This is a genomic window from Candidatus Alcyoniella australis, assembly GCA_030765605.1.
Taxonomy (GTDB): Bacteria; Lernaellota; Lernaellaia; order JAVCCG01; family Alcyoniellaceae; genus Alcyoniella; species Alcyoniella australis.
Map to the genome: position 1 here is coordinate 1 of JAVCCG010000106.1, position 50888 is coordinate 50888.

At 61.1% G+C, this 50888-nt stretch carries 45 protein-coding genes; 25 read left to right on the plus strand and 20 right to left on the minus strand.

Features of this window, described 5'->3' with window-relative positions:
* Positions 1–1275, plus strand: a 1275-nt coding sequence (locus P9M14_12215; protein MDP8256505.1) for an SGNH/GDSL hydrolase family protein, incomplete at its 5' end; no start/stop codon positions are given.
* Here P9M14_12215 and tdh read toward each other — a convergent pair.
* The gene (gene tdh, locus P9M14_12220; GenBank protein MDP8256506.1) at positions 1272–2324 is read right to left on the minus strand and encodes an L-threonine 3-dehydrogenase; all 1053 of its coding nucleotides are present in this window, start codon (positions 2322–2324) and stop codon (positions 1272–1274) included. The genes P9M14_12215 and tdh overlap by 4 nt on opposite strands.
* Before the next feature lie 103 nt (positions 2325–2427).
* Between tdh and P9M14_12225 the strand changes: the two genes are divergently transcribed.
* Both P9M14_12225 and P9M14_12230 read left to right on the plus strand, forming a co-directional pair.
* Positions 2428–4005 carry a radical SAM protein gene (locus P9M14_12225; GenBank protein MDP8256507.1) on the plus strand — a complete coding sequence of 526 codons (1578 nt, stop codon included), beginning with the start codon at positions 2428–2430 and terminating at the stop codon, positions 4003–4005.
* 48 nt (positions 4006–4053) lie between these two features.
* Positions 4054–4545 (plus strand): hypothetical protein, encoded by a 492-nt coding sequence (locus P9M14_12230; protein ID MDP8256508.1) that lies wholly within the window; start codon positions 4054–4056, stop codon positions 4543–4545.
* A gap of 168 nt (positions 4546–4713) precedes the next feature.
* Here the strand turns inward: P9M14_12230 and rplS are convergent, their stop codons facing one another.
* The 6 genes from rplS to ffh all read right to left on the minus strand — a co-directional run bounded on the left by rplS (position 4714) and on the right by ffh (position 8305).
* The gene (rplS, locus tag P9M14_12235; protein MDP8256509.1) at positions 4714–5061 is read right to left on the minus strand and encodes a 50S ribosomal protein L19; all 348 of its coding nucleotides are present in this window, start codon (positions 5059–5061) and stop codon (positions 4714–4716) included.
* 89 nt (positions 5062–5150) lie between these two features.
* Positions 5151–5834, minus strand: a complete 684-nt coding sequence (gene trmD / locus P9M14_12240; GenBank protein MDP8256510.1) for a tRNA (guanosine(37)-N1)-methyltransferase TrmD — start codon at positions 5832–5834, stop codon at positions 5151–5153.
* Positions 5835–5838: 4 nt separating this feature from the next.
* Positions 5839–6381 carry a ribosome maturation factor RimM gene (gene rimM / locus P9M14_12245; protein MDP8256511.1) on the minus strand — a complete coding sequence of 181 codons (543 nt, stop codon included), beginning with the start codon at positions 6379–6381 and terminating at the stop codon, positions 5839–5841.
* An 8-nt stretch (positions 6382–6389) separates the two neighbouring features.
* Positions 6390–6620 carry a KH domain-containing protein gene (locus tag P9M14_12250; protein MDP8256512.1) on the minus strand — a complete coding sequence of 77 codons (231 nt, stop codon included), beginning with the start codon at positions 6618–6620 and terminating at the stop codon, positions 6390–6392.
* Positions 6621–6669: 49 nt separating this feature from the next.
* Positions 6670–6945, minus strand: a complete 276-nt coding sequence (gene rpsP / locus P9M14_12255) for a 30S ribosomal protein S16 (protein MDP8256513.1) — start codon at positions 6943–6945, stop codon at positions 6670–6672.
* A 19-nt stretch (positions 6946–6964) separates the two neighbouring features.
* The gene (ffh, locus tag P9M14_12260; GenBank protein MDP8256514.1) at positions 6965–8305 is read right to left on the minus strand and encodes a signal recognition particle protein; all 1341 of its coding nucleotides are present in this window, start codon (positions 8303–8305) and stop codon (positions 6965–6967) included.
* Positions 8306–8441: 136 nt separating this feature from the next.
* On the opposite strand from ffh, the gene P9M14_12265 reads away from it, so the two are divergent.
* The 11 genes from P9M14_12265 to P9M14_12315 all read left to right on the plus strand — a co-directional run bounded on the left by P9M14_12265 (position 8442) and on the right by P9M14_12315 (position 21988).
* Positions 8442–9440, plus strand: coding sequence for a prolipoprotein diacylglyceryl transferase (locus P9M14_12265; GenBank protein ID MDP8256515.1), 999 nt, complete (start codon positions 8442–8444; stop codon positions 9438–9440).
* A gap of 25 nt (positions 9441–9465) precedes the next feature.
* Positions 9466–10986 carry a poly-beta-1,6-N-acetyl-D-glucosamine N-deacetylase PgaB gene (locus tag P9M14_12270; GenBank protein MDP8256516.1) on the plus strand — a complete coding sequence of 507 codons (1521 nt, stop codon included), beginning with the start codon at positions 9466–9468 and terminating at the stop codon, positions 10984–10986.
* A complete protein-coding gene (locus P9M14_12275; protein MDP8256517.1) occupies positions 10983–11147 on the plus strand; it encodes a hypothetical protein in 165 nt (54 codons plus the stop codon). Before P9M14_12270 ends, P9M14_12275 begins: the two co-directional genes overlap by 4 nt.
* Positions 11148–11213: 66 nt before the next feature.
* Positions 11214–12200: a hypothetical protein gene (locus P9M14_12280; GenBank protein ID MDP8256518.1), complete on the plus strand. Its 987-nt coding sequence runs from the start codon at positions 11214–11216 to the stop codon at positions 12198–12200.
* Positions 12201–12219: 19 nt separating this feature from the next.
* Complete coding sequence (locus P9M14_12285; protein MDP8256519.1) at positions 12220–13497, plus strand: hypothetical protein; 1278 nt, start codon at positions 12220–12222, stop codon at positions 13495–13497.
* Positions 13498–13645: 148 nt separating this feature from the next.
* Positions 13646–14644 (plus strand): type I glyceraldehyde-3-phosphate dehydrogenase, encoded by a 999-nt coding sequence (gene gap, locus P9M14_12290; protein MDP8256520.1) that lies wholly within the window; start codon positions 13646–13648, stop codon positions 14642–14644.
* Positions 14645–14725: 81 nt separating this feature from the next.
* On the plus strand, positions 14726–15910 hold the full coding sequence (locus P9M14_12295; GenBank protein ID MDP8256521.1) for a phosphoglycerate kinase: 1185 nt from the start codon (positions 14726–14728) through the stop codon (positions 15908–15910).
* A 38-nt stretch (positions 15911–15948) separates the two neighbouring features.
* Complete coding sequence (gene tpiA / locus P9M14_12300) at positions 15949–16704, plus strand: triose-phosphate isomerase (protein MDP8256522.1); 756 nt, start codon at positions 15949–15951, stop codon at positions 16702–16704.
* Positions 16705–16774: 70 nt separating this feature from the next.
* Positions 16775–17566: an NYN domain-containing protein gene (locus P9M14_12305; GenBank protein MDP8256523.1), complete on the plus strand. Its 792-nt coding sequence runs from the start codon at positions 16775–16777 to the stop codon at positions 17564–17566.
* 120 nt (positions 17567–17686) lie between these two features.
* Entirely contained in the window at positions 17687–19786 is a 2100-nt protein-coding gene (locus P9M14_12310) for a glycoside hydrolase family 31 protein (protein ID MDP8256524.1), read from the plus strand.
* 15 nt (positions 19787–19801) lie between these two features.
* Complete coding sequence (locus P9M14_12315; GenBank protein ID MDP8256525.1) at positions 19802–21988, plus strand: LTA synthase family protein; 2187 nt, start codon at positions 19802–19804, stop codon at positions 21986–21988.
* A 91-nt stretch (positions 21989–22079) separates the two neighbouring features.
* Here P9M14_12315 and sppA read toward each other — a convergent pair whose 3' ends face one another.
* Both sppA and P9M14_12325 read right to left on the minus strand, forming a co-directional pair.
* Positions 22080–23780 (minus strand): signal peptide peptidase SppA, encoded by a 1701-nt coding sequence (sppA, locus tag P9M14_12320; protein ID MDP8256526.1) that lies wholly within the window; start codon positions 23778–23780, stop codon positions 22080–22082.
* 33 nt (positions 23781–23813) lie between these two features.
* Positions 23814–25979 (minus strand): hypothetical protein, encoded by a 2166-nt coding sequence (locus tag P9M14_12325; GenBank protein ID MDP8256527.1) that lies wholly within the window; start codon positions 25977–25979, stop codon positions 23814–23816.
* A 167-nt stretch (positions 25980–26146) separates the two neighbouring features.
* Between P9M14_12325 and P9M14_12330 the strand changes: the two genes are divergently transcribed.
* From P9M14_12330 to P9M14_12345, 4 genes are all read left to right on the plus strand, one after another.
* Positions 26147–27697 (plus strand): glycosyltransferase family 39 protein, encoded by a 1551-nt coding sequence (locus P9M14_12330; GenBank protein ID MDP8256528.1) that lies wholly within the window; start codon positions 26147–26149, stop codon positions 27695–27697.
* Positions 27694–29241 carry a DUF2142 domain-containing protein gene (locus tag P9M14_12335; GenBank protein ID MDP8256529.1) on the plus strand — a complete coding sequence of 516 codons (1548 nt, stop codon included), beginning with the start codon at positions 27694–27696 and terminating at the stop codon, positions 29239–29241. Before P9M14_12330 ends, P9M14_12335 begins: the two co-directional genes overlap by 4 nt.
* 1 nt (position 29242) lies before the next feature.
* Positions 29243–30712, plus strand: a complete 1470-nt coding sequence (locus tag P9M14_12340; GenBank protein MDP8256530.1) for a hypothetical protein — start codon at positions 29243–29245, stop codon at positions 30710–30712.
* Between the two features lie 302 nt (positions 30713–31014).
* Positions 31015–34950 (plus strand): AAA family ATPase, encoded by a 3936-nt coding sequence (locus P9M14_12345; GenBank protein ID MDP8256531.1) that lies wholly within the window; start codon positions 31015–31017, stop codon positions 34948–34950.
* A 59-nt stretch (positions 34951–35009) separates the two neighbouring features.
* Here the strand turns inward: P9M14_12345 and P9M14_12350 are convergent, their stop codons facing one another.
* From P9M14_12350 to secA, 5 genes are read right to left on the minus strand one after another with little or no spacing between them, the layout of a single operon-like run.
* Positions 35010–35909: an ABC transporter permease gene (locus P9M14_12350; protein MDP8256532.1), complete on the minus strand. Its 900-nt coding sequence runs from the start codon at positions 35907–35909 to the stop codon at positions 35010–35012.
* Entirely contained in the window at positions 35909–36586 is a 678-nt protein-coding gene (ftsE, locus tag P9M14_12355; GenBank protein MDP8256533.1) for a cell division ATP-binding protein FtsE, read from the minus strand. Before ftsE ends, P9M14_12350 begins: the two co-directional genes overlap by 1 nt.
* The gene (locus tag P9M14_12360) at positions 36583–38025 is read right to left on the minus strand and encodes an acetate--CoA ligase family protein (GenBank protein ID MDP8256534.1); all 1443 of its coding nucleotides are present in this window, start codon (positions 38023–38025) and stop codon (positions 36583–36585) included. The genes ftsE and P9M14_12360 overlap by 4 nt, the downstream gene beginning before the upstream one ends.
* Positions 38025–38711: an acetate--CoA ligase family protein gene (locus tag P9M14_12365; protein ID MDP8256535.1), complete on the minus strand. Its 687-nt coding sequence runs from the start codon at positions 38709–38711 to the stop codon at positions 38025–38027. Before P9M14_12365 ends, P9M14_12360 begins: the two co-directional genes overlap by 1 nt.
* A gap of 4 nt (positions 38712–38715) precedes the next feature.
* The gene (gene secA / locus P9M14_12370) at positions 38716–41412 is read right to left on the minus strand and encodes a preprotein translocase subunit SecA (GenBank protein MDP8256536.1); all 2697 of its coding nucleotides are present in this window, start codon (positions 41410–41412) and stop codon (positions 38716–38718) included.
* Between the two features lie 281 nt (positions 41413–41693).
* Between secA and P9M14_12375 the strand changes: the two genes are divergently transcribed.
* Positions 41694–42203, plus strand: a complete 510-nt coding sequence (locus tag P9M14_12375; GenBank protein MDP8256537.1) for a hypothetical protein — start codon at positions 41694–41696, stop codon at positions 42201–42203.
* A gap of 18 nt (positions 42204–42221) precedes the next feature.
* Here the strand turns inward: P9M14_12375 and P9M14_12380 are convergent, their stop codons facing one another.
* The 5 genes from P9M14_12380 to P9M14_12400 form a co-directional block, all read right to left on the minus strand.
* Entirely contained in the window at positions 42222–42926 is a 705-nt protein-coding gene (locus tag P9M14_12380) for an outer membrane beta-barrel protein (GenBank protein ID MDP8256538.1), read from the minus strand.
* A 75-nt stretch (positions 42927–43001) separates the two neighbouring features.
* A complete protein-coding gene (locus P9M14_12385; GenBank protein ID MDP8256539.1) occupies positions 43002–43190 on the minus strand; it encodes a hypothetical protein in 189 nt (62 codons plus the stop codon).
* A 155-nt stretch (positions 43191–43345) separates the two neighbouring features.
* Positions 43346–44155, minus strand: coding sequence for a 2-oxo acid dehydrogenase subunit E2 (locus tag P9M14_12390; protein MDP8256540.1), 810 nt, complete (start codon positions 44153–44155; stop codon positions 43346–43348).
* Positions 44156–44411: 256 nt separating this feature from the next.
* Positions 44412–44972, minus strand: coding sequence for a hypothetical protein (locus P9M14_12395; protein ID MDP8256541.1), 561 nt, complete (start codon positions 44970–44972; stop codon positions 44412–44414).
* Positions 44867–45160 (minus strand): hypothetical protein, encoded by a 294-nt coding sequence (locus P9M14_12400; protein MDP8256542.1) that lies wholly within the window; start codon positions 45158–45160, stop codon positions 44867–44869. The genes P9M14_12395 and P9M14_12400 overlap by 106 nt, the downstream gene beginning before the upstream one ends.
* Between P9M14_12400 and P9M14_12405 the strand changes: the two genes are divergently transcribed.
* The 5 genes from P9M14_12405 to P9M14_12425 all read left to right on the plus strand — a co-directional run bounded on the left by P9M14_12405 (position 45153) and on the right by P9M14_12425 (position 49497).
* Entirely contained in the window at positions 45153–45284 is a 132-nt protein-coding gene (locus tag P9M14_12405; protein MDP8256543.1) for a hypothetical protein, read from the plus strand. The two genes, P9M14_12400 and P9M14_12405, sit on opposite strands and share 8 nt — an antisense overlap.
* Before the next feature lie 91 nt (positions 45285–45375).
* Positions 45376–46656, plus strand: a complete 1281-nt coding sequence (locus P9M14_12410) for a hypothetical protein (GenBank protein MDP8256544.1) — start codon at positions 45376–45378, stop codon at positions 46654–46656.
* Positions 46657–46688: 32 nt separating this feature from the next.
* Complete coding sequence (locus P9M14_12415) at positions 46689–47906, plus strand: hypothetical protein (protein ID MDP8256545.1); 1218 nt, start codon at positions 46689–46691, stop codon at positions 47904–47906.
* 45 nt (positions 47907–47951) lie between these two features.
* The gene (locus tag P9M14_12420) at positions 47952–48662 is read left to right on the plus strand and encodes a M50 family metallopeptidase (protein ID MDP8256546.1); all 711 of its coding nucleotides are present in this window, start codon (positions 47952–47954) and stop codon (positions 48660–48662) included.
* A 52-nt stretch (positions 48663–48714) separates the two neighbouring features.
* Positions 48715–49497: a hypothetical protein gene (locus P9M14_12425; protein ID MDP8256547.1), complete on the plus strand. Its 783-nt coding sequence runs from the start codon at positions 48715–48717 to the stop codon at positions 49495–49497.
* 12 nt (positions 49498–49509) lie between these two features.
* Here P9M14_12425 and P9M14_12430 read toward each other — a convergent pair whose 3' ends face one another.
* Positions 49510–49866: a hypothetical protein gene (locus P9M14_12430; GenBank protein ID MDP8256548.1), complete on the minus strand. Its 357-nt coding sequence runs from the start codon at positions 49864–49866 to the stop codon at positions 49510–49512.
* 124 nt (positions 49867–49990) lie between these two features.
* Between P9M14_12430 and P9M14_12435 the strand changes: the two genes are divergently transcribed.
* Positions 49991–50888: cobalamin-dependent protein (locus P9M14_12435; protein ID MDP8256549.1), on the plus strand; the 898-nt coding region annotated here is incomplete at its 3' end.

The window sequence follows — 50888 nt, forward strand, 5'->3', positions numbered from 1 at the left end:
ATCGTGCTCACGGCCGCCGGATGTTTGCTGCTGCTGTGCGCGCTGGTCTACGGCCCGACTCTGCTCGGAATGTTGAGTGCGGATCTGCCGGGCAAAGCGCGCCAGGGAGCGCTGGCCGACAGCCGACTATGGTTCGCGCTGCTCGGGCTGTTGGCGTTGCTCGCAGCGCGCCTATCCGCGCCGCGCATCGACAAGCTCGACGACCGTAAGGCTCAGCGTCGTCGCAGCAACCTGGTGCTGTTCCTCGTGGCTCTGCTGCTGCCGCTTTGCGCATCCGAGCTGACGTTGCGACCGTTCTCCAAGGCGCACTACTACCGGGCGATCACCCAGCACGATTCGGAACTGGGCTGGCGCAATAAGTCCGACGTTCGCGTGCAGCGCCAACGGGGCGTGGTCCAGCTCAACAGCAAGGGGTTGCGCAACCCGGAGATCGACTACGCCAAACCAGCGGGCGTTCAGCGGATCATGTTCCTCGGAGATTCGGTGGCATTCGGATCGGGCTTGCCCGGCGAACGCTACACATTCGCGTACGTGACCACCCAGATGCTCAAGCAGCGCGGCTATACGTCGTTGGAATATTTAAACGCCGGGGTCGAGGGCTACTCGCCGTGGCAGGAGCTGATCTACCTTCGGCGCGAGGGGCTGCGTTTCGACCCGGACTGCGTGGTGCTGTGCTTTGTGCTCAACGATCTGGTGGAGAAGTTCACCCTGCGCCGCTTCGGCGGCGAGCGCGAGGCCGTGCAGGTCCCCCCGCTGTACAGGCGGATCACCGACAGGCTGTGCGCGGCCTCGGCGATATTTTATTTCGGCCGACAGCTCAGCGCGCGGCTGCGCCTGGGAAGCGACGTGCAACGCGGGGCCTCGCTGCTCCAGACCGAGTCGGTGCTCAAGCTGGCCCGCGGGGGGCGCTCGCCGGAGTTCGACGAGGCCTGGCGGATTACGTTGGAGAACGTGGACGGGATCGTCGAGCTGTGCCGCGAGCACAAGGTCAAGCTGATGATCGCGCTGTTTCCCTACAAGTTTCAGTTTATGGACCCACAGGGCCTGACCCAACCTCAGCAGCGGATGCTCGCATTTGCGGCGCAGCGCTCAGTGCCGGCCATCGACCTGCTGGGCCCGCTGCAGCAGCAGGCTGAGCAAAACAACGTGACCGTGCTCGACCTGTTCTGGGACGATGTGCACCCCTCGGCCGCGGGCAGCTTCTTTATCGCCATTACGTTGGCCGAGTTCATTACGACCCAGGGCCTGCTCGAACCGGGCGCGCCGACCGATTAGAAGTCAGGGATTAGGACAACCTTACCCGACTGCCCCTCGGACATCAGCCGCAGCCCCTCCTCGAAACGGCTCATCGGCAGCTGGTGGGTGATCACCGGCCGAATATCGAGGCGACCCGAGTTGAGCAGGCGTGAGGCCTGGAACCAGGTGTCGAAGATCTTGCGGCCGGAGATGCCGTAGATCTTTGCGCCGCGGAAGATCACCGCGTCGGCAAGGTCGATCTGCACCGGTCCCGGCGGCAATCCGAACAGGCTGACCGATCCGCCGTAGGCCAGCAGCTCGAAGCCGATGCGGATCGCGTTGGGGTTGCCGCTCATCTCGAGCAGTACGTCGGCCATGTGGCCGCCGGTGATCTCGCGGAAGCGCTCGACCGTCGAGTCTTGCTTGGGGTTGAGCACCTCGTCGGCGCCCATGCGATACCCCAGCTGCGCGCGGAAGGCGTTGGGCTCGATACCGATCACGTGGCTGGCGCCCATCACTTTGGCGATGGCCACGGCGAATAGGCCGAAGGGACCAAGGCCCGTGACCGCGACGATTCTGCCGGTCAGCTCGTGTTCGGTGGCCGCGTAGACCGCGTTGCCCAGGGGCTCTTGCAGGCAGGCGATCTCCGGCGACATGCCTGGCGGATTTTTCCAGGCGCACTTGGCCGGGAATGAAACGTACTTGGCGAAACAGCCGTCGAAGTCCACGCCGAGGATCTTGGTGTTGGGGCAGTAGTGGGCCTGGTTGCGCCGGCACTGATCGCATTTGCCGCAGGTCCAATGCGTCTCGGCCGAGACCATGTCTCCCACCGCGACGTTGGTCACCTTGGCGCCGACCTCGATCACGCGACCGGCCAGCTCGTGGCCGACGATCCGCGGCGGCTTGATCCGACCGGCCGACCACTGGTCCCAGTTGTAGATGTGCAGGTCCGTGCCACAGATGCTCGCGGCCAGCACCTCGACCAGCACGTCCTTGGAGCCGGGTTGGGGAATCGGCCGTTGTTGCAGCTCCAGGCCCGGTCCGGGCTCGGGTTTGACGATGGCCTTCATTGACTCAGTGCTTGCCATCTGTTCCTCCGATCGATGCGCACTCCGGGCCCTGGATCCGCCTGCGATGGGGTACAATGCGTTCGTGTCAAAGGCCCGTAAACAGCGTAGTGGTCGGTCCGGGGTGTCAGGGGTAAGGGCGCGCCGCGCAACGGCGGGCTCAGCCTGTAAAACGGTTTTAGTCTACCCCAACAAACGCCAGATCGCCATGACCAACCTGGGGTTCACCTGGGTGCGCGAGCTGCTCGATCGGCTGCCCGGAGTAAGCTGCGAGAGCGCGGTGCTCGACCCGGATAACGGCCGCACATTGAGCCTGGAGAGCGGGTCGCCGCTGAGCGAGTTCGACCTGGTGGCGTTCTCGCAAAGCTTCGAACTCGACCACTTGAACGTGGTCGGCATGCTGCGCGCGGGCGGGGTCGAGCCGCTGGCCCAAGCACGGCCCGCCGGAGCGCCCTACGTTATCGCCGGAGGGATCGCCGCGGCGATCAACCCCGAGCCGTTGGCGCAAATCGTCGACGCCTTTGCCTTGGGCGAGGCCGAGGCGCTGCTGCCAAAGCTTGGTCCGTTTCTGGCCCAGGGCCCGGACCGCATCGAGCGCGCACGCTGGTTGCGCGAGCTGGCCGACCTACCGGGAATCTACGTGCCGCGCTTCTATCGTTGGGATCCGCTACGCGGGCACTTGCCCGAGCCCGGCCTGTTGCGGCGCGTGCGTTATTTGCGTTGCGAGGCAGCGCCGGAGGAGGTGCCGGTCTCGCCCGCGGGCGCAGGGACATCGCAGTTCGGCGACGCGTTGATCGTCGAGGTCGGCCGTGGCTGCGGCCGCGGTTGCCGGTTCTGCGTTGCGGGCCGGATCTATCGTCCGGTGCGCTTCCAGCCCATGGCGCGGCTGCGCGAGGTGATCGATCGCCGACTTATACCAGGCCGTGAGATCGGCTTGCAGGGCACCGCGGTCAGCGACCACCCGCAGATCGCCGAGCTGATTCGCGAGCTGGCCGACGAGGGCCACCGCGTGAGCCTGAGCTCGATCAGGGCCGGGTCGTTTGGCCCTGAACAATACGCCGATCTGGCGCGCTCGGGATTGCAGCAGGTGGCCCTGGCGCCCGAGGCCGGCAGCGAGCGGCTGCGCGGCCTGATGGGCAAACGCATCGATGACGAGGTGTTTGTGGCCGAGGCCGAACAGATCGCCGCGGCGGGCATCAAACGGGTCAAGCTGTACTTCATGAGCGGACTGCCGACCCAGACCGCGGCCGATGTCGAGGCCGTGGCCGCGCTCGCGCGGCGGATTCGGGGCGTTGCGGGCAACAGGCTGCGCGTGCTGGTCGGCCTGACGCCGTTCGTGCCCAAGCCGCACACCGAACTGCAATGGCACCCATATGCGCACCCTAAAGAACATGCGGCCATGGTCCGGCGCGTGCGCGAACTGTTGCGCCATGAGCGCGGGATCTCGGTCAGCGCGGAGTCGGCGCGCCTCTCGCAGGTTCAATCGCTGCTGGCGCGCGGTGATCGCGATCTGTATCCGTTGCTGCATAGCGGCGAAAAGGGAATCAGCGCCGCGTTGCGCGCCTGGGGCGGAAAGATCGACGAGCACACCGGAAGGCCGCGCAAGGCGGACGAGCCGTTCCCCTGGGAGATCGTCGACGTCGGTGTTGAACGCGGCCTGCTCTACCAGGGATATCAGCGCGTGATCGAGGCCACGGATTAACATCCGGACCCGATGTAGTGTGCAAAGAAAATTGGAGTGGAGGCGCCTATGACGGTCGGCGGCAGGATGCGCGCGTTGACGATCGCCGGACTGGTCTGCCTGGGCCTGGCCGGATCGATATTACACATTGGCCTTCACTTCCCCTACGACCAGGGCCTGCTCTACACCTACCTGATTCCGATTGTCTCGCTGTTGCTATCGGTGTTGGTGGTGCCGCTGCTGTTCGGCTTGCGGCGTAGCGCCTGGGCGCAGTTGCTCAACGGCATGACCTCCATCGTCGGCATTGTCAGTATGAGCCACTTCTGGCTGGCCACCGGGCGCAACACTTTGGCCGATTCGCTGATCCTGATAACCAAATGGGCTCTGGGCCAGCTGCTGTTTGAGGCTGAGCTGGACTTTCGCGCCGGACGCGCCTGGAACGCGCAGGCCAGGCGACCCAAGTGGTGGCGTTTCCTGCGGCCGGTCTGGTGGCTGATCCACCTGGTCGCCATCGCAGCGGTCTACGCCCTGGGCGTGATCGTTCTGGGCGGGGAGGGTTAGATGCTGAGCAAGATCTTCTGGCCCAAGGTCGGCTGGTTCGTGCTGCACGCGCTGGCCGTGGCGCTGTTCCTGGCCCTGGCCGCCGCCGTCAGATTCTAATCAGGCTCACCCGAAAAAAAGCCGCGCCCGATCGCAGGCGCGGCCTTGGATTGGTAATTTTGTCGAAGATTATTTAAAGCGCTTCTCTTTGATGCGGGCGGCTTTGCCGCGGCGATCGCGCAGGTAGTAGAGCTTGGCGCGGCGCACGGCCCCGTGGCGCACCAGCTCGACCTTGTCGATCGTCGGGCTGTGAACGGGGAAGATGCGCTCCACGCCGATGCCGAAACTGACCTTGCGTACGGTGAAGGTCGCGCGGTTGCGGCCGTGCTTGATGCGGATTACTACGCCCTCGAAAACCTGGATCCGCTCTTTTTCGCCTTCTCTGATCTTGGCGTGAACGCGAACGGTGTCGCCCGGGGCAAATGTCGGATGCTGGGCTGTCTCTTCGGATTTTTCGTAGACGATTATGGGGTCCATCATCGCCTCCTGTAATTTATGTTCGTATTCCCCTGCGCCGCGTGTTCGAACCGAACGAGCGCGCTAGGGGGTGAGGGCAGAAATGATACTCATTTTTTCGTTTCGTGCAAGAGGTCGGGCCGTCTTTTAGCGGTTCGCAGCCTGCTTTGCTCGCGGCGCCAGGCTGCGATGCGCCGATGATCGCCCGAGAGCAGCACCTCGGGAACGCCGCGTCCGGCGTAAATCCGCGGTCTGGTGTACTGCTGATATTCCAGTTGCTCGGGGAAACTTTCGGTCGCCAGGGACTCGGCGTTGCCAAGCACGCCCGGGACCAGCCGACCCACAGCGTCGATCACCACCATTGCCGCGGGCTCGCCGCCGGTGAGCACGTAGTCGCCGATCGACAGCTCGAAATCGCAGTACCCCTCGGCCACCCGCTCGTCGACCCCCTCGTAGCGGCCGCAGATCAAGACCAGCCCGCGTTGTGCGGATAGTTCGCGGGCCAGGTTCTGGTCCAGGGTTCGGCCCTGAGCCGAAAGTAGGGCGGTGGACAGCCCCTTGCGGCGGCCGCGGATCTTGCGCAGGGCGCGGGCGATCGGCTCGACCTTCATCACCATCCCCGGCCCGCCGCCGAACGGGTAGTCGTCGGTGGTGCGGTGGCGGTCAACGGTATAGGCGCGCAGGTCGTGGATGCGGATGTCGAGGATTCCGCTCTGCTGGGCGCGGCGGATGATTCCCTCGCGCAGAAAGCCGTCGAACATTTCGGGGAAGATTGTCAGCACGTCAATGCGCACCGGTTCAGGCCTCGTCGTCCTCGAGCAGGCCGGGCAGCAGCCGCACGCGGATCAGACCCTGCTCGGGCAGCACCTCGAGCACCACCTGAGGGATGTTGGGCAGCAGCAGCTCGCGCCCCTGCGCGTCGCGCACTACCAGCACGTCGTTGGCCCCGGTCTCTAACAGGTCGGTCACCTTGCCCAACGTCCGGCCGTCGTGCTCGACGACCTGCAGACCGACCAAGTCTTGCCAGTAGTGCCGGTCCTCGTCGTCGGCCGGGGCGTCGTCGCGGTGCATCAGCACCTCGCAGCCGATCAGCTCTTGGGCGCGCTGGAGCGAGTCGATCTGCGCCAGCTGGACCCGCACCATCGCGCCCTTGAGCGGGAGCACGCGTTGTAGTTCGCGCTTCACCTCGCCGCCTTGTTCCACGACGTAGACCGCGCGCAACGAGTCGATATGCTCGGATTGCGGGTTGTACAGCTTGAGCCGCAGCTCTCCGCGCAGGCCGACCGTCTTGGTCAGGCGGCCTAGGGGGATTAGCCCGGAACCCCTGCCGCGCTCGGGCATTAGGGCGCCTATTCGAGAATGTCGAGCACTGAACGCTTGCCCGACTTGGTGCTTGCGGCTGAAAGAATCGTGCGCATCGCGCGGGCCGTGCGGCCGTTCTTGCCGATGACTTTGCCCAGGTCGTCCGGCGCGACTCGCAGCTCGAGAACCAGCGTGCGTTCGCTGTCTACGTCGCTGACCTGTACGTCGTTGGGATTGTCGACCAGCGCCTTTGCCAGATATTCAATTAATTGTTTCATAATGTCATCGCCCCGCCCGCAGCCGATAGACCACGGGCGGGATAGCGTGCTAGTTGCTGGCCTCGGCCGCGGGCTTTTTCAGCATCCCGGCCTTGCGCAGTAAAACAGCCACAGTTTGGGTCGGTTTCGCCCCCTGCTGCAGCCAGTAGCTGACGCGGTCGGTTTTGAGGCGGACCTTGTCCTTCTCTTCGACCTGCCTGGGATTGTAGCTGCCGAGGATTTCCAGCTCTTTGCCGTCGCGCTTGGAAAGGCGCTCCGCGGCCACGATGCGGTAGTGCGGCTCATGCTTGCCGCCTACGCGTTTCAACCTGATTTTAACCGCCATTTATCTCGCTCCTGTTGTGTCATCCAAGTCCGGGGATCATACCCCCGAACCCCTTGCCACCCGAGGCCTTGCTCATTTTTTGGATCATCTTCTTGGCCTGGGCGTACTTTTTGATCAGTGCGTTTACGTCTTGGATCGTGGTTCCCGAGCCGCGCGCGATGCGCTTGCGCCGACTGCCGTTGAGGATCTGATGCTGGCGTCGTTCGTGGGGAGTCATCGAATTGATGATCGCCTCGATCTTGATCAGCTCGCGCTCGTCGGGCTCGAAATCCTTCATTGCTTTTTTCATCTTGCCCACGCCGGGCAGCATCGACATCAGCTGTCCGATTCCGCCCATCTGGCGCAGTTGCACCAGCTGGTCGCGGAAGTCCTCGAGGGTGAACTCGTTCTTGCGCAGCTTGCGCTCGAGCTCGCGGGCCTTTTCCTCGTCCATCGACTGTTCGGCGCGCTCGATGAGCGTCATCACGTCGCCCATGTCGAGGATCCGCCCGGCCATGCGTTCGGGGTGGAACACCTCCAGCGCGTCGAGCTTCTCGCCCACGCCGACGAACTTCACCGGCTTGCCCGTGACCGACTTGATCGACAGCGCCGCGCCGCCGCGGGCGTCGCCGTCCATCTTAGTCAGCACCACGCCGGTGATCTCGAGCCGCTCGTTGAATTCCTTGGCAACGTTGACCGCGTCCTGGCCGGTCATCGAGTCGGCGACGAACAAGATTTCTTTGGGGTCGACCGCCTTTTTAATGCGGACGACCTCGTTCATCATCTGTTCGTCGATCTGCAGTCGGCCCGCGGTGTCGATCAGCAGCACGTCGAACCCGTTGTGTTCGGCGTAATCGTGGGCCTGCTTGCAGATTTTGACCGGATCGTCGCTGGTCTTGGAATCCCAGATCGGCAGGCCCAGCTGGTCGGCGAGGGCTTTGAGCTGGTCGATGGCGGCCGGACGGTAGACGTCGGCGGGCACCAGGAACGGGTTGCGCCCCTTTTGCTTGAGGTGCTTGCCCAGCTTGCCGATCGAGGTCGTTTTACCAGAGCCCTGCAAACCTACGAGCATTATCGATACCGGCGGCCGTCCGGCGAGGTTGATCTCGCTGGCGCGGCTGCCCATCAGGGCGGTCAGCTCCTCGTTGACGATCTTGACGAACTGCTGGCCCGGGGTGAGGCTGCCCATCACCTCCTGGCCCAGGGCGCGTTCGCGCACGAGGTCGATGAACTCGCGCACAACGCGGAAGTTCACGTCGGCCTCGAGCAGCGACATCCGCACCTCTTTCAAGGCGTCCTGGATGTTCTTCTCGGAGAGCTTTCCGTGGCCCTTGAGACGTTTAAAGACGTCGCCGAGCTTATCTTGCAGGCTCTCGAACATACTTTCCCTTATGACCGGCTGTGTGTCGGCCGCAAAAAAGGTGTCTGAGGATAACAGATCAGCGCGGTGCGTCAAGCTGGCTGGAAACCTCGTTGCCGCGGTGTTAAACTCCGCGAACTTCGGAAAGGACGGAACTGTGCACCCCATACTGCTGCACATCGACGCGATAAATTATGAGCTGCGTTCTTACGGCGTAGCCATGGCCACGGCGTTCATCGTCTGCATCTATGCGGTCATGCGTCAGGCCAAACAGCGGCGGATGGAGCCGCTGGTGGTGCTCAATACCTGCTTCTGGATCGTGGTCGCCACCTTGATCGGCGGTCGGCTGCTCTACCTGATCACCCAGTTCGAGGACGTGTGGGAAAACACGGTCGATTCGTTTACCCCGATCTGGCAGCGCGGGGTGGTGGTGTTCGGCGGCGATTTGGGCGCCAACACGACCTACCTGGCCCAATACCTTTACAACTCCAAGTTCTGGCAAGGCGGCCTGGTTTTCTACGGCGGGTTCCTCGGAAGCTTTCTGGCGGCGATTCTCTACTTGCGGGTCTACGCCCGCAGGCGGCAACTGCCGGTTTTAGACCTGTTGGCCCCCTGGGTCGGCCTGGGTCTGGCGATCCACCGCGCGTTCGGCTGCTTTCTCAACGGCTGCTGCTACGGCCGTCCGGTGGAGCCGTTCACCGTGTTTGGCCGTAGCGTCGACCTCTCGCCGCTGATCGGCGTACACTTCCCCTATCTGCCCGATTTCGATCGCTGGCACTGGTCGGTGCGCGAGTACGGGATTTACCAGGCGGTCCATCCCACTCAACTCTACGAGTCGCTCAACGGGCTGATGATCTTCGGCGTACTGCTGTTGTGGCGGCGCAAGTGGCAGCGCGCCCACGGCGAGCTGGCCGGCCTGCTGCTGATGATCTACGCCTTCAACCGCTTCATCATCGAGTACTTCCGCGGCGACATGGTGCGCGGGGCGGTGGGGCTGTTCTCGACCAGCCAGTTCATCGGCTTCTTCGTCTTTAGCGTGGGCCTGCTTTTGCTGCTGATCTCTCGGCGGCGCGGGATCAAGCTGGGCAGCGCCCAGGAGGCGTTTTACGTCACCGTGCCCCCGGGCGCTCAAACGCCGCCAGCCTATACGTTTTAGCAATCCTGCGGGATAATCGATTTTAATGTCTATTCGCGCCTGCGCACTGGCGGCGACTATCGTCGCGGCACTGTTGTTCTCAGCTGCTTTCGCGGCTGACGATCCGCAGGCGCTGTACCTGCAGGGAGTGGAGCTGTTCCACCTCGAGCAGTGGCAGGGGAGCCTGGATCAGCTTGAGGCCGCGCTGGTTGCGACCACGCCGGCAGCGGCCTTTGCCCCCGACGCCACGTTCAAGGCCGCGGAGTGCCGCTATCGCCTCGGCGACCTCGGCGGCGCGCTCGAGGGATTCCGCGCCTATGTGGCGCACTATCCGCTGGGCGCCAACCGCCGGGCCAGCGAGCTGCGAATCGAGGCCATCGAGAGCAGCCTGGGCCGCTCGGATTTGGCCCCGCCCATTGTTCCCGGCGTTCTGGAGCAGCTTAACGCGGTGCGGCTGGAGCGAATTCGGGCCCGCGACTGGCCGACCCTCGAGGCCCGGCTGCTCGAGCTGTGGCGCGCCGGATTCAACGCGGTGGTGCTCGATGTGAGTCTACAGCCCGGAGCGGAGGGCCACGCACTGTTCGCTCCTGCGGAGCGCGGCGGGCTGTACTTTCCCGCACGCAACGCGCCGCTGGTTGGCGACCTGACCACGCGGCTGGTGCAGATCTGCCACAAGTACGGCCTGCGCATCTTTGCCCGAATGAGCACCCTGGACAGCCGTTGGCTGGTCAGCGCCGAGCCCGGTGTCGCCGACGTACGCTTCGACCTGGAGTCGGGCAAGCTGATGCGCGGCCAGCGGCTCGACCCTTTCAGCGAGCGCGCGTTGCAGCTACTGGAGGGAATGTACGAGGATCTGGGGGCCACGGGAGTCGACGGCGTGCTGCTGGCCGACGATTGGCGGATCGCCGAGCTCGAGGGATTCGGCCCGGCGGGCCTGGCCGCCTACAACGAGGCCTACGGCGAGCAGCTCGAACCGGGCTCGTGTTTTCTCGATCAAAGCCACGACGCCTATGGCCGAATCCACGTGGGGCGCTATTCCGAAGCCTTCGGCCGTTTCGCCGAGCTCAAGTCGCGACGGCTGATGCAGATCGCCACGAGACTGCACGCTGCGGCGCGGCGCAACAACCCTCGATGCGGATTGATCCTCGAGCTCGACCGCTCTTGCCTGATCGATCCCCAGAGGGCCAAGGCACGCCTGGGGCACGATTTTGGCCGGGCTGTCCAGTCCGAAGCCGACTACCTGCTGATCAGCTTGCACCACCGACGGATGCAGGCGGAACTGACCTTGACGGGCCAGCAGACCTTTAGTCTAATGCGACGAATTATCGAGCTGGGCGTCTCGCGGATCGAGCGCCCCGGACGTCTGGCGATCGAGCTGCAACTCGTGGACCAGGCTGCCTTCAGGCCGCTGCCCGGGTGGGAGCTCGAGGCGGAGCTGTTTGCAGTGCGCTCGCAAAAGCCGGTGAGTGTGCTGCTCACGCCATACTGGCCGGGAATAAAATGGCATGATCTGGGCCGGCTGCTCGGGAATCTCCCCGAGCCCTCGAAGATTAAGGAAGATCAATGAAACGCAACTGGCTGATTCAGCTGATGTTGGTTTTCACCGCGACGCTGTTCGCGCTGAGCTGCGGCGGACCCCAGGCAGGGACGCAGACGCCCAAGTCGAGCAAGGGCGTGGCGATCGTCTTTACCTCGTTCGTCACGGCCGAATACGGCCCCTGCGGTTGAAAGGGTAATCCTTCTGGCGGTCTTGCCAGAAAAGCAACGCGGATTAACGAACTAAAATCGCAGGGAGTGAACCCGATCGTCCTGGACGCGGGAAACCTGCTGTTCAAGTCCAGTAGGGCGATGACAGAAAATCGCGACAAGTCCCTGGCCCGGGCCCAGATGATCTGGGCCGCGACGAGCGCCATCGGACTCGACGCGTTCTGCCCCGGATCGATGGATTTTCTCGGCGGCCTGAAGCTGCTCGAGGGTTTTCGCGACCAGGGGAAGGTGCCGTTCCTCGCGGCCAATTTGAGCTATCCCGACGGCAAGCCGTTTGGCGACAAGCGCTACGTGGTGCTCGAGCGCAACGGCGTACGGGTCGGGATCTTCGGACTGGCCGGCAAATCGATCTTCAGCGAGCGAATGGACCTGATGATCGACCTCAAGGTCGGAGATCCGCTTGAGGCCGCGCGCCCGATCGTGCGTGAGCTCGAGGGCAAGTGCGACGTGATGTTGCTGCTCTCCGAGATGGACAAGGCCGAGATCGAGCGCTTCTGCGAGCTGTTTCCGCAGGTCAAATTCGTGATTGCAGGCAACCACGTGGTCGGATACTCCAGCCGCGCGCGTCGCATGGACGACACTTACGTGATGCAGGGCATATCGCGGGGCAAGAGTCTGTCGCGCCTTGATCTGAACGTGGTCAACGGCAACTTCGACCTGCGCGACTCCCGCGAATACGACGTGGCCAAACGCAGCTTCGAGCGTTACGACCGCGACTACAAGCGGATTATGGAGCAGACCTCAGGCGAGGATCCGGAGGAGTTCTTTGAGAACGACCAGCGCAAGCTAGCGCGTTACCGCCGGGTCAAGGAGAGCCGCGAGAAGTACACGCAAATGCTCGAGCAGCTTGATCCGAACCAGTCGAACTTCGCCGTGGGCACCATCAACCTTGGTAAATCCGTGACCGAGGATGCGATGGTTCAGGCGTTGATCGACGCCTATGAGCTCAAGTGGAGCTCGGACTACTCGACCGGCGGCAACACCCTGGGCACCAAAGCTCCGGATCCGCACTGAGTCGGAGGATTATCGATCGATGCAATCATCTGCCGGGCATCGTATTTCGCCGTTGCAGGGGTTCTTATGCGCGCTGCTGATCGCCGTTGGGATCTGCGGTTGCCCCTCGACGCAGCCTGGGCAACCCACTGCGTTGCCGCAGATGGCTGCGGGCTCGGAGCACTTGATAATTCTTAGCGCCGGCAGCGTACGCGCGATCCTCGATCCGCAAGACGACCAGGGCCGGTCTCTGGGCGGCTTCGGCCGCCGCGGCACCTATTTGCAACTCACGCGTCAGTCGGGCATCGACCCGGTGGTGCTCGACGCGGGCGACCTGCTGTTCAGCGCAGCGGCGCTGCCCCGCGACGATAAACGTCGGCGGGCCGATCTCGATCGCGCAGCGCTGATCATCGAGCTTTTAAACCTCAGCGGCCTGGACGCCTACGTGCCCGGCGAGATCGACATGGCCGCGGGCTGGGAGCAGTTCAGCGCACTGCGCTCCAGTGCGAGCTTTCCGTTTCTCGCGGCCAACCTGGTCCAGGAAGCGGGCAGCCCGGCCCTCGACGCGTTTGTGGTGATCAACCGCGGTGAAATAAAACTCGGGGTGTTCGGACTGGTCTCGCCCACGCTGTTTGCACAGACCCCGGCCGTGCTCTACGAGGGTCTGAGCGTCAGCGATCCGGTGACTGCCGGACGCAAGGCGGTCCACGACCTGCGCAACCGAGGCGTGGATCTGATAATAGCCCTGACGCACCTCGATCCGGCGCAGCTTGAGACCGTGGCGCGCGATGTACCTGGGATCAACCTGGCCCTGTCCGGCCATTCAGCATCAGGGGACCCGCCGTTGAACACTGCGCTGCATGGCCTGCCGGTAATCAGCGCCGGTAGCGGCAACACCCACCTGGCGCGGCTCGACGTGTTTCTGCTGCCCACAAAGAGCGAGGGCGGCGCGTCGCGGGAATTGCTCGACGGTACCCAGGGCAAGCGGCTGCGGCAAAGCTTTGATGAGGCCAACCGCGAGCTGCTGCGCATTGAGCGCGACGCGGGCCAAGGGTCGATCGACGATTTTCTCGCCCAAAGACCGGAGCAACACGAGCGCTATGGGCGGCTGCTCGCGCAGCGTAGCACGGCAGCCGAACAGCTCGGCGCGATCATGGGCCGCGATCACTTCGTGTTCAGCGCGGTGGCGCTGGACCGCACCATCGGCCGTGACAGGCAAATCGAGGAGACGATCATGCCCTGGCGCATTGCGCACGCGCCGGATACTATCCCCAACCAGGCCCTGCGGCAGGCGGAGGAAACGCCCCAGGACCTGTAGAGCCCCTTGACCGAGCACGAAGTATTTGATGTACTTTAACAACTCAGCTCTTGAAGAGGCCGCACAAGTACCTGTTTACATCTTGAGACACCCAACAGCCTCATAAGACAATTCATCGCGTGCGGCGTCTAGCCATATGGAGGAAGTAATGGCAGTGAAGATTGGGATTAATGGTTTCGGCCGTATTGGCCGCAGTTTCCTGCGCGCAATCGGCGGCCGGGACGACATCGATTGTGTCGCGATCAACGACCTGACCGACCCCAAGACCTTGGGCCACCTGTTCAAGTACGACAGCGTGATGGGTCCGTTCAACGGAACCATCGAGGTCGAATCCGATGCGATCATAATCAACGGCAAGCCGATCAAGGTGATGGCGACCAGGGACCCGGCGCAGCTGCCGTGGGCCGAGCTGGGCGTCGAGATCGTGCTTGAGGCCACGGGCCTGTTCCGCAGCGGTGAGACCGCGGGCAAGCATATCGCGGCCGGCGCCAAGCGCGTGGTGATCAGCGCTCCGGGCAAGGACATCGACGGGACCTTCGTAATGGGCGTCAACGAGGGCGACTACGATCCTGAGAAGCACTTCATCATCAGCAACGCCTCGTGCACGACCAACTGTCTGGCGCCGATCGCCAAGGTGCTCGACGAGACGGTGGGCATCGAGCACGGCCTGATGACCACGATCCACAGCTATACCAATGATCAGCGGCTTCTCGATTTTCCGCACAAGGATCTGCGCCGCGCCCGCGCGGCCGCGGTTTCGATGATCCCGACGACCACCGGCGCGGCCAAGGCCGTGGCCCTGGTGCTGCCGCAGCTCGAGGGCAAACTCAACGGCATCGCAATCCGTGTGCCCACTCCCAACGTCTCGCTGGTTGACCTGAATATCATCAGCTCCAGGGCGACGAGCGCCGAGCAGATCAACGGCGCGATTGCGCAGGCGGCCCAGGGCGCTCTCAAGCCCTACGTTCGTTACAGTGATGAGCCGCTGGTCTCGGTGGACTTCATGCAGGATCCGCACAGCTCGATTTTCGACGCAGAGAACACGATGGTGATCGGCGGGCGGATGGTCAAGGTGCTGGCCTGGTACGATAACGAGTGGGGCTACTCCTGCCGACTGGCCGATCTGATCGCCTACATCAGCAACTAAGTACACACCCCGGCGGCGCATGCGGAACCCTGTCCAGGGCCCTCGTATATTCGCCTGCCGACTGCGCACGGGAGCGCATAGATGGCTATTAAATACGTCGACGAGTTAGAGCTCGAGGAAAAACGGGTATTCATCCGCGCGGATCTCAACGTGCCGCTGGACGACCAGGGACAGATCACCGACGACACGCGCATCCGCGCTGTGCTGCCCACGATCAAATACGTGCTGAACAAGGGCGGCCTGGTTGTGCTGGCCAGCCATTTGGGGCGTCCCAGGGGCCAGCGCGTCGAGAAGTACAGCATGATGCCGGTGGCTGAGCGGCTCAACCAGCTGCTCGACCGTGAGGTAATCATGGCGCCCGACGTGGCCAGCGACGGGGTCAAGGTCGTGGCCGGCCAGCTTAAACCGGGCCAGGTGCTGCTGCTGGAGAACCTGCGCTTTCACCCCGGCGAGACCAAGAACGACGAGGCCTTCGCCCGCTCGCTGGCCGATATGTGCGACGTCTACGTCAACGACGCTTTCGGCGCCTCGCACCGCGCGCACGCCTCGATCGATCGGATCACACATTTCGTCTCCGAGAAGGCGGCGGGCTTTCTGTTGCGCAAGGAGATGAACTACTTCAGCCGCGTGCTGGACAAGCCGATCTCGCCTTTTATCGCAGTGCTCGGCGGGGCCAAGGTCTCGGACAAGATCGGAGTGATCGAGAACCTGCTCAAGCGCGTCGACTCGGTGCTGATCGGCGGCGGCATGGCCTACACCTTCCTCACGGCCCAGGGTTTCGACTGCGGCGAAAGCTTGGTCGAGCGCGAGCGGATCGAGGATGCCACGCGGATTATACGCCTGGCCAGGATCGAGGGGACCGGGTTGCTGCTGCCCGTGGATCACGTGGTGGCGCGCGAGGTCTCGGCGCAGGCCGACTCGCGTCTGGCCGACAACGACGACATCGGGCCGGGTTGGCGCGGCCTGGACATCGGCCCGCGGACCATCGAGAATTTCTGCGCGGTGATCGCCCGGGCGCGGACGATAGTCTGGAACGGGCCGATGGGCGTGTTCGAGATCGAACAGTTCAGCCGCGGCACGATGGCCGTGGCCAAGGCGGTGGCCGACGCCGACGCCACCAGCGTGATCGGCGGTGGCGACTCGGTGGCCGCGGTCAAGATCGCGGGGGTCGCCGACAAGATCAGTCACATTTCCACCGGCGGAGGCGCGAGCCTCGAGCTGCTCGAGGGCAAGCGGCTCCCGGGCATCGTCGCGCTGGAGAGCTAACCTGGACTAAGTAAAAAACCAGGTTTAAGGGGAATGCAATGAGACAGCCGCTGCTCGCGGGCAACTGGAAGATGAACAAGACAATCGGCCAGACTCGCGAATTTATCGAGCGCTTCGTGCCGCTGATCCGAGACGTATCGGAGCGTCAGGTGGCGATCATGCCGCCGTTCACTGCGCTGCCGGCGGTGGCGCAGTTGCTCAGCGGCGGCCCGGTGGCCTACGGCGCGCAGAACTGCGCAGGCGAGGCCGAGGGCGCGTACACCGGCGAGGTCAGCCCGCTGATGCTCGGCGACCTGGGATGCCGGTTCGTGATCATCGGCCACTCCGAGCGCCGCCGCTATTTCGGCGAGTCCAACGGCTCGTGCAACAAGAAGATCAGGCTGACGCTGCAGCACGACCTGACGCCGATCTACTGCATCGGCGAGACGCTGGACCAGCGCGAGGCCGACGAGACGCTGAAGACCATTGAGAACCAGGTTAAGACCGGGCTGGCAGGCATCGGCGAGCGCGTGAGCGAGATCGTCATTGCCTACGAGCCGATCTGGGCCATCGGCACCGGCGTGACCGCCACGCCTGAGCAGGTCCAGCAGGTCCACGGACACATTCGCAACATGGTCGCCGAGACCTACGGCTACTCCGGCGCCGAGGACCTGCGCATCATCTACGGCGGATCGGTCAAGCCCGACAACGTCGACGAACTGATGGCCCGGCCCGACGTGGACGGCGCGCTGGTCGGCGGGGCGAGCCTCGATCCCGATGACTTTGCGCGGATAGTGAAATTCAGCGATAAATAAAAACAGTTCAATTTACCCGTACGCCGATCGCGCTGATATAATTCGCGTGAACCGGCTGGAGGATATTTAAGTGTCTGAACGAGAACGCGATCTGGCGGTCTTCATCGATTTCGAGAATCTCGCCCTGGGTTTTAAGAACCGCAACGGCAAACAGTTCGAGATCCAGAAGGTTCTCGAGCGCCTGGTGGACAAGGGCAAGATCATAGTCAAGAAGGCTTACGCTGACTGGTCGCGCTATGCCAGCTACAAGCGGGAGCTGCACGAGGCGGCGATCGAGCTGATCGAGATCCCGCGGCGCTCGATGACCGGCAAGAACTCGGCCGACATCCGGCTGTGCGTGGACGCGATGGACCTGTGCTACTCCAAGGAGCACGTGGACACCTTCGTCATCGTCTCGGGCGACAGCGACTTCTCGCCGCTGGTGAGCAAGCTCAAAGAGAACGGCAAACACGTCATCGGTCTGGGCATGAAGGAATCGAGTTCCGACCTGCTGGTGGGCAACTGCGATGAGTTCATCTACTACGACGACCTGATGATGCCGCAGATCGCCGCGCCCAAGATCGACCCGGCGTTGCCCAAGAAGAAGCAGGAGGCCTTCCAGCTGCTGCTCGAGGCGGTGATCGCCCTGGTGCGCGAGAACAAGGACGTGCTCTACAGCTCGATGGTCAAAGATACGATGAAGCGCAAACGACCGAGCTTCAACGAGACCTACCACGGCTACCGTAGCTTCCAGGACCTGCTCGAGGACGCCCGGGAGAACAACCTGATCAAGCTCCATACGGACTCGCGCTCGGGCACCTACGTGGTTACCGGGTTCGGCCAGATGGAGCAATCCAACGGATCATCTCCAAGCCGCCGCTAGATTGCGGCGCGCACGCCCTTCTCTGAGACCGTCCGTCGGGTTAAACTGCGGTCGTTAAAACGATCACGGTTTGACGCCGACCCGATATTTTCGTCCAACGGACGGCGGAGGAGGGGGCCGATGGATTACAGAACTCACGCGCTGCTGGCCGTACTGGCCGCCTGTTTGCTACTGATCGCGGGTTGCCAAGGCGACGGGAGCACTGAGGGCGCCGACGGGCCGAACCTGGCCGCGGCCTCCTGCTCGTGGAGCTGGGCTCTTGAGGACGACGGCGCGCTGAGCATCAGCTGCGGCGAGCGCGAGATGCTGCGGCTGCTTGGCGCCGAGCGCCACCGTTTCGCGCCCGACGTCTCGATGCTCTTCGGACTGTTCGATCACCGCAAGGCCGGTGAAACTTCAGTCGAGCTGACCCTGGCCCAGGGCGATGACGAGATCGTGTTGCTCGACGGCGAGACGCAAGCCGGAGCGCTGAACTTTGAGTGGACGGCCCAGGGCGACCTGCGGGTGATCGTCGAGCTTGCCCAGGATTACGTCGGCTCCTCGATCAAGCTGCTGTGCGAGGCTGAGCCCGACGACATGTTCTGGGGCTTTGGCGAGCAGTACAACTTCATCGACTTCCGCGGCCGGTCCGTACCGATCTGGGTTTCGGAGCAGGGGCTGGGTCGCGACGAGGACCCGCTGCTGCCGTTCACCGGCGACCTGACCGACAGCTATTTTCCGATGCCGTACTTCATCGATCCGGCGGCCGGGCTTGGCTTCCTGCTCGAGAACAGCGAGTACTCGTACTTCGACCTGGGCCAGTCCGACCCGACGCAATGGAGCGTCGAGGTCTGGAACGGCGAACGCGCCTCATTCCTGCTGCTGCCCGGGCCGCAGCCGATCGACGTGGTGGCTCAGCTCACCGCCGAGGTCGGTAGGCCGAGCCAAACGCCGCCGGACTGGGCGTTCTCCGGAGTGCTACTCGCGGCCCAGGGCGGCGAGGACAACGTGCGCCGCCGTGCGCAGACCGCCATCGACGCCAAGGTGCCGCTCAGTGCAATGTGGGTCCAAGACTGGGTCGGTATTCGCCATTTCGGATTGGGGAACTACGGCGTGAAGTACCACTGGACCCAAGATCAGGAACTCTACCCCGAGCTGAACCTGTTGATCTCCGACCTGCGCGACCACGACATACGCTTTCTGGGCTACTTCAATCCGTTCGTGGTGCCGGCCTACGAGCACTACCAAGAGATGGCCGAACTGAACTATCTGATCCGTCGCAACACCGGACGGCCCTACAAATTCCTGATCAGCGTTTTCAGCGGCAGTCTGCTCGACGTGTCCAACCCGCTAGCTATCGAATACTTCCAGGGCTACGCCCAGGCTGCGGCCCAGATGGGGCAGGCGGGCTGGATGTGCGACTTCGGCGAGTGGCTGCCCTATGACGCGCAGCTCGCCGGCGGCTTTGCGCCCTCGTATCACAACCAGTACGCGACCCAGTGGCACCGCATCAACCGCGAGGTGCTCCAGGCCGCATACCCTGAGGGCGACTGGCTGATGCTCACCCGCAGCGGCTACACCTACGAACATCAGGTGGCCCAGGTGGTTTGGGCCGGCGACCAGGAGGCCGACTGGAACGAAAAGGACGGCCTGCCCACGGTTGTCAGGGCCGGGCTGAGCCTCGGCCTGAGCGGCGTGCCGTTCTTTACCCACGACATCGGCGGCTTCTCCGGCGGCCCGCGCACCAAGGAGCTGTTCCTGCGCTGGACCGAGCTGGGCGCGTTCACCCCGGTGATGCGTACCCACGACGGTCTGCTCAAGGAAGAGAACCACAGCTTCGACAGCGACGCCCAGACTCTCCAACACTTCTCGCGCATGGCCCGCATCCACGGCGCGCTGCTGCCGTACTTCATGCAGCTTGCGGACGAGGCAGTGCAACGCGGACTGCCGATGCTGCGTCACACCTGTCTGGTCGACCCCGACTGGAGCGGTTCGTATATTGCCCACGAGCAGTGGATGATCGGCAACGACCTGCTGTTCGCGCCGGTGGTGCGCAAGGGTGAGGATTGGGTGCAGGTGCTGTTCCCGCAGGGCCAGTGGGAACACCTGCTGACAGGCGAGCGCTTTGAGGGGCGCACTTCCGCGGTGGTGGACGCGCCGCTGGGCGCGCCGGCGGCGTTTGTGCGCGTGGGAGAACCGCTGGAGCTGCGGCGGCTGGTCCAAGAGGCGCTGGACGACTAGAGCGAAGCCGGTCCCATGTCCCAAAGTAAAGCACGGCGAGGCGGCGGCAGCGGGATGCTCTATCTGCTGCTGGCTACGTTGCTGCTGTGTTTGGTCGACGGCGCCTACGGTCTGGGGCTGAGGCTTTTCGCAAAATCATCGAGCCTCGGATATCAGGACGCGTTGTTCATCATAATCTGCATCGCGTACCTGGCGCTGGCATGCTGGGCTCTGACCCACCGCGCGCGATCTGCCTACTGGTTGCGCACAAAGCCGCGTTGGATTTGGGGACTGATCGCGGCCGCGAGCCTGGGAGTACTGCTGCAATGGCTGCGCCTGCCGCTGTCCGCGTCGCTGTTTTCGCTGTTTCACAATCTGCTTCTCTACTGCTGGCCGCTGGTGCTGCTGCACGCGCTGTGTTTCCCCGAATTTTGGAAACGCACGCTCGACTTTCTGCGCGTGGAGCGCAGTCCGCGACCGGCCGCCGCGTTCTGGATCACGCCGCTGCTGTGGACCTTCGCGCTCTACCTGACGCTGAATTGGATCTCGGTCGAGTACTTCGGCGTGCAAGTGCGGCCGCTGCTGCTGCTGCCCGATCCGCTGATTGTGCTCGCTGTGGCCTATTTGCTGATGAGCTTCGCGCGCACCACGCTGCTGTTCGTGCCGACTCTGGCGCTGCTGCTGGCGATCGTGCAGATCGGCAACGCAATTAAGGTCGGCTTCCTCGGTGGACCGCTGGGCCCCGACGATCTGGCCGCGTTCGACGAGCTGCTGATGATCATGAAGGGCGGCAACCTGGTGCTGGTTGTGGCGCCGCTGGCCGCTTTGGGTCTGCTGCTCGTGGTCAACTTCAAACCGCGCAAAATTGCATCGCCGATTGCGCTGCTGTTGTTGGCAACGACCCTGGCCGTGCTGCATTACCAGCCGCGATTGATTCTTGACCCTCTGGACAGCGCATTTGGAAACATCCCCTGGAACCAGGAGAAGAATTTTCGGCGACGCGGGGCTGTGGTGCATTTTGTTCAGGAGTACGCCCGGCGTCTGGCCGAGGCGCCGCAAATCCCGGACGCGCAACAGGTGGCCGCAACGCTGGACGCACTGGGGCGCGGGCCGATTGCGACCCCGCAGGTCGAGCGCCGCAACGTGTACGTGCTATTGCTCGAATCGTTTTGGGACCCGACTGCGCTTTGCGCCTCGGGCCTGCGCGGGGATGCGCTTGATCCGCGCTTGCGCGAGCTGTGGGAGAACGGCGGACGCTCGCGGGCGCTGAGTTCAACAGCCTTCGGCGGCACGCCCAACGCCGAGTACGAGCTGCTGTGCGGCGTGCCCTACCACTCCAAGCGGATCGTGTTTACCAACGGCGTGCGCAACTCCATGCCCTGTTTGCCCGCACTGCTGGCTGACCAAGGGTTCCAGACTTTGGCCCTGCACCCCAACATCCCGGACTTCTGGAACCGCTTCAACGTCTACCCGCGTCTGGGGTTCCAGCGCTATTTGGCCAAAGAGGCGTTCGAGTTCGACGACCTCAACGGAGACTTTCTTTCCGACGCTTCGCTGCTACGCCAGGTGAACGCGATTCTCGAACGCGAGACGGGAGCGCCGCGCCTGGTCTACGTGTTGTCGATCACCGGGCACTACGACTACCCGCTCAACGAATCGCTGCGCCCGCCGCTGGTGAGCGCGGATGATCCGCTGGTACAGCGCTACGCCAACTCGATCCGCTATACCTCGGCCGAGGTTTTTGATTACATCGATGCGCTGCGCAGCCGCGATCCTGAAGCGCTGATCGTAGTGCTGGGCGATCATCTGCCGTATTTGGGCAAGAGCCAGACGCCGTACATCGCGTCCGGGTTGTTGGCTGCACAGCGCGAGGATTATGACGCGCAGAACTACTACAACTTAAGCGCCACGCCCTTGATCGTGATCAACGGCCGAGACGGCCCCCAGGCCTTGGGCGACGTGGCGATGTACGAGCTGCCGCGGATCGTGCTGGGCCTGCTCGGCGCAAAGGGCGACTCGTGGATGAGTGCCTTTGACTATCCGGGCGAAGATAAGGCGCGGCCGTTTAACGATGCGCTGCTGTTGATCGATCCTGCCCGCAATCTTACGCTGTGCCGCTTTGGTCGCGACGAGCCGGACTGTGGCCCGGCCCTGGAATGGCTGGCGAATGTGGACCTGCTGGCCACGGACGTGGCCCTGGGCGACCAGCACGGCCTGCATTAGCCAACCTATCCCAATACAAAAGCCTTAGTCGCGGGAAGGGTCGCCGGGTCAAGGCTATGGTCCGCTCGCGAGCTTTGCTGCGGCCCAAATCCTACCCTTCTGGAGGCTCGAACAGGCACAGCGTGGCCACCGGCTCGTGCTCGAACACCGAGAGCCGGGCCAGGGCGCGGCGCACGAATTCGGGCAGGTCCGCGGAGAGCCGCATGTCCTCGCGCGATAAGCGCAGCATCTCTTTGACCGTCTTGGGTCGCGGGAATTCCTGGATCAGGATCGGCTGCTCCTCGGGCACGTTGCACAGACCCTTGAGGTGCCGCACCGCGTCATCGAGTCCGCCGAGCTCGTCGACCAGTCCGACCTCAAGGGCTCGGGAGCCGGTGTAGACCCGGCCTTGAGCCAGCTGGTCGATTTGCTCGTACTGCATGCCGCGCCCCTGCGCCGCCTTTTCGACGAAATCGCGGTAGGTTTCGCGCATCAGCTCCATCAACTTTTCGCGGGACCGTTCGTCGAGTCCGACGAAGTCGGAGTAGAGCCAGGCGTTATCACCGCGCGTGATGAGTTCCTTGTTGATCCCCAGCTTTTGGTATAGCCCGCTGAGGTTGAGCTTTCCGCCGACCACGCCGATCGAGCCGGTGAGCGACGAGGGCTCGGCGAAGATCCTGCGCGCGCCCATGGCGATGTAGTAGCCGCCCGAGGCCGCTACGTCGCCGAAGCTGGCCACCAGCGGTTTTTTCTCGGCCAGCAGTTGGGCCTCGCGCCAGATTATGTCCGAGGCCGTGGCGCTGCCGCCGGGGGAGGACACGCGCAGTACCACGCCGCGCACGTTGCGATCGCGCCGCAGCGCTTTAAATATTTTGGCAAAGGCGCGGGGGGTGATTGCCGGATCGGACAGCGGGCCGGGCGAGCGGGTGAGTATCTGTCCGCTGGCGTAGACGATCGCCAACCGTTGGTTGCTGCCCAGTGCGCGCAAGGCTCGCGGGCGCTGCAGCGCAGCGAGCAGCCGCGGTGCGGGTATGTTGCGCGAACCCTCGCCCTTGAGCCTGGAGCGCAGCTCGTCGGGATAGAGCACAGCGTCGATCAGGCCGGACTCCAACGCGGTCTGCGGACGATAGGGACCGTTGCCCAGCAGTTCGGCCGCGCGTTCAAGGTCGATCCCGCGGCGCTCAGCTAATGTGCGACACAGCACGTCGTAGGTATCGTCCACCAGTTGCTCGGCCATCTCGCGCGCCTCGTCGCTGAGCTGCGTGCGCTCGAGCATCTCGCCCGCGCTTTTGTACTTGCCCACGGCAAGCACCTCGGGCTCCACGGCCAACTTGTCCAGCAGTCCGCGCGCCAGCAGGTATTCCGAGCGCAGGCCGACAAGCTCGAGGGTCTGGGCCGGCGGCAGCACGATCTCGTCGGCTTGCAAGGCGATCAGGTACTCGCGCATCGACGCGCCGTGCTCGAGCAGCGCGATGACTTTGATCTTGTTCTCGCGAATCCGGCGCACGTTGTCCGCAAGGTTTTGCACCCGCGCCAGGCCGCCTCCCAGGCGGCCGATGGTCAGCACTACAGTGGTAACGCGGCTCTGGTCGGCCAGGCTCGCCAGCGCGCTGAGCAGCCGTAGCAGGGTGCGCCGTCGCGGCAGCAGCCCCAGCGTCCCTGCACGGAATATCTCGTGCTCGGGCAGCGAGCCACGCAAAGGCAGCCAGACGGTGTTGGGCCGGCGCACGCTCAGATAGCGTTGGTCGAGCTGGATCCGCAGGCTCAGGGAGAGCCGTCGAAAGAAGTTGGTCAGCCTGGCAATAATCGGCATCTCACCTCCATAGGTACGCTCCGCCGCTCGCTCTCAGATTATCTCCTGGAGCAGGCTGTGGAAGTTCATGTACAGCGGGTCGAAGTTGCGTTCGATGGCCTGGGCCTCGCGCCGCGTGTAGAAGATCACGTGATGCACGGTCCAGATGTAGCGGAACGGATAGCTGGTGACGTTGCCCGGCTCGTCCCATCCGCTGGACCACTCGAAGGGGTAGCGGTAGGCGGCCTCGCGTTTGCGCACCACACCGGCGGCCTGCCATTTGATGTCGTCGCGGGCCTCGGCGAAGTGTACGTAGGCCTGATCGGCGCTGTGGTCGGCCAGCCCGAGTTCCGCGCCGCGCATCTGGCAAACGCCGGCGTAGAGCCGGTAGCTGTGAGCGCAACGCAAGGCGTTGATCCGCACCGAATCGATCAGCTCCTCCAGCCAGGGCAGGGTCTGCTCGGGAACTTGCGTACGCAGCTGCACCAGCCGCTCGGTCCAAGCCTCGTAGCTCAGCGCCATCTCGATCAGGGCGGGGAGGATCTGCTGCTCAAATCCCGCGAGCTGCGTCCGGTCGGCGTTGTACAGCTCTTGGAAGGTGATCGGTTTGGGATGGGTCAGGATGCCGACCAGCCAGCCCAGTTCGTCCAGGGCGTCCTCGGCTGCGATGTAGGGAATCAGCCCGCGGTCGATCAGCGTGCTCTGCTGATAGCTGATCAGCTCGGTGAGCACCTGACCGACCTCGACTCCGGCCTGGGTTCCGAAGATCTGTCCCAAATCGACCAGCGGGTCGGTCCAGTCCAAGCTTGCGTCCCAGGAAAAGCGCGCCAGGGCCCAGTCCTGCAGCCAGTAGCCCCACTCGTGGCCCGTAGTGAAAACGACCTGGCCGTCGATCTTGGCCCCGGCGATCAGCACCGTATCTTTCCAACGGGTGTAGAGGTAGAGCGGCATGAACAGCGGCACGTCGATGTCAAAGGTGCACCAGTAGGCGGTTTCCGGGTAGTAGTAGACCGGCCGCTGGCCGATCGTCTCGATCAGGAAGTCGCGCATGTAGAGGAAGTCTTGGTTGCCGTAGACATCGGCCTTGCCCTCGAGGTCGTAGAACATCACGGTGTGCGGGTAGACGCCCATGCGCGGGTCGGCGAACTTGGCGAGGAAGTTGAAGTTGATGTCGCCGTAGTGCTCCGCGGTCTGGCCGGTGCTGCAGTGGACCTTGACCGAGGCGTCGGTCCCGGGCCAGCGCTGCGCCAGATACTCGGCAGTGAGGTCCATCCAGGCCACGGTCAACTCGTCGTCGGCCTCGACGAACTCCGAGCCGCCCATCTCGATGTTGATGTGGTCCCAGGGGACCTGCATCAGCTCGTCGATGTTGGAACGCAGTTCATCCGCGCACAGCTCCCGCGGTCGCGGCACGATCATGTACGACTTCTGCTGGCTGAACACGAAGCCGACGACAATGCCGATCTTCACGCCGCGCAGGTGCGCGTACTCCGCGATCTGTGCGGCCAGGGGCAGCCAGTTATCGAAATCCACGGTGCGCAGCAGTTCCCACTGCACGTAGTTGATCTTGTTGCGCACGCACCAGTCGATCCAGCGAAAGGCGTAGGGCAGGTCGGCCTCGTCCGTGCCAAGCAGGAAGCTGATCGCCTCGATCGGGTGCATGGTGTGGATGTGAAAACCGCGGCGCTCCATGCTCGGCGATTGCTGTTCGTCCAACGTTGGCGGCCATGCGAGCAGATCGACCGGCGGCACGTACGATTGCTCGGGATGGAAAAATCTGAGTCCGATGCGTTCGAGTAATTCGTAGAGCCCGTAGGCTGTGCCGATCGACGTTGGACCGGCCACGCCCACAACCTGGCGGCCATCGACATTTGCCGAGCGCAGTCTGAATCCCTGGGGGTTCAGGCCGTCGATCTCGTCTTGGCGGAACACGCCGAAATCAACGGCGCGCTCGCCGATCAGCACGCACAGCCGCGAGCCGTCGGCAGCGGGCAGTGAATCGGATAGGGACGCATTGTCGGCCAGACTTTCGGAGAGCAGCAGCAGCGCGTCGTCCAGCGCGCTTTGCAGCACACCGTCGCCCGACTGCGGCGCGACCAGGGCTACGGCGGCCAGGTCGTCAAGCTCCAGAAGCTGATCGCCGTCGTCCGCCCCGTCGTCGCAGGCGCACAGGGTTAGGGCGATCAGCGCCGCGGCCAACAGCGTAACAAGTCGGCTCATCTACATCTCCCGGGTCGTGGTTTTTCCGCTTTAAGCGCCATTGTCTATAGCTCGTATACGGACTGCCGTGCAACGCATCCAGGTTAATCAAGTTGGACCTCGGCGGCAACGATCAGCCGTGCTCGAACATCGTATTGTGCGATCCGGACTGCTAATATTCGACGGACATGACGAAGCTTGGGTCCACTACTGCCGGGCGTTTTTGGCTTGCAGCGGCGTTGATCGTACTGCTGAGCCTGGCGCTCAATTTTCTCGGCATCGGTTTCGGCGTGCCGGGGATGATCAGCTGGACCTCCAACTCGATCCGCGTGGACACGGTGATCGAGAACGGCACGTACATCTGGGAGTGGTACGGCCCGGCGGTCTATCGCGTTTCCATTGCCGCCTGCCGGGTTTCCGACCTGATCGCGGGACGGCCTGATCCCACGGGCTGGCGCTGGCTGATCGCCCAGCGCACGCTGCACGTGCTGCTGTGCAGCGCCTGCGTATTGATCTTGATTGTGCTGACGCGGCTCACCACTAATCGTTCGATCGCGCTTAAAGCAGGGATTATCGGAGCCTGTTCGCCCGTGTTGGTATTTTGGTCCAAGACCGAATCGGCCAATCCCCAGGTTCTGTTCTGGGCGATGCTGTTTCTGCTGTGCGGCACTCTGGCCCTGCAACGGCGGATGCTGCGCTGGTGGTTGTTTGCCGGGCTGTTCGCCGGAGCCACGGTGGCCACCAAGGAAGCGTTTTGGGGCGTGGGATTGGCCCTGCCCGCAGTTGCACTGTTTTACGAAATTCGCATTGGGCAGGGTGTCCAATGGCGAAGTTGGATCGGCCGTTCGCTGCTCTTCGGGCTCGTGGCCGTGGCGCTTTACGCGGCGATCACCGCCCTGGACCCGGAGCTGTTCGCCACGCGGGTGCACAACTACACGCTCAAGACCGAGTTGATTGCGCCGCAAGTCGGGCTGCCGATGGTCGTGCTCGGTCTGTTGTGGCATCTGGTGTGGGCGTTGATCCAGGTGACGTTCGGCGCCTCCCAGGGGCTGTTCGTTTTTCTTTTGGTCATGCCGCTGTTGATCGTCGGGCTGGTGCGGGCGCGCGGCCGGTTCGGCGAGCGTAGTTATGGGCCGCTGCTGATCGCCCTGCTGACGATCTGGCTGCTGGAGGCCTCGATCACCTACCGTGAGCTGCATGCCCAAGACTCGCTGTTTCTGTCATTGGCCTATACGCCGCTCGTGGCCATCGGCATCGAGCGTTTCAGCAATACCCGATTGCTGCCGCGGGGCGTGCGCAAGATGGGAGTGGCTGCGCTGTGGATTATCATCGTGGCCTTCGGCCTGCTGATCGATCTGAACATGATCTACAACCCGCGCTACGACCTGCTCGAGCTTGGACAGGACGATCCGCAGCCACGCAAGGTCTACTATCATCAGCTTCGGGATGTGGACTTTCCGGCGTTGCCCGAGCACTGGACCGAGGTTAAGGACCTGCGATCAGCAGACTTGTTGGTGACCTATCAGCGCGAGGAGTTGCTTGAGCCGCGCGCGCTGTTTTTCGATTGGGAGATCACGCACCAGATCGACACCTATTTGCCGCTACGCCTTCCCGAGCCCAACTACAACATCGCGTATTGGATAATGGAGCCCAAGAACAGAGGCGTCCAGGGTGATATCGCCGTTCCCCCGGTTGATGGTCAAAGTGGAAATCGCCCCGCGGACGGTGCGCTGCGATGAAGTTTTTTATCGACCATTTGGCGCTGTCGGTAGTATTGATTTTGCTGTTGAGCTTGGGGCTGAACTCGCTGGCCATGGACTTCGGAGTGCCCGGCCAGCCCTCGTGGACCGCCAATCCGATCCGGCTTTTCGACGTGGAGAATTACGGCCTGACAATCCAGGATCACTACGGGCCATTGTGCTTCAGCGTGGCGCGTCTGGCCTGCTTTATCGCCGACTCCGTGGTACACGATCCGGAATATAGGGAATGGAATTGGATCATTGCCCTTCGCGCGATGAACATCCTGTTCTGCACTGCCTGTGTGTTGGTTCTGATGCTGATCACTCTGATCACCCACAGCAGGCTCGTGGCTCTGCAATCCGGATTTATTTGTGCCTGTGCGCCGGCGGTGGTTTTCTGGGCCAAGAGCGAATCGGTTAACCCGCTGGTGACGCTGCTGTTGATGTTGACGATCCTGGCCGCGGTGCATCTGCTGCGGAGCTCGCGCCCTCAGGCCTTGTTGTGGATCGTGTGTGGGGTGCTCGCCGGGCTGACGATCTCGGCCAAGGAGACCTACTGGGGGATACTTGCCGCACTCCCCGTCGTCTATATTCTGAATTGCTGGAGGCACGACTGGCCGCTGAGCAGAATCGTGTTTCAGGGTCTGCCGTGGTCCGTGCTCTACGTCGCGCTGGCCGTAGTGATCTATTTTAAATTCACCTTCTCGGAACCCGAGCTGCTCAATGTCCGTATTTCGCACTATCTAGGCCCGATACAGGGGTCCGAGCCCGCGCCGGTGATGAATCTGTTGGAGTTGCTGGGAGTAATCGGCCAAAAGATGTTGACCTGGCTGTTCGTAGTGCCGCTGACAGCGTTGAGCGGCCTGTTTTTCAACCCATTTTCATATTTCTTCGGCCTAATCGGCCTGGCGGCTTCGATTCGCGGATCGAGCTTCGGACGCTGGACGCCGTTGTTGCTGGCATACGTCACGACCTGGTTGATGTCGATTCTGCTGCTGTGGCGCGATAACCTGCCCCAAGACGTACTGCCGTTGGCGCTGTGTCTATCGCCGTTGGTGGCCCTGGGAATTTCCACGGTCTTTGGTTGGCGGCGTTTGCCCGTGTGGGCAGCCAGGACCGGGATCGGGGCGGTATATACCCTGATCCTGCTGTTTGGTCTGCTGGTCAATCTGAACATGATTTACAATCCGCGCTACGATCTGCTGGAGCTCGGTCGGGACGACGACCGGCGGCACAGTGTAATTTTTGCGGTGCAGCGGGAAAACCGCGAGCCCGCTTTGCCAAAGCATTGGTCGCGGGTGGAGGACGTCAATCAGGCGGATATGCTGGTGGTTGAGCTGAATAGCTACAACAAGCAAGAATCCCTGCTTCGACTACCGTTCCCGATCGAGGATTCCGGGGACGAGCAGTGGTGCCCGATGCAGCGGCTGGACACTCCTTCCCTGTTGGGATTCCTGTTCCCCAACTACAACATCAGTTACCTGGTGATGGAGCGGCGGCGCGAATGCCCTGAGCTGCAATCCGGGACGCAACAGGTCCAATAGTATGGGTCGCCGCCGTTTCCTGCTGCTCGCCGTCTGCTGTGTGTTGCTCAGCCTGGGGCTGAACCTCTACGGAATCGACTACGGCGTGCCCGGCGATCCAAGCTGGATGCCGCACCCGCTGAAAATGGGGAACTACCTGGAGCAGGGAGCACTCGACAGCGACTACGGCCCGCTGCCCCAGGTGATCGCCGGACACGTCTGTCGTGTGGGCGAGCGTTTGTTAGGAGCCGACCGGCCGGGGCACTGGAATTGGATCGTGGCCCAGCGGTTGTTCAACAGCCTGCTCGGCGCGTTGAGCGTGGCGTTGCTGATCGCCATTGCGGCGCTGACCCACGGCCGGGCCGTGGCGCTTTTCGCCGGACTGCTTGGGGCCTGCGCCGAGGGCCTGATCTTTTGGTCTAAAACCGAGTCGGTCAATTCCCAGGCCGTGTTCTGGACAATGGCCCTGCTGCTCGCCGCTGCACTGATCGGTAGATACCGCCACCCGCTGCTGTGGCTGCTCGCTGGAGTCTGCGCCGGGCTGCTGCTGGGCACCAAGGAGACATTCTTCGGCTACGCGGCGGCGTTGCCGCTGCTCGCTGCGGGATTCTACGTCGGCCGCGAACAGCGGCGTTGGTCCACAGCGACCTGGCTGCTGCTCGGCGTGCTGCTCTACGGCCTGGCCGCCGCGGGACTCTACCTACTGGCCGGCGCCACCGATTGGCAACACTTCATGCTGCGCCTCGCGCGCTACACCAGCCCCGACCTGAACACCACCATGCCCGGCCGCACCCTGTATCAGAGTACTGTGCTGGAGTACTACACCAGCCAGGTCACCAACGTGCTGATCCTCGGCGGCCAGGTGCTGTTTCCCGGGGCGTTGCTGTTGGTGCTGGTCGGGCTGGTCGGACGTCGCCGTCCGGGTTGGGGGCTGCGCCTGCTGCCGTTGGCCGTGGCGCTGGTCGGCTCGCTGCTGTTGATGTTCGCCGTGCCCTGGACCATCGGCGTCAAGCGGGTGATCGAATCCTACGACCTGATTCCCTTGGGCCTGGCCCTGGCCGTGCCCGCAGGTGCGGGCTTGTTGCGCATTCAACGCACGACGCGCATTACGCGGCCGCTGCGCCTAGCCGTGGTGATCCTGGTCTGCTGTTACATCCTGCTGGTCGGTCTGAGCGTGGATTGCAATTTGATGCACAACGCGCGCTACAAGTTAGCCGCAATCGGGGACGTTGACCCCGGGCCCCATCGGGTTTATTTCGAGTTCTCACCCGAACACGGCGCACCGCTGCTGCCTCCGGGCTGGACCGTACAGGATTCGCCGCAGGGAGCTGATCTGCTGATCGACTTGGCCGACGAGCAACAACTGCTGCTCGACCGCGGCTGGCAGGTCAAGTGGCGGGTCGATCCGCCCTGGACCAGCAGTCTGACTTGGTTCGAATACTCCTTTGACAGCGGCTACGTGGTGCTCCAGTGCCCGGGCGAATGCCGCTGAGAACGCTTGTAGAGATGGCTGACGGTGCAAAGCGTGCCCGGCTCGTACACGCTTTATCATGGACCTGCCGCTGGACCCCAGCGATTGACCGCGGCTTCGAGCTGCGACTCTGATGCGGCGATTTAAATAAAACACTGCTTAACTCTGTTGCAATTTTTAGGGGAGATTTCCTATAATTTTTCCGTGCTTTTTCTTTTCCGTCGCTGCATAATGTGATCATCCTTATGATTGTTCTGCCGTCCGTCGTAGCTATTTAGCGAAAACGACTCCGAAGTGCGATAAAAAATCGTTCGGAGATTTTGATGTCTAGTCCAACTTCGATCACAAGACATTCGATAGAATCCTTGCTCGACGAGTTAGTAAGCGGCCGGGCTATAACCGACGAATACGGTCAGGACTTCCAGCTCAATTCGCCTGCCGCGCGGGCAGTACTCGATTGGTATCGAACGCACCCCCAGAATTGGTCAGGCAACATCAATAGTGATATCGCCAAGGACCTGGCCGATTCAATCGATCTACAGCCTCCTACGCTCCCACCTTTGCCAGAAGCACCGTCTCGGACGAAGGGCCCAATATTTCGTTTGCTCTCCGTGAAGGCGCATCGGTTCGCTGGCATTCACCGTTACGGCAAACCAAATGAACCACCTAAAGATTTCGAATTTGAATTTGATCCCAACCGGCAGGTCCTCTTAATCGAAGGTAGTAATGGTTCAGGGAAAACTTCAATCCTATCAGCCATCTGCTGGGCGTTAACGGGCAAAGTATTCCGATCACAACGAGAACCAGAGTCGGTTGATGATAAGCGCATGCTGGTCAGCCTGGAAAACTCTGTTACATCGACCTCCGATGACGCTATTAAGTGTGAAGTCCGACCAATAACGCCAATGCCATCGGCAGAGGTTCTTCAAGAGAAATCACAAGAGCCGATTTGCCTCGATACATCGGTTGAGCTCACGTTTGGGAGGCAAAACGGGAAAAAGATTGTAGTACGCCGCGCCTATAAGCAGAACAGCGCAGGCCGGGTGCAGGTTGTTACTAGCGGGATTGAGGATCTGGGCATCGACCAGATGTCGCTCAACATTGGGACTGCTATGCCGGGGCTTATCCCATACATCCACCTTGGGAAGTCTTGCGATTTGGGCGAATCAGTAGCCGAACTAACGGGGTTGAGCCCTCTTCTCGATTTAACGGACCACGCTCGGCGTGCGCGTGTTAGGTTTACTGGTAAATTATCCAATGAAGCCGATTCAAGAATTGCTGATAAGGATAGGGCTTTCTCTGATCAGCGATCGCGTCTTGAAAAACGCACCCAGGATAATCCAGCAATAAGTCCTGGGTTGGAAATACCAATGCCCGGGGACGAAGAGACCACGATGGCACGACTCGTCGCGCTTAAGTCCCGCTTCCAAGAACTAGAAATGGTGGCGTACCACGCTGCACAGGATATTCTCACTGACTCGTTCGACCCAGCTAATGCTGAATCGCGACGACGCCTTGCTGATGAAGTGGGCCCAGCGATCGGATCCTTGGACGTTCAACACCTTGCAAGCATGCGTCGACTGCTTGATCTGAGCACTCTAACTGAGGACGATCTTTCATCAGCAAAGAGCATTCTCGACGAATTGGTGCGGGACGCCAATCGGTTGGTTGAGCTCTCTGTGCGCGTAGAAGAGGCCGAGCGATTGCGCCTCTATGCAAAGCTGGCAGCCTGGATGGAGGATATCCCAGAAGAGCGTCGACGAACCGATAAATGTCCGGTTTGCGGTACAGCGTTGATGGATAAGATAGATTCGATAACCGGCCGCGACATTACGGACCATCTTTGCCGGTCGCTGGATGGCACCGAGAAATTTCCGGAGACGTCCCCAAAGCGTTGGGAACAAGCTGCGATAAACAAACTCCGAAGCGAGCTGCCCAATTTACTTGTTCAAGAGATCAATCGTGATCTTCCCGGCCAACCTGCTGATTTAATTAGGACTGGCATTGTCGATGAGCTTTTCCAGGGGCCGGTTTTCGGTGGCATCCTGGCTTCTCTTAGAGCACCAACGGAGCAGTTCCTAACGACATCCTTGTCCGGACTTCCAAGATACAATGACCCGCCTCGTAGCGTACTACACGAACCCATTGCCACACCCTTTAGTGAGTTGAGCGACTTGATTGACCGGATTCGCAAGGCCGTAGCCTTTGCACAATGGGGCATGGCGAATACTCTGGCTGTCTCGGATGTGTGGAATAAAACCATTGGTCATTTCGTGTTGTCCGATGGCCCAGATGCTGAGACAAGTCCGGGCTTTCTGCTGGGCCAATTGCAGAAACTTAACGAGATGGTCAAGCACGCGGAACCGCTTAAAGAGTGCATCCGTGATGTCGATGAATTAAGACGCACGTGGGAAGATCGCAAGAGCATTGTCCAGCTAAAAGAACGCTACCGCAGAGCTGCTATCGCAGTCGAGGAACTAACAGGCTTACGCGAGTTGGTAGAGGGTACGATTCAATCACTATTGTCAACCCTGGACGAGCAAACGCGTATATGGAAAAAGGCGCTGTTTCTTCCTGCGATTAGAGGCGCACCATGTCTGGCCAAAACAAGTGTAAGCGCTAAAGGGGCACTAGCAGTAAGCGTGGAATCTGAGGGGTCTTATGCTTTAGGTGAGCACGTGTGCAACTCGTCGGATCTTCGAGCAACGCTATTGGCTTTTCTTCTAGCCTTTCGAGAACATTTATTAGAAAAACGAGGGGGGCTATCGCTTCTTTTACTGGACGAGCTTCAGGAACTTTTTGATCCGCATAATCGTCGTAGGGTGGCAAGAACCATTGCAACTTTAGTTGAAAAGGAATCACAAATTGTAGTGACTACGAATAATAACAACTTTGCATGGGATATTAAGTCTAAGGCCGGCCGGGATTGCGTTGATCACCGCTGCATACACCCTTTGAATCGGGTTCGTTCCTGCCTTAGTTTGGGATTAACATTGGAGGACGTGAAATCCAAGCTGCGAGCTTTTGAAAATCCAGAGAACAAAAATAAAGACAAACCAGCCCAAAAGTACTTGAATTGTCTTCGTATATTTTTAGAGAACCAACTTACGGATATGTTCACTAGTACATATGTGAGGTTGCCGTCTCGTCCATCTTTGTCTAATTCGATTGATGCAATTCGTTCACGTATAAAAAGCGGCATCGAACCATTCAATCTACAGGTTTTTACAATTCTAGTTGGTGATCAAGCCTTAACAAGCGGGAGTGAATTTCTAGACCTTATGAATGAAAGTCACCACGGAAGAAATGAAACCATCACATTTAATGATGTCTTTACAATATTAACAACGTGCAAACGAGTTCACCGTAATGTGGATCGGGCACATGAGCAATGCGAATTATGGATGCTGCGGGATCCACCCCTTGCTGCTCTAAATCAGCCCTCCGGACCAACGCCTGTCCGGGTTCCCTCAAGTAGAGTGCCAATAGTCTCGGATTTGGCAGCATTTATGGGGCAAGAACTAATTCCTGATGAGACTATTAATGGTGATGAGTTTTCTTTCGAAGCCTTTGATCACCATGCCGTCTACAATATTAATACGCATAACTTCGGATTCGCCGGAGCGAGGGGCTGTAAGGCGATCGTAGATTGCGCAGATAACGCAAGGCAAGCAGATGATTCGTTGGTAATTGCACTACACAGAGATAGTATTTATGCTAGACGGTTAGCAAGGCAGGATAGTCGGCCCGAGATCGTATCGTTGACATCAGAGGCTATAGATCCTCGCAAACGTCTGCCATCCTTGCTCCTTCCGACAGCGGAAGTGCGGTTGCTCCCGGTTGTAGGAATACTATTCGATGACCAACCGACTTCCTTTCAGTTGCGTGGAGAAGCAGTGTTAGAGGAGTATTCACCTATTTTGGAGCGTGTGGATCTGGTTTTTCGAGTTTCTGGAGACAGCGCCTCACCATTGGCATTAGACGGACAATGGTTGCTCGGAGGAAAGGTGGTTTCACCGGATCAACTGGCAGATCTCAAAGGCCGCATCGTTGCGATCAGCACATCGGAAGGCAATTATTTAAAGCGCATCGGGAACACGCTTTCTGGGGCAAGTCATGTGCGGTTCTTTGAGCCGATCGGTGTACATGGCGAATCCAAGCTGATTGTCACAGAAGAAGATCAAGACGGATTTAGCATGATTCCATCGTTACAGTCGGCAAGGCTAATCCTGGGTGTCATATACGAACAGGCGGAGTAGGTCGTTTCGGCAGTCGGCTTATAATTTATCGATTCAATATTTTCCCCGCCTCAAAGCCGCTAGCGGCGGGGGAGGAAGCGTTCGGCGCGGACCAGAGAGATCAGCGCGCCCAGTAGCCCCAGGGCCACTCCGGCGGCCACGATCAGCGCGCCGCGTCCCGCTCCCAGGGCCTCGAGCTGCGCGCCGCCGAGCCAGAAGCTGGGCTGCAATCCGATTCTGATCACGACCCAACTCGACAGCGGCAGCAGCGTTGCGGCCGCCACAACTCCGCCGATCAATCCAAGCAGTGCGCCCTCGATGTAGAACGGCACCAGCACAAAGGCGCGCGTGGCGCCCACCAGCAGTGCGATCTCGATCTCGTCGCGCCGGGCGCTGAGCGTAAGCTTGATCGTGTTCGCGCCGATCAACGCCACGGCCAGGGCCAGGAACAGTCCGACGATCGTGCCCGCGGCGGTGATCCAGCCCAGCACGCGCTCCAGCCTGCCGATCCAGTCGCCGCCGCGATAGACCTCGTCGACGATCGGTCGCTGATAGAGTCGCTGTTCGAGCTGCGCGATTAATTCCGGCTCGAGATCGCCGGTCTCGATTTCCAGCAGGTCGCTCAGCGGGTTTTCGTCCAGATCGTCGAGAAACGTCACGTAGTCGCCCAGACGGCGGCGCAGGTCGTCCAGGGCCTGCTGCTTGGTGACGTAGTCCACGCTCTTGACCTCGGGCCAGCTGGAGACCTCGTCGTAAAGCCCGAGCACCATGTCCGGGTCCGCGTCGTCGCGCATGAAGCAGATCAGGTCGACCTGTTCGATCCAGCCGCCAGCCAGGCTGCGCATGTTCGACACGGCGATCCAGAACGATCCGAGCAGCACCAGGCCCACGGCGATCACCGCCGCGGACGAGAGGTTCAGCCCGGGACGCGAGCGGATGTTGGCCAGCGCCCTGCTCAGCAGGATGCGCAGCATCGCCATCAGCGTGCGCCCCGCAAGGCCGAGTCCAGGCGCAGCTTGCCGCGCTCGAGGGTCAGGGTCCGCCGCGGATAGCTCTCGATCAACGAGCGGTCGTGGGTTGCCAGCAGCACGGTGGTGCCGCGTAAATTGGCCTTGTGGATCAGCTCCATGATTTGTGCGGCGTAGTCCGGATCGAGGTTGCCCGTGGGCTCGTCCGCGAGCAGGATCGTCGGGTCGATCACCAGCGCGCGGGCCACGGCCACGCGCTGCTGTTCGCCGCCGCTGAGTTCCGCGGGCAGTGCGCGCTCCTTGGCCTGGATCCCGACCAGGGCCATCACCTGGCGCACCTGACGTTCGATTCGCTCGCGCGGTATGCTCAGCACCTCGAGCCCCAGGGCGATGTTGTCGAACACCGAGCGCGAGGAGATCAGTTTGAAGTCCTGGAACACAATTCCGAGGTTGCGTCGCAGAAACGGGATCGACGAGGAGCGCAGCTTGGAGATGTTGCGGCCGCCCACCAGCACCTGGCCCGAGCTGGGCTGCTGTGCGGCGTAGAGTAACTTAAGCAGCGTGGTCTTGCCCGCGCCCGAGGGGCCGGTCAGGCAGCAGAACTCGCCTTTGTGTACGTGAAACGACACGTCGTCCAGGGCTGCCGTGCGCGGGCCATAGTGCTTGGAGGCGTGTAAGAGCTGAATCACGCCCCAGATCTTAGCGCGCGCCAGCGGTGAACGCTATACAGTGCGGCCAAGGCGCGCACCGCGCGTTCGGGGCTGGAGAAGAACGGCAGGTCCTTGTCGATCAGTGCGCGGATCGCGCGGTCCGAGCGGTCGAGCATGGTCACGCCGACCACCGGCTTGCCGTTGCTGTCGATTGTGCGGCGCAGATTATCGATCAGCTCGGATTGACCGGTCCACAGCCCTTCGATCACATCGGCGGGCACCAGTTTTTTAATCGAGGCGCTGGTGGCGAAGAAGTCGACGCTGAACACGCCGTAGATCAGCAGGCCGTCGATCAAGGGGTCGGCCAGCAGCAGCTCGGGCAGCAGGCCCAGCAGCAGTTCGTGGCGGTCGGTGAACGTCAGGTCCACCGGGTTTTTCAGCACCGCGGTTTGCGGCATGTGCTTGCGCAGCTGGATCATCGTCGACTCGGAGAGACGCGGCACGCGCAGTCCCCAACGCCAGGCCTCGTCCGCAGCCGTGACCGCGGGCCCGCCGGAGTTGGTGATGATCCCGATGTTCGGCCCGGCCATCGGCGGCATCAGCGCCAGGCAATTGGCGACCTCGTACAGTTCCTCGGGGCCGCGGGCGCGGATGATCCCGGCTTGGCGGAACATGTTGTCGATAAGCAGGTCATCGGAGGTGATTGCGGCAGTGTGCCCCACGGCCGCGCTTTGGCCGCTGGGCGTGCCGCCGACGTACATTGCGACCACCGGCTTTTTCAGCGCCAAACGGCGCGCGGCCTTGAGGAACGCGCGTCCGCGGCGGAAGCCCTCGATGTAGAGCGCCACGGCCTTGGTGTGCGGGTCGTGCTCGAAATATTCCAGGGCGTCGACCATGTCCAGGTCAGCCTCGTTGCCCAGGCTCAGCCCGGCGCTGAGCCCGACGTCGAGGCGCCGCAGCAGCGGGAAAGAGTGCGTGAGGTAGGTCCCCGAGTGGCTGGCCAGGCCCACGAGCCCGGGCTGCACGTTGTAGGGGAAGTAGGTGAAGTTGAACGGGTGGCGCGTTTCGAGCACGCCGATGCAGTTGGGCCCGATCATGCGGATGCCGTGGCTGCGGATCACGCTGATCAGCTTGCGCTGCAGCTCCTGGCCCGCATCGTCGCCCTCGGCGAATCCGCCGGAGATCACCACCGCGTGCTTGGTTCCCAGGCGTCCCGCCTGGTCGAGCAGCTCGATCACCTGCTCGTTGCGCACCACCAGCACCAGCAGATCCGGAACCTCGGGCAGCTCGTCCAGGGAGCGGTAGGCCTTGACCCCCAGCACCTGGTCCAGCCGCGGGTGGATCGGGTACAGCCGACCGGGGAAACCACCGTCGACGATGTTCCCCATCTGGGCCGTGCCCATGGTGGTGACGTTGTTGTTCGCGCCGACGAATGCCACGGCCTGCGGATGCAGGATGCGTCTGATCGGCGAGTCCATTATTCGTCAGTCGCTTGGGGCGTGAGCCGTACCAGGGCGTCGACGGCCAGCGGGCCCTCGGGGCCGATCATCAGCGGATTGATGTCGAGCTCGGCCACATCGGGCAGCTCTAGGGCCAGGGTGCCGACGTTGATCAGGATCTGCGCCAGCCGATCGCGGTCCACCGCGGGCATGCCGCGGAACTCGTCGAGGATCTTGCGACCGCGGATCTGGTCGATCATCTCCAGGGCGTCGACCTTGTCCAGCGGCGCGACGCGCAACGCCACGTCCTTGAGGATCTCGGTGAACACGCCGCCCAGGCCGAAGGCCACAACCGGCCCGAACTGCGGATCGCGGGTCATGCCGACCAGCAGCTCGCGGCCCTCGCCGATCATCTTTTGCACCAGCAGCCCCTCGCGGCCGGGGATATCAGCGGCCAGCAGCTCGTCGGCCGCCTGCCGCAGCTCGTCGTCGTCGTCGATCCCCAGGCGGATCGCCTTGTGCTCGGTCTTGTGCAACAGCTTGGCCCCCGTGGCCTTGAGCGCCACCGGATAGCCGATCTGTTGGGCCGCGGCCAGGGCCGCGTCAGCGTCCTGGACCACTTGTTCGGGTGTGATCGGGACGTCGTAGGCTTTGATCAATTTCTTGGCGTCGTGCTCGGTCAGGCTCTCGAGGCCGGCGGCACGTGCTGATGCGATGATGTCCATATGCTTATGCTCCACAGCACTTTTTATATTTTTTGCCCGAGCCGCAGGGGCAGGGGTCGTTTCTTCCAACTTTGGGCGTGGCGCGCCGCACCGTCTGCTGCCGCTCCTGTTGCGGTTCGGACTGGGGACGCGCCTGATCGGCTGCGTTCATGGCCTGGGGCATAGGCATGCCCGGCAGCATGTCGCGGCTGAAATTGATCGGCGTCCGGCGTCGCTGCCTGGCGCGATCGGCCTCGACCTCCTCGGGAGTGCGCATCCGGACGGTCAACAGCGCGGCGGCCGCGTCGTCGTCCACGCGCTCCATCATGTTTTCGAACATGTCGTAGCCCTCGCGCTTGAACTCGCTCAGCGGATTGCGCTGGGCGTAGCCCACCAGGCCGATGCCGCCCTTGAGGTCGTCCATCGAGCGCAGGAACTGTTTCCAGTGGCGGTCGATCACCGAGAGCAGCACCAGGCGTTCGAGTCTGAGCATCGTCTTGGGGCCGTACTCCTCGGCCTTGCGCTCAAGGGACTCCACCGTGGTCTGATGGACCATCTCCTCGAGTCCCTCGTAGGTCAGCGAGGACCAGGTATCCTCGTCGCAGACCAGCTCGCAGCCGAATCGCCGTTTTAGTTCGTCGCTAAGCCCCGCGCGGTCCCAATCTTCGGGGAACTGCTTGGGCCCGGCGTGCTCGGCGGTCAGCCGCTGGGCCGCGCCGCGCAGCAGCCGCAGACCCTCGTCGTCGAGGTTGTCGGAGGTCAGCACCTCGCGGCGTTTGCCGTAGACCACCTCGCGTTGCATGTTCATCACGTCGTCGTATTCGAGCAAATGCTTGCGGATGTCGAAATGGTGCCCCTCGACCTTGCGCTGGGCGCCCTCGATCATCTTGCTGACCATGTTGCTTTCGATCGGCATATCGTCCGGGATCTGGTTCAGCGCAAGCTGCGGCATGCGGTCCGCACCGAAGATCCGCATCAGGTCGTCCTCGAGGCTGAGGTAGAAGCGGCTGGAGCCCGGATCGCCCTGGCGTCCCGAGCGGCCACGCAGCTGGTTGTCGATCCGGCGACTCTCGTGACGCTCGGTGCCCAAAATGTGCAGACCGTCGGACTGGATAACCTTCTTCTTCTCCTCGGCGCTGGCGGTCTGGGCTTCGGCCAGGGCCTGGGCGTATTCCTCGGGCGCCTCGTCGGGGTCGGCCTTGAGCAGCGCAATGCCCTCGGGATTGCCGCCGAGCTTGATGTCGGTGCCGCGGCCGGCCATGTTGGTCGAGATCGTCACCGCGCCGAATCGTCCGGCCTGGGTCACGATCTCGGCCTCGCGCTCATGCTGCTTGGCGTTGAGCACGTGGTGCGGGATGCGCCGCACCTTGAGCAGTTTGCTCAGCCGCTCGCTCTTCTCGATGCTCACCGTGCCGACCAGCACCGGCTGACCGCGCTCGTGGCAGTCGACGATATCCTCGATCACCGCCTTGAACTTGGCCTTCTCGGTCTTATAGACCATGTCGGAGCGGTCGTCGCGGATCATCGGCACGTTGCTGGGGATCACCAGCACGTCTAGGTCGTAGATCTTCTTAAACTCGACGGCCTCGGTGTCGGCGGTGCCGGTCATCCCGGCGAGCTTGTCGTACATGCGGAAGTAGTTCTGGAAAGTAACCGTGGCCAGGGTCTGGTTCTCCGACTCGATCGGCACGCCCTCCTTGGCCTCGAGCGCCTGGTGCAGGCGGTCGGAGAAGCGGCGGCCGTCCATCATCCGGCCGGTGAACTCGTCGACGATGATCACCTTGCCCTGCTTGACCACGTAGTGCACGTCGCGCTCGAACACGCTGTAGGCCTTGAGCGACTGCTCGATCATGTGCAGCAGATGGGCGCTGCCCGGGTCGTAGATGTTTTCCAGCGCCAGCCGTTCCTCGACAAAGCTGATCCCCTCGTCGGTGAGCATCGCGCTACGCGCCTTCTCGTCGACGGTGTAGTGCTCTTCGGCTTTGAGCAGCTTGGCCACCTTGTCCACGCGGTAGTACTCGTCGGGCGAGTCGTCGGTGGGTCCGGAGATGATCAACGGCGTGCGCGCCTCATCGACCAAAATCGAATCGACCTCGTCGACGATCGCGTAGTGCAGATCGCGCTGCGCCCACTGCGACGGGTCGTGCTTCATGTTGTCGCGCAGGTAGTCGAAACCGAACTCGTTGTTCTGGCCGTAGGTCACGTCGGCGCGATAGGCCTTTTGGCGATCCCCCTCGTCCATGCCGTGGACGACGTACCCCACGTCGAGCCCGAGGAAGCGGTAGATCGTGCCCATCCATTCGGCGTCGCGTCTGGCCAGGTAGTCGTTGACCGTGACCAGATGTACGCCGCGGTCGGTGAGGGCGTTGAGGTAGATCGGCATGGTCGCGGCCAAGGTCTTGCCCTCGCCGGTTATCATCTCGGCGATCTTGCCCTCGTGCAGGGCGATGCCGCCGATCAACTGCACGTCGAACGGACGCTGGCCCAGAGTGCGCCGCGCAGCATCGCGCACCGTGGCAAACGCCTCGGGCAGCAGCTCGTCCAGCGACTCGCCGTTTTCCAGCCGTCCCTTGAACTCGGCGGTTCGGCCGACCAATTCCGCGTCAGACGCAGCCCGGGCCCGCTCCTCAAACTGGTTGATGCGCTCCACCAGTGGTTGGATGCGTTTCAGCTCGCGGTCGTTCTTGCTGCCGAAAATCTTGGTCAGGGTCTTGCCGATCATGGGGGCATAGATTAGCGCCGCCAATCCACGATGTCCAATGCCCCCGGGCATCCTCCCTGTACAGGGCTGATTTCCACACTGTATCGTAGTAGGAGCCCAGGGCCGCCGAGGCTTCCCAAACCCAGGGAAAAGACCATGGATAGGATGATGCGCTTGATGAGCATTGACCACCGTCCCAGGTCGTAGGGAGCTGTAAAAATCCAAGAGCCATCACGCGTGTAAGGCGACTCATTTAATTATTTATGATATTAATTGAAGAACTTTTATAAAAAGGAAATGTAATGGGATGGGTTATACCAATACTATCGATAGTTGGCGCATTGTTCTCAGCATGCTTTGCATTTTTGGGGTGGATGTTAAACAGAAGACATAGAAGGGCAGAAGCCCACGAAATTATACATAAAAAATACTATTCGCTGATGAATTTCAGGCCAACCCATCCCAAAATACTATCACAGGGTTTTCAATGGGACTCCGATTGTTTTAGGCGAATATATGAGCAGAAAGATGAAAAGGATCAGGAATGGGTAATATATTACAGCTATGTGGAGATGGCTTTAGGCTTTTGTAATGAAGTGATTTATGCCGCGAAAAGAGGCTTGCTCGAAAAAGTGGCATATGAGCAACACTACTTGCCGTTGTTGAAGTTACTGCTGGCTGAGCATCAACCTATTATTCAAGACATGATGCGGGACGAACCGTATGTTTCACAGTTGATTCGTGAGCTTTGGGATAATCTCGCCGCTGAAGGATGGAATTGGGAACAGGCACACCTTAAGCTTAAGAGCTAGCAAAGGCTGCCCGACAGACTAGAAATGCACCACGCCGCTGAGCGTGAGCACGTTGCCGCCGGCGTTGAGCGGGCCCTCGTCGTCGGGTTTGAACTCGTCGATAACTGCGAAGCTCAGGCGGTCTTCCAGGGCCACGCCGAAGTGCTTATTGAGCCGCACCTCGAATCCGGCCATCAGGCCCCAGCCGAACCCGTCGCCGCGCTCCGAATCGTCGAACTTGGCCGAGTACGGCCCGTAGTCCACGTCGGCGACAAACTCGGCGCTGGCCGTGTAGAGGCCCAGCAGCGGTCCGCCGTAGAGGTCGGTCCGGCCGGTCTGCCAGTGGAAGCGCGGGTTGAGGTCGATGTGAAACACGTTGATCGTCATCCGCGAGTCGACCTCGAATCCTGAGACGTTGAAGTCGTACTCGCGCTGGTTGCCGTAAATCCCGAGGTCGAGCCCCAGGCCGAACCAGCGCAGGAACAGGTACTCGTAGCCCAGCTCGAGGGTGGCGCTGTCAAAGTCCTGGATGCGGTAGGCCTGGTCCCAGATATATTCCCACTCGCCATCCTCGACCACGCCATCGTCGTCGGGCCGGGTGCCTTCAGTTTCGGTGGTGTCCGGGAACCAGTTGTGATAGCCGATGCGGATCGAGATCCGATGCCTGGTCTCGAACGACTCGCGCGCCAGGGCGCTCGAGGCCGACAGCGCCAGCAGCATGACGATAATCAGCAGCTTTTTCATTGCCAATCAGTATAGCAGGCAAGCCCCAGGCTTGGAGCCCCTATGGGACTTGCGAATGTTGCCGGTTTTAAGCGATCAGCCGGCTGGTTTCTTGCGGTAGATGTTGAGCCCGATCTTCTTCTCCTCGGCACCCGGGACCGACATATTGCCCTCGGTGGTGGCGATGATGATCGACTTGCCCGAAGCCGAGGTCCCGAACTCCTTGCTCAGGTCCACCTTGATGGTCAGGATGGCGCCTTCCAACTGCATCTCGATATTCTTCATGCCCGATCTCCTTATCCAGCCGCGGTTATTAATACACAGCCCATAATATTAGCGCCTTTGCCTACGGCGATAAACCTTCTATATCAGATATTGATATTTTTTTTAGCGACGGACGACTTTACGCGCCGCAGCAGGAGCTTGATCGATAGTGCAGGCTAAAGATACTTCTCCGGCTCGGCGGCGATCCGGTTTATCGAGCGCACAAAGGCGTTGACGTGGGCGCCGTCCACCAGCCGGTGATCGAGCATCATCGACAGCGGGATCACCTGCCCGACTGTCAGATTGCCGTCGACGACCTGCGGCTGGTCCATGATGCTGTGCAGGAAGAAGCGCGAGAAAGTGCGCAAAATCTGCATCGCGCCCTTGGTGGCCAGGAAGTTGTTCGTGTCCACATTGTTGGCCTTGGAGAGCACCAGGTTGGTAGTCAGGTTGCGTTCGTAGACAATCTTGAACTGGCGCTTTTCGCTGATCACGCGGTACAGGCCGGAACGGAGGTAGAGCTTGGGCACCAGGCCGACGCGCATTTGACCCAGTTCGTCGTACTCGGCGCGTTTGAGTTGCTTGAGCAGTTCCATCTCATCAAAGATCTGTTCCAGCGACTTGGTCTGCGGGTCGTCCATCAGCAGCATTGTCAGGGCGCGTTCGTCGCCGGGCAGCAGGAACGGATTGGAGATCGTGATCGTCTCCAGCTCGTACATCTTGCGGTCGAGCACAACACAGTTGTACTCGGGGTGCTCGACAAAGCACATGGCCAACAGCTTGTTAAAGGCGTGGACCATGGTGATCGGCCTGCCGCTGCTCTCGCGTCGGGCGTTGACCAGGTTGCGCAGGGGACCGGCGTCCACATTGACCACGATGGTGACGTAGGGGTCGGGCGATGTCGAGAACATCACGATCTGGTTTTGTCGGGCGATGCCGATCTCGTCCACGCTGAGCTTGCGCAGTCTCAGAGGTCGCTTTACCACGATGTTGCTTCCTTCCCGGCTCCCGGTAAGAGCCCGGTTCACTGAACGCAGGCGTTTCCGCCTACGAAGCGGCACATATTACGCTATGCCCGTGATTTGTCTATTAGCTGTAAGTAGTTATTTGCATTTGGTTTGTATTAAGTTCGTATCAAAGGGCAGCGGGATTGATAAAAGCAAAAGCAACCCCCAAACGTTTAATTACACCTATGATGTTGATTGTAGTGCAAAAAATCGTGCAACTGCGATCTGCTCGGGCTTAGGTGTCCAGCGGCGGCTCGTTGATCTGTTCGTTGGTGAAAATGTGGTATACGCCCAGGCCGATGCCGCCGAAGAGCATCACGAACGCCACCAGGAAGACGACCAGGCCCAAAGTCGGAAGGCCGTTGAAGCGCACGCTGATCGTCTTAGCGGCGCTGATGCTCGAGTTGCCCTGGTCGTCGGTCTGCAGAAATCCGACCGAGGCCATGCCCGGATGCAGCGGAATCCATTGCAATCGACCGGCCTGGTCCGTGGAGCCGATCGACTGCGGCTCCGTGGCCACGGCGCTGTTGGGGTAGTACACCGCGCCCAGTTCGCGTCCGGCCGCGGGCGCGTCATCCTGGGTGACGATCAGCGTATTCGATTGGTCGTAGACCGCGCGGCCGTTTTCCAGCTCAACGCCCGCCAGGCTCGAGCCGTACAGGCAGAGGACCAGGATCGCGACGCTCGCAATTAGCGCTCTGCTGATAGCTTGATCCCCCCGCTGTGCCCTTTGCCCGGCATGCGACAGAGGGTAAGCGCCGCGCCGGTGCTTATCGTTAGCCAGACAATCAGGCACAGCAGCGGCAGGAACGACCACTGTTCGCTCACCAGCTTGAATCCGTAGAGGCCGCCCTTGAAGATGTTCTCGCGCAGTTCCGAGAGCACGCCGAAGCCCAAAATGCTGATCAGGATTAGCGGCATCACGTATTTAATCAGGTAATCGAACCACGCCCCGAGTTTGAGCGAGCTGGTGGCGTTGATCAACGCACTTGACGCCGAGCTCGATCGCCGCAACTTGGGCCCCGCGCAGACCGTCACGCTCCCCTACGACGAGGACGAGCAGATCGTGCTCGGACCCGAGCATGGATGCATTGAGCCGACGGAATAATTATTACTACGCTGTTTTTCAGTGAATATTTACCCGGGTTGGGCGTATATTATTGCCAGACGAGTCTGATCCTCTGCTGAGGGGCTGTTGCATGTGGAAAAAAGTATTACTTGGTTTGTTGGCCTTGGTGCTGATTCTGCTTGTCAGCGCCGCGCTGTACCTGAACTACCGCATGCAGCGCTTCAAAGGCGAATTGCTAGACGAGCAGTATTTACAGGCCAAGTATCTGGAGTTCGAGCAGTTGGCGGCTGAGTTGGAGTCGCGTTCTCCGGCTGATCAATCGGCACTTGACGAGCTTGTAAAACAGTACAGGGCCGACCCTAACTATTTTTTTACTAGGGTGAAAGTTTTTGACCACGATTGTGAATTAATCGCTGCGCAGATCGCCGAGCACAGACCGCAGCTCGAGCAATTGAAAAAGTACGACGAACAATATCAGCAGATCATGGCCGACGGATTTGTCTATTACAAGGAGGCAACCATCTTCCAGGGAGATGAGGTCCTTTTTGTCAGTCGTGATCTGTTTTTATTGCAGTTGATGACTGCGTTGAGTGAGGGGATGGGTGGTCAGAATGCAGAAGCTGCTCAGCGGTTGTTGTTGAATTCCAAGTTCGTAGAGGGACTCTACGATACGAAGTCAACCATTGCTATGATGTTGGGGGTTTATTTTGAACATCGATTAAATCAGGCAATCGTTTATCTATTGCCCATATTGCCGAGCGATTATCTACCGCAGATCAAGCAGGTGCTGGTAAACATACCAGACGCCAGGCTGGCGTATCTGGAAACTCTGAAAATTGAGGTTGTAGAGCAATTACGATTGGCAGAGTTTACACAGCAGCATAGCGTGATACAAGGACTACGACGGGGAAGCAGTATGCAAGAACTTATGCACCCGGATATGAAGTTGCCGGACTTTGTAAATGAACTTCCTGCGGGCAGGAGGCTGTTGGGGCGTATTATCGATAGTATTTGGCTGAGGCTTCTGGCGCAACGAGAAAAATTTGTTATAACCAAACTAACAATCGATATCATCCAGAGTTGCCAGCAGTGGATCGCCGACGGAGGCCGTGGCGACCCCACGTTGTGCGCTGATAATTATCTGAAAAGTACCACCGATATTTTAGAGCCCTTTCTTGCTCCGATGTCCTATATCGGCATAATGAATATTGATAGCTTAATACAAAGACCCCACGATGTGCAGCTCATGCGAGAGGCGGTGATCCAGGCCATTGACGCAGAATTGCAAAGAAGGGAGACCGGCGGCGATCAGGCAATCACTATACAGGTTGACGATAACCAACAGATCGTGCTCGGCGCTGAATATGGATGTATCGAGTCTATTAATGAACCGGAGCTTCAGGGTGATTAATATGGTTCATATCGTCAAGCAGGATTGATTCGATGTGGAAAAAGATACTTCTGGGCTTGGCAGCGATAATCCTGGTATTATTGATCAGCGCCGCACTGTACCTGAATTATCGCCTGTCGCATTTCAATGGCGAACTTCTGGATGAGCAGTATTTGCAGGCCAAGTATCTGGAGTACGAGCCGTTCGTGCAACAGATCGAGGCCCGGACCGTTGAGGACCATCAGGCCTTCAATTCGCTGAAGGAGTTGTACGCTGAAGACCCTGATCCCATTCCTGTTTGCCGGAAAGCTCTGGAAGGAGATTGTAGGCTGGTAGCTGCGTTTATTTACGAGCATCAGCAGCAGATTGATCGGCTCGATACGTACGACCAACAGTATCGTGAGATTATGGCCGACGGCTTTGTCCTGCATCATGAGGCTTTATTCGAATATTTTGACGATCTATTGGTCGAATCCCGCGGTCTGTTCCAGTGGCAAATGGAAGCGGCGCTGCTCGATGGTTTACGTTCCAGGCCTCATGATGCGGCCGAGCGCATTTTGCTCAACATGCAATTTGTCCAAGGTCTATTCGACACGCCGTCTGGTATTTCGCTGATCATCGGTTTCTATAGCCAGACGAAATTAAATCGGACATTGGTCTATTTGTTGCCCGCTCTGACGTCCGACGATCTGCGGACGATTAAAAAAGCGTTGGAAGAGTTCCCTGACGCCAAGCAGTCAATCATCAATTGTAATAAAATGGAGATTGTGACGTTTGTGCGGCACATGGATCTATTGATAGAGCAAAAGATCACGATCGGTATCGGTATCTATATTGAAAATCAACTGTTGTCGACCATTGCCGATCGGTTTTGGCCGGAGTCTTCGGTAAAACGGGAGAGGCTGGTTTTTATCAAAATGCTCAGCGATTTTATCGATGAATATCAAGAGTGGATCGACGACGGAGCCCAAGGGGAAACTGTCACAGTCCAGGAATCTCTGCTGTTGACGGCATTTGACAGGTTGGAAATACTGCTCGCCCCGGCATCGTATGTTGCAGTAAAGAATTTCGACTCCCTGGCGGACAGGGCACGGGACGTTGACCGCCGACGAGTTGCCACAATTCGAGCCATTGACGCAGAATTGCAGAGGAGGGAGACCGGCGGCGATCAGGCAATCACTATACAGATTGACGACAACCAACAGATCGTGCTCGGCGCTGAATACGGCTGCATCGAACAGATTGAAGAACAGGAACTCCCAAAAGAGTAGGAATCGGGCCCATGATTGCGAGCAGATCGTCTATCATGGCGGCCGATGTTGTCGCTGATCGTCACTGTTGTCCTGTTGTTATGGCTGCCCGGGGTTGCCGCGGCCTTTGTGCGCGAGTGCCTGGCGTGTGCGGCCCAGCCCCATGCGTTGCAATGGGTGGCTGTCGGATTGGCGGCCTACTTGCCGTTGCACTTGCTGGCTGTGCGGCGTTGGCACGGGCTGCTGACCTTTGAGCACGAGCTGACCCACGCGCTGTTCGGCCTGTTGTTTCTGCGGCGCATCCGCAGCTTTGTCGCCACCTCGCGCGCCGGAGGCCAGGTGGTTCACGAGGGCGGATTCGGCGGCAAGGTCGGCGACGTGGCGATCAGCATGGCGCCCTACGTGTTCCCCACCTTCAGCGTGGCGTTGGTGCTGCTGCGGCCGCTGTTCACGGCCGACGCGCGGATCTTTGTGGACGTGGCCATCGGCCTGACCCTGGGCTTTCACACCCTGACCACTCTGGGCGAGACCTGGGAGGCGTTCCGTTATCGGCGCTTTGTGGGCGTGGACGGCCGCGAGACCGTAAGCGATGTGGCGCGTCACGGGGTGCTGTTCTCCGCGGTCTACATCGCGTTTTTTGCGCTGCTCTACCACGGGCTGCTGCTGGCGATTTTGGCGGGCGGCTATGGCGAAGCCTGGGAGTTTCTCAAGGCCGGAGCACTGCTCGGGTTCGAGTACGCGGCGCGGCTGATCAGCTGGACCTGGAGCGTGGTCTGATCCTTGACCGCTGTCCGGCCCGGCGCTAACGTCAGCAACGATGGGGGATGCCATGAAACGCTACGCCGTGCTGTGGATGCTGCTCGCAATTGCCCTGGTCGCGGCCCTGACGCTGGCCGCCTGCGCCAACGACGATGACGACGACGACGACGCGTCCGACGACGATCTGACCGACGATGATGATGCTGCTGACGACGATATGGGCGACGACGACATCGACGATGACGACATTGACGACGATGATATCGATGATGACGACGACGCCTACTCGCATACGATCGTGATCGACGGGAACAACGACTTTACGGCCGACGAGACCTTCGCCAGCACCACCGTCGATTTCAGCGGCTACTTTTCCTGGGACGATTCGTACCTGTACTACGGCATGGACGGCGCGGACATCGGCGGCGGATCGTCGGACAAGTGGCTGCTGCTCTACATCGGCGGATCGCCGGGCGCCACGACCGGCGTGTTGTACAACACCCAGCAGCCGACCCTGCCGTTCTCAGCCGCATACCACGTGCGCTGGAAGGCCGACGGCTCCTACGCCAACGCCCAGCAGTTCGATGGCTGGGTCGACGCGGTCTGGGACTTCACCGGCGATGTGTTCCAAAGCGGGAATTTCATCGAGCTGCGAGTGCCCCTGGCCGACATCGGCTCGCCCACGCAGGTCGACGTGCTGCTGTGCATGGTCAACGAGCAATCAATGTCCGAGTGGACCTACGCCGGTGTGCCCGATACGATTTTCAGCGATGGATTTGATCCGGATTACGCGCACTGGCTGCGCTTCGACCTGGGCGCGTCCCAGTCGCCGGCCGATTACACGCCGCTGTAGCCCGAGGTCGGCTTACCTGCGGGTCAGCTCCTCGGTGCCGTTCTTATTGTCGCCGTGCATGGCCCATGCTCCACGCAGCTTGTTGCCCGAGACCGTGTAGACCACCACGCCGAACCACCCCTGGTTGACGTCGGCGTAGCCCACGGAGAAGCGCTCGCCCTCGAGAATTCCCACGCCCACGTAGACCTGTGCGCCGATGTTCCAGGTCACGTTGTAGTTGGCGTTGTTCTTGACGATCGAGACCGTGCCCTCATAGGTCCCGGTCCCGCCGGGATTGGTGCCTTTGCAAATGTAGGTTCCCTCGATGCCCGCGTGGGCCGCGCTGGAGAGGATCACGACCAGGGCCAGGGCGATCAGCAGACGCTTCATCAACGACCTCCGATGTCGGTGTGTGCGCTCGATCTTACTAGTTCTCTGCGCGCCTTAGTAGGTTCGGAATCGATGTTGCGCGCCGTATTGACGAACATTGATTAATCATCCAGTCTAGCCCCCGATGTGCGCCTTAAGGGTCTATCTGCTGCACGCGCCCAGCGTGTACGACTTCCGCGAACGGACGATCATGCAGGGTCCGGTCTCGGACGTGGTCCCCTCGACCCAGGTCTTCGAGATGTACCCCGTGGGATTCACCGCCCTGAGCGAGCGGCTGAGCACCATGGGCTACGATGTGCACATCAAAAACCTGGCCTTTCGCATGCTTGCCTCGCCCCAGTACGACGCCGAGGAGGCGATCCGCAAACTCAAACAACCGTTCGCCATCGGCATCGACCTGCACTGGCTGCCGCACTGTCACGGCGCGATCGAGATCGCCCGGCTGTGCCGCAAACATCATCCGGGCGTGCCGATCATCTTCGGCGGCATTGCCGCGAGCTACTTCCACGAAGAGCTGATCGGGTACGACTGCGTGGACTACGTGGTGCGCGGCGACTCGGCCGAGGAGCCGCTGGGCGAGCTGATGTGGAACCTTGAGAAGGGCCGCCCACTCGATCGGGTCCCCAACCTGACCTGGATCGACCAAACCGGCGCATTGCGCGTCAACGAGCTGAGCCACGTGCCCGCGGGCGTCTACGACACCTCAAACAACTACCTGCACATGTTCAGCCAGTCGGTGGCGCACCTGAACATCCGCGACGGCATTCCGTTCCTCGACTGGTTTAGCTATCCGATCACCGCGATCATGACCTGCCGCGGCTGCACCCAAAACTGCATTATCTGCGGCGGCTCGCGCGACGGATTTCGGCAGTACATGGGGCGCGACAAGATCGCCATGCGTCCGGCCGAACAGTTGATCCTCGACATTCGGCGCATCGCACGCTACACCAGCGCGCCGATCTTCATCGTTGGCGATTTGCGCCAAGGCGGCGAGAGCTACGCGCGGCAGGTGCTCGAGGCGC

What these genes read in the sequence shown, in the direction of transcription:
- P9M14_12285 (MDP8256519.1), top strand. Translation starts at nt 12,220, where the DNA reads ATGCAATCATCTGCCGGGCATCGTATTTCGCCGTTGCAGGGGTTCTTA.
- P9M14_12335 (MDP8256529.1), top strand. Translation starts at nt 27,694, where the DNA reads ATGAAGTTTTTTATCGACCATTTGGCGCTGTCGGTAGTATTGATTTTG.
- ffh (MDP8256514.1), bottom strand. Translation starts at nt 8,305, where the DNA reads ATGTTCGAGAGCCTGCAAGATAAGCTCGGCGACGTCTTTAAACGTCTC.
- sppA (MDP8256526.1), bottom strand. Translation starts at nt 23,780, where the DNA reads ATGCCGATTATTGCCAGGCTGACCAACTTCTTTCGACGGCTCTCCCTG.
- P9M14_12410 (MDP8256544.1), top strand. Translation starts at nt 45,376, where the DNA reads ATGTGGAAAAAAGTATTACTTGGTTTGTTGGCCTTGGTGCTGATTCTG.
- gap (MDP8256520.1), top strand. Translation starts at nt 13,646, where the DNA reads ATGGCAGTGAAGATTGGGATTAATGGTTTCGGCCGTATTGGCCGCAGT.
- P9M14_12375 (MDP8256537.1), top strand. Translation starts at nt 41,694, where the DNA reads ATGGGATGGGTTATACCAATACTATCGATAGTTGGCGCATTGTTCTCA.
- P9M14_12315 (MDP8256525.1), top strand. Translation starts at nt 19,802, where the DNA reads ATGTCCCAAAGTAAAGCACGGCGAGGCGGCGGCAGCGGGATGCTCTAT.
- P9M14_12270 (MDP8256516.1), top strand. Translation starts at nt 9,466, where the DNA reads ATGTCTATTCGCGCCTGCGCACTGGCGGCGACTATCGTCGCGGCACTG.
- tdh (MDP8256506.1), bottom strand. Translation starts at nt 2,324, where the DNA reads ATGGCAAGCACTGAGTCAATGAAGGCCATCGTCAAACCCGAGCCCGGA.
- P9M14_12340 (MDP8256530.1), top strand. Translation starts at nt 29,243, where the DNA reads ATGGGTCGCCGCCGTTTCCTGCTGCTCGCCGTCTGCTGTGTGTTGCTC.
- P9M14_12325 (MDP8256527.1), bottom strand. Translation starts at nt 25,979, where the DNA reads ATGAGCCGACTTGTTACGCTGTTGGCCGCGGCGCTGATCGCCCTAACC.
- P9M14_12345 (MDP8256531.1), top strand. Translation starts at nt 31,015, where the DNA reads ATGTCTAGTCCAACTTCGATCACAAGACATTCGATAGAATCCTTGCTC.
- P9M14_12385 (MDP8256539.1), bottom strand. Translation starts at nt 43,190, where the DNA reads ATGAAGAATATCGAGATGCAGTTGGAAGGCGCCATCCTGACCATCAAG.
- rpsP (MDP8256513.1), bottom strand. Translation starts at nt 6,945, where the DNA reads ATGGCGGTTAAAATCAGGTTGAAACGCGTAGGCGGCAAGCATGAGCCG.
- P9M14_12310 (MDP8256524.1), top strand. Translation starts at nt 17,687, where the DNA reads ATGGATTACAGAACTCACGCGCTGCTGGCCGTACTGGCCGCCTGTTTG.
- rplS (MDP8256509.1), bottom strand. Translation starts at nt 5,061, where the DNA reads ATGGACCCCATAATCGTCTACGAAAAATCCGAAGAGACAGCCCAGCAT.
- P9M14_12275 (MDP8256517.1), top strand. Translation starts at nt 10,983, where the DNA reads ATGAAACGCAACTGGCTGATTCAGCTGATGTTGGTTTTCACCGCGACG.
- P9M14_12425 (MDP8256547.1), top strand. Translation starts at nt 48,715, where the DNA reads ATGAAACGCTACGCCGTGCTGTGGATGCTGCTCGCAATTGCCCTGGTC.
- tpiA (MDP8256522.1), top strand. Translation starts at nt 15,949, where the DNA reads ATGAGACAGCCGCTGCTCGCGGGCAACTGGAAGATGAACAAGACAATC.
- rimM (MDP8256511.1), bottom strand. Translation starts at nt 6,381, where the DNA reads ATGCCCGAGCGCGGCAGGGGTTCCGGGCTAATCCCCCTAGGCCGCCTG.
- P9M14_12380 (MDP8256538.1), bottom strand. Translation starts at nt 42,926, where the DNA reads ATGAAAAAGCTGCTGATTATCGTCATGCTGCTGGCGCTGTCGGCCTCG.
- P9M14_12230 (MDP8256508.1), top strand. Translation starts at nt 4,054, where the DNA reads ATGACGGTCGGCGGCAGGATGCGCGCGTTGACGATCGCCGGACTGGTC.
- P9M14_12365 (MDP8256535.1), bottom strand. Translation starts at nt 38,711, where the DNA reads ATGGACATCATCGCATCAGCACGTGCCGCCGGCCTCGAGAGCCTGACC.
- P9M14_12330 (MDP8256528.1), top strand. Translation starts at nt 26,147, where the DNA reads ATGACGAAGCTTGGGTCCACTACTGCCGGGCGTTTTTGGCTTGCAGCG.
- P9M14_12295 (MDP8256521.1), top strand. Translation starts at nt 14,726, where the DNA reads ATGGCTATTAAATACGTCGACGAGTTAGAGCTCGAGGAAAAACGGGTA.
- P9M14_12250 (MDP8256512.1), bottom strand. Translation starts at nt 6,620, where the DNA reads ATGAAACAATTAATTGAATATCTGGCAAAGGCGCTGGTCGACAATCCC.
- P9M14_12420 (MDP8256546.1), top strand. Translation starts at nt 47,952, where the DNA reads ATGTTGTCGCTGATCGTCACTGTTGTCCTGTTGTTATGGCTGCCCGGG.
- P9M14_12360 (MDP8256534.1), bottom strand. Translation starts at nt 38,025, where the DNA reads ATGGACTCGCCGATCAGACGCATCCTGCATCCGCAGGCCGTGGCATTC.
- P9M14_12415 (MDP8256545.1), top strand. Translation starts at nt 46,689, where the DNA reads ATGTGGAAAAAGATACTTCTGGGCTTGGCAGCGATAATCCTGGTATTA.
- secA (MDP8256536.1), bottom strand. Translation starts at nt 41,412, where the DNA reads ATGATCGGCAAGACCCTGACCAAGATTTTCGGCAGCAAGAACGACCGC.
- P9M14_12350 (MDP8256532.1), bottom strand. Translation starts at nt 35,909, where the DNA reads ATGGCGATGCTGCGCATCCTGCTGAGCAGGGCGCTGGCCAACATCCGC.
- P9M14_12430 (MDP8256548.1), bottom strand. Translation starts at nt 49,866, where the DNA reads ATGAAGCGTCTGCTGATCGCCCTGGCCCTGGTCGTGATCCTCTCCAGC.